Genomic DNA, 57671 nt, shown 5'->3' on the forward strand with positions numbered 1-57671 from the left:
CCATGGAGCAAAAAGCGGCATAAACACCGTAACCGGTGTCCGGGATTACTTGACCAGTTCAAGCCCGCTCCCACAGGATTTGTGCACGCAGCAGAACCTGTGGGAGCGGGCTTGCCCGCGAAGGGGACGCCACCGTTTCGGCAATGAACGCAGGCTTCAGTCCACTGAATCCATCACCCGCCGATAAAACAACCACTCCTGCTCCAGCGCATGGGCCTGGTTACCGGCCTTGCGAAAGCCATGGCGTTCATCGGCGTAGTAATGCGCTTCGACCAGGATGCCGTTGTCCTGCAGTGCCGTGACCATGTCGCGGGTCTGTTGCGGGACGACCACGGCATCCAGTTCTCCTTGAAAGAAGATCATCGGCACGCGGATGTTGCCGGCATGCAGCAGCGGCGTGCGGGCGGCGTAGCGTTCGGCATCCAGTTGCGGATCGCCGATCAGCCAATCCAGATAGTCGCTTTCGAATTTGTGGGTCGCGCGCCCCAGCGCCACCGGGTCGCTGACCCCATACAGGCTGGCGCCGGCGCGGAACACGTTGTGAAAGGCCAAGGCGCAAAGGCTGGTGTAGCCGCCGGCGCTGCCGCCGCGAATGAACGCCTGGTCGCCGTCGATCAGGCCTCGCTGCTTGAGGAAACTGACCACGGCGCAGGCGTCTTGCACATCAACATCACCCCAACTCAGGTGCAATGCCTGGCGATAGGCCCGGCCGTAACCGCTGCTGCCGCGGTAGTTGAGATCGGCCACGGCGAAGCCCCGCTGCGCCCAGTACTGGATACGCGGATCGAGCATCGGGTAACACGCCGAAGTCGGTCCGCCATGGACGAACACCACCAATGGCGGTTTCGCCTCGCCGGTCATCGCCGGGTAGAAGAAGCCGTGTGCTTCGCCTGAGCCACTTGGGTAGCGCAAGGTTTGCGGGCGGCTGATCTGTTCGGGAGCAAGCGGTGCGATGCCGCCGGCCAGCACTTGCACTTGCCGGCTCTGACGGTCGATGGCGATGACCGCGGTTGAACTGACGGGCGACGCAGCGATGCAATAGATGAACTGCTCATCCACGGCGAGATGGCGGAAGCGGCTGTAGTCGCCGGTAAAGTCGGCGCTGGAGTCGCCGCCTATGCCCAGTCGGCCAAACCCGCCCTCGGTCCAACTGGCCAGATAACTGTTATCGCTCAGCGGCAACCAGGTGCTGCCGCCGAGTTGCCAGGGCGCGGGGCCATGGTCGGCGCTGGCACTTGGCAATGGGCTCAGGCCTTTTTCAGACTCTTTCCATGGCTGCCAGTAACCTGCGCGATCCGTCAGGCAATACAGGCGACCGCCGGCATCAAACCGCGGTTGTTGCACAGACTCTTGAGTGCCGTCGCCCGCCACACAACGAGCCTCGGCAAAGCCGCCGTTGGCGAGGCGCTCGGCAACCATCAAACGGGTCGCTGTCCATGGCTGATTCGGGCGACTCCACTCGATCCAGGCCAGGCGCCGGGCATCAGGGCTCAGTGTCGGTGCCGCGTAGAAATCAGCACCCTCGGCCAGCAAGTGACGTGCGCCATCCAACAGATCGATCGCCACCAATCGGTGTTGATCGCGGTGCTCCTCGACCGCCAGCACTTGCCCGTTGGCGAACTGTAAATCGCCATAACGGCACGCCCCGGACGTCAGCCTTTCGGGCGCTTCGTCTTGCAGTGATTGCCGATACAACTGCTGGTCGGCCTCATTGACGAAAACGATTCCATCGTCCGCCAGACAAAACGCTCCACCGCCATATTCGTACACCCGACTACGCACGCTGAACCCCGGTGGCGTCAGGCATTTCGCTGCGCCATCACGCCAATGCCAGATCCGGCACGCAGCGTCTTCGGGGCGGTATTCGTTCCAGAACAGGCCCTGTCGACCGACCTGCAGTTCGGCAAAGTCGATACCGGCGGCCACGGCTTTGGCAGCGCTGAAAGGTTCAGCTTTTGGCGATGAGGCGTGAGTTTCGTTCATTGCGAAAGGCCAGTTGGTCGATGGTCTGGGTCGCGTGCCCGGCTTCTTCGCGAGCCTTGAGGATCACGCCGTGTTGTGGCGACTTGCTGCATACCGGGTCGGCGTTGCTTGCATCACCGGTGAGCATGAACGCCTGGCAGCGGCAGCCGCCGAAGTCTTTTTCTTTCTCGTCACAGGAGCGGCACGGCTCGGGCATCCAGTCGTACCCGCGAAAGCGGTTGAAGCCGAACGAGTCGTACCAGATGTGCTGCATGCTGTGGTCGCGCACGTTGGGAAACTGCACCGGCATCTGTCGGGCGCCGTGACAGGGCAGGGCGGTTCCGTCTGGCGTGACCGTCAGGAAAATACTGCCCCAGCCGTTCATGCAGGCTTTCGGGCGTTCTTCGTAATAGTCCGGCGTTACGAAAATCAGCTTGCACGGATGCCCTTCGGCTTCCAGTTTTGCGCGGTATTCGTTGGTGATGCGTTCGGCGCGCACCAATTGCTCCTTGGTCGGCAAAAGCCCAACGCGATTGAGTTGCGCCCAGCCGTAGAACTGGCAGGTGGCGAGCTCGACGAAGTCCGCTTCCAGTGCGATGCACAACTCGATGATGCGGTCGATCTGGTCGATATTGTGCCGATGGGTGACGAAGTTCAGCACCATCGGATAACCGTGGGCCTTCACCGCCCGGGCCATTTCCAGTTTCTGCGCGAAGGCCTTTTTCGAGCCGGCCAGCAGATTGTTCACCTGCTCGTCACTGGCCTGGAAGCTGATCTGGATGTGATCGAGACCGGCCTTCTTGAAGTCGCTGATTTTCTGTTCGGTCAGGCCGATGCCGGAGGTGATCAGGTTGGTATAGAAACCCAGCTTGCGCGCTTCAACGATCAGCTCGGCGAGGTCCTGGCGCACCAGCGGTTCGCCACCGGAAAAGCCAAGCTGCGCGGCGCCCATTTCCCGCGCTTCACGAAATACCTTGATCCACTGTTCGGTGCTCAGCTCTTTGCCTTGCTCGGCGAAATCCAGCGGATTGGAGCAGTACGGGCATTGCAGCGGGCAGCGATAGGTCAGCTCGGCGAGCAGCCACAGCGGCAAGCCGACCTCGGGTTTGGGCGGTACTTGCCTTGATGAATCAGGCAAGTTCGATCCAGTGCTGCGCACGGGCAACCTCCATGAATTGCTCGATGTCGTCTCCGAGTTCGGGCACGCCGGGAAACTGTTGGTCGAGCTCATTGATGATGGCCGCGACATCCCGTTCACCATCAATCAAACCGCCGATCAGCGCGGCACTTTCGTTGAGCTTGATCATGCCTTCCGGGTACAGCAGCACGTGGCCTTTTTGCGCCGGTTCGTACTGGAAGCGGTAGCCGGGACGCCAGGTCGGGGTCTTGCTGCGATCGAAACTCATAAGGTGATTCCTTTGTGCCAGACCCGTTCCCCGGTCACGCTGTGATACGGCGGGCGTTTCAGTTCGTAGGCCATGCTCATGGCATCAAGCATGCTCCAAAGAATGTCCAGTTTGAACTGGAGAATTTCCAGCATGCGCTCCTGGCCTTCACGGGTGGTGTAGTGCTGCAACGTGATCGCCAGACCATGCTCGACATCACGCCGTGCCTGGCCCAGGCGCGTGCGGAAATACTCGTAGCCGGCCGGGTCGATCCATGGGTAGTGCTGGGGCCAACTGTCCAGGCGCGATTGGTGGATCTGCGGGGCGAACAGTTCGGTCAGCGAGCTGCTCGCGGCTTCCTGCCAACTGGCACGGCGGGCGAAATTGACATAGGCGTCCACGGCGAAGCGCACGCCGGGCAGTACCAGCTCCTGGGAACGCAGTTGGTCCGGGTCGAGGCCCACGGCCTGGCCCAGGCGCAGCCAGGCTTCGATGCCGCCGTCTTCACCGGGCGCACCGTCGTGGTCCAGCAGGCGTTGAATCCACTCGCGGCGGATCTCGCGGTCCGGGCAGTTAGCCAGAATGGCCGCGTCCTTCAGGGGGATGTTCACCTGATAGTAGAAACGGTTGGCGACCCAGCCCTGTATCTGTTCGCGGGTGGCCCGGCCTTCGTACATCGCCACGTGATAGGGGTGATGGATGTGGTAGTAGGCGCCCTTGGCGCGCAGGGCCGCTTCGAATTCTGCGGGGGACATCGGGGTGTCAGTCATTGCGGTTCTCCGGGGAACAACCAGGATATGTGTTGCTGCTGCCGGCCTCATCGCGAGCAAGCTCGCTCCCACAGGGGAATGCGGTCAACTGTGGGAGCGAGCTTGCTCGCGATAGGGTCATCCGCTACAGCACAATACTCATGCCGTCATACGCCACTTCAACCTGACGCCGATCCAGTTCCGCGCGTTCTGGCGAGTCTTCATCGAGAATCGGGTTGGTGTTGTTGATGTGGATAAGTACTTTGCGCTGGTTGGGCAATTGCTCAAGCACTTCGAGCATGCCATCGGGGCCGCTCTGCGCCAGGTGTCCCATCTCGCGACCGGTGCGGGTGCCGACGCCGCGACGCTGCATTTCATCGTCATCCCACAACGTTCCATCGACCAGCAGGCAATCGCTGCCGGCCATGATTTCCAGAAGCCCTGCATCCACCTTGCCCAGGCCCGGTGCGTAGAACAGTTTGCCGCCGGTGTTGAGGTCTTCGACGATCAGGCCGATGTTGTCGCCCGGATGGGGGTCGAAGCGGTGTGGTGAGTACGGCGGCGCGGCACTGCGCAACGGCAGTGGGGTGAAGCGCAGGTTCGGGCATGCCGGTACGCTGAAGCTCTGGTCGAGTTCGATGCGATTCCAGGTCAGCCCGCCATTCCAGTGGTTGAGCATGGTGAACAGCGGAAACCCGGTGCTCAGGTCTTCATGGACCATGTCGGTGCACCAGACCTGATGCGGGCACCCTTCGCGCAACATGAGCAGGCCGGTGGTGTGATCGATCTGGCTGTCCATCAGGATGATTGCGCCGATCCCGGTATCGCGCAGGGCGCGGCCCGGCTGCATCGGGGCGAAGCCCTGGAGTTGGGCGCGGATGTCCGGGGAGGTGTTGCACAGCACCCAGTTCACGCCGTCATCGGAAATCGCGATGGACGATTGCGTCCGCGCCTTGGCCCGCAGGCTGCCTTCGCGAAAGCCCGCGCAGTTCACGCAGTTGCAGTTCCACTGGGGGAAGCCGCCGCCGGCAGCGGAACCTAGAATCTGGACAAACATGGACGCTCCATCATTTCAACGCTGAAAATAAAACGCCTCGGATAACCGAGGCGTTGTGCTGCATCTCTGCCAAAGCTGAGATTAGCGGCTTGCGAAGTACATGGTGACTTCAAAGCCAATACGCAGGTCGGTGTAAGCCGGTTTGGTCCAGGCCATAAATTGAACTCCTTCAGGTAGGGTAGGACAGCGCTATCTATAGGTATAGTCCACCTCAAATCAGAGAGGTTCCAGATAGTTAGGTTGCTATGTTACTCAAAATTTCAAAGAAATTGCCCGTGAAACTTTGAGAAAGCTCCTTGCAGCCCCGGTAATGATCATTTTGCCGCTTGCCATGGCGCACCCGGGGTAATGCTGTTGGCAAGGCACAGCCAGCCGCCTTCGGCCTGATTCAGGCGTTGGGCCGCAGCCAGTAGAACGCTCCGGTCAATGCGCACAATGGCCTCGGGCAGGTGCGTCAGATAATCCGACGAGCGGCCGGCCAGTTTGCCTTGCCAGAGCAATTCGGCCGCTTGAGCCGTGGTGAGCGCAGCGCTGCAAAACTGATCCGCCAGGGCCTGGCGTTGAGCGTTGAAGGTGGTGTCGTCGAGTGCGTTGATCAGGTCCGGCAATCGATTCAGGAATTGCTCGATGTGTTGCAGCAGCTCCACAGGCGCAACGCTTGGCGATTGCACGCCGAACAGCACCCCGGTTTGCCCGTGAATCTGCCGCAGGGCGCTGAACACCGCATAGCCGAGTTGCAACTCCACCCGCAGGCGTTGGTAGAACGGTGTCTGGCAGACATGCGCGAGCAAACGCCACGCGGCTTCGTCGGTCATTTCCTGGGTGGCTGCAGGACAGAACAGCAGCAACGCGTGCTCGCTGGAGGCGGTATCGACAGTGCTCCACAGATGCCGTGCAAGGATCGAAGAGGGCGGCGTCAGTTGATTGTCCGGCGTGCCGGGTATGCGGCTCAAGGCCAGGCCCATGGCCGCTTGAGTCTGAGCCGATAACCCGATGGCCAGCCCATCCCATCGCGCACTCGACCAGAGAGGTTGCACGTCATCCGAGTTCGCGGACTGCCCGAGGCAGTATTCGGGTAATGCCTTGAGCAGTTGTCGAATCGGTATTGGCGCAACGCTCGTCGATTCGGCTTGTGAGACAGCGGCGTCAGGTTTTGTCAGTTCTTTCAGCGCATGCTCCAGGACGCTGGGCATCGGCTCCTGTAGCCCGTTCAGTTTGAGCAGCCATTCGTTGCCCGATGCACTGAAGGAAAATTCCACACCGGCCTGGTGCGCGTCTTCGCGCAACGGTTGCAGGTGGTTTTCCAGCCGTGATTGAAGGTGACTACCGGGAGCCGAGTCCAGACGCCAGCGCAGATAAATCGCGCCTTCAGCACCGTTGTCCGGCCATGCCTGGCTGAATTGCATCGGCGAACGTTCACGACGGCTGCGCGAACGGTCCTGGGCAAAAGTGCGCAGGCCTCGGTGGGCGCTGGTCTGGCCGCGAATCAATCCGGCGTTGGCTGCCGGTGCTTCGGAGCACAAGAACGGGTTGGGTGCCGGCAATTGCCATGGGCCGCTGAAGTTATCCACAGCACCGATTTGTTGAAGGATTTGCTTGAGGGCGGTAACACCCGGCTCGGATAACCCGACTTCGCGTTGTTCGCTGTCCAGTCGGGCCAGTTGCAAGGCGCCGCTGACTTGCTGTTGGCGCTGGAGCAGGGTGGCGTACTCTTCGCGCAATCGGCTCCAGTCTTGCGCGGCAAAGAAACCGAGCCAGTCCATCAAGCGTTCGTGGATGCCTGAAGCCGGGTCTGCGGTGGGCAGGGTGAATTCGATATGCAGCAAGGCTTGCCCGGCGAACTGGTACAGCGGCTGGGCTTTGAGGTGATCGGCCAGCCCGCGCTCGCGCAGGTCCGCCATTAAGCCACCGGGTTTTGCCAGGTTCAGCCAGTGGCACAGGAACGCCAACGCATCGGCAGAGAAATCGGGTAGCACTTCAAGGGCAAACAGCAGATCCAGGCGTCGCTCGCCAGTCTGTTGATAACTGTTGGTTGAGGCGTCCATCAGCGGTACTGGGGGCAGTTGAGTGGCTGTCTGGCCTTTGGCAATGACACTGCCAAAGGCTTCGGCCATTGCCTTCAACTCAACGAGGCTCTGTGGCCCGGCTAGGCTCAAGGTCATTTGCCCGGTCTGGTAAAACCGCTGATAAAAATCCTGCAGCGCCTGCTGAAACTCGGGTTGTTGCAGCGGCAGACTGTCGCGATTGCCGGCATGAAAACCCCGTAGTGGATGAGCCTCGGCCAAGCCATTGAACAGTGCAAATTGCTGCTGCGCCTTGGCATCCTGCGACCAGGCGACAAACTCTGCCTGCAGCACTTCCCGTTCCCGCTGCTGGTCGTCCGGGTTCATACGCGGATGGGCGAGCATGTCTGACAGACGCTCCAGCCCACCGGCAAACGCCTGGGGTGGCAGTTCGAAAAAGTAGTCCGTGGTGCGTTCGCCGGTCCGCGCGTTTACCTGGCCGCCATGACTCTGGACGTAGGCCATCAACCCTTGCCCGACAGGAAAACGCTCAGTCCCCAGAAACAGCAGATGCTCAAGAAAATGCGCCAGACCGGGCCACGCCAGCGGCACATCATGGCTGCCCGCGGCCACCCGCAACGCTGCTGCGCAACGCTTCAAATTCGGGGCATGACGCAGCGTCACCTGCAGGCCATTGGCCAGGGTTTCAGTGTGGGGGCGAGGGTGATTCAGCGCGGGCATGGGCACTTCCAGAACAGTGAAGTGCCAATGCTAGCGGATTAGGACTTGTTCAGCTCGCCGTAAAGCTCGGGGCGGCGATCGAGGAGGTAGCGATTGGCGGCGCGGGAATCGACCATCAACTGTCGATCCAGCTCACCGACAATCAGCGATTCATCCAGTCCCGCCTGAGCGATGCGACTGCCATCCGGCGCAGCGATGCTGCTCTGGCCGCAGTAGTGGATGTCGCCTTCGTGCCCACAGTAATTGGCATAAGCCACGTAGCACTGGTTTTCGAAGGCGCGGGCGCGCACGGTGACATCGGCGACGAAATCGAACGGAATCATGTTCGCAGTCGGCACCAGGATCAGCTCGGCACCGGCCAGGGCCAGGCGTCGGGCGTTCTCCGGAAATTCCAGGTCGTAGCAGATCAGGAAACCGAGCTTCCAGCCCTTGAGCTCAACGATGGGAAACTCGTCGGAACCTGCGCTGAACATCGAGTGATCCAGATCGCCGAATAGATGGGTTTTGCGGTAGTTGCAGACGCGCTCGCCGTCAGCGTCGATCAACTGCACGGCGTTGTAGATCTGTCCGTCCTCGGTGCGCTCGGGATAGCCATACAAAATGGCGATCCCGGCAGCCTTGGCAATGCGCGCAACCTGCTGCGCCGACTCACCGTTGTACACCTCCGCCAGCACGCTGACGGCATCGACGCCGATGTTGTAGCCAGTCAGGAACATCTCCGGCAGCACCAGCAGATCGGCGCCTTTTGCCTCCAGCGCAAGCTGCTGCAAGCGTTGCAGGTTGCCGGCGACATCCAGGGGCAGCGGCGGACATTGGTAAAGGGCTACGCGCATTTCAGATTCCTCTTACTCGGGCAGGGCGATCGGTCCGATCTCGTTGAACACATCTCCTGGACCCGGATTCTCGGCGTGAGTTGCACCGCCGAAGTGTTTCATGATGCCCCACACCGCGTTGAGCGAGGTCTGTACCGCGCCCTCAACCCAGGCCGGGGTCCACGAAACGTCGTCGCCGGCGATGAAGATGCCGCGCTGTTCGGCTGGCATGTCGTCCTGCATGAAGTGGGCGTACATGCGCTGGTTGTAGCGGTAGTGGCCGGGCAGGGCGCCTTTGAACGCGCCGAGGAAATGCGGGTCGGCTTCCCACGAAACGGTGATCGGGTCGCCGATGATCCGCGCGGCGATGTCGACTTTCGGGTAGATCTTTTTCAGTGCATCCAGCGCCAGTTTCACGCGTTTTTCCACCGGTTGGGGCAGCATTTTCAGCGCGTCGCTCATCCACGAGTACGACAGGCAGATCACCCCCGGCTTGTCGTCGCCGTTGTCGAACAGATAAGTGCCACGGGTCAAGCGGTCGGTGAGGGTCATGCTCATCAGGTCGCGGCCGGTTTCCGGATCCTTGTCCTTCCAGAACGGGCGGTCGACCATCACGAAAGTCTTCGACGACTGCATGTAGCGGGTGCGGTCCAAAGCCATCCACATCTTTTGCGAGAACAGGGTTTCGTCGCATTCGATCTGGGTGGTCAGCAGCCAGCTCTGGCAGGTGGTCAGCACCGCGGCGTACTCGCGGGTGTCGCCCCAGTTGTCGGTGACGGCGAAACGGCCGCCCGGCGCGTGGGCAATCTTCTTCACGCCGGTACGCGGTGCGCCGTTGTGCAGTGAACTGAGGCTGGTGCCGGCCGGCCAATGCGCGCAACGCTCCGGCACATGGCGCCAGATGCCTTGTGGCACCTGTTCCACGCCGCCGACCACCAGGTGCTGGTGATCGTCGCAGTTGGTCATCACCACGCGGAAGATTTCCAGCATCGAGTTCGGGAAGTCCGAATCCCAGCCGCCGGTGCCGAAACCGACTTGGCCGAACACTTCACGGTGATGGAACGAGAGCTTGGCGAACGCCTTGGACGTGGCGACGAAGTCGTAGAAGGTGCGGTCGTCCCACAGCGGCACCAGGGTGTTCCACAGTTCCTTGAGGCGCGGTACGTCGCGGTCGCGAATGGCTTGCTGGATATCGGAGAACTGCGAGCCGGCTTCCAGGGCATCGGCCCAGGCGTCAGCCACTTCCTGGAACAGTGCAGGAAGGTCCGACAGCTTCTGTGCGTAATGGGTCTGACCTTCGAGGTCGATCACCGTGCTGCCCGACGCGGGCGTAAGCGGGTTGGGGAAAGGTTTGGTTTCCAGGCCCAGTTTGTCGACGTAGTGATAGAACGCGGTTGATGACACCGGGAAGCGCATCCCGCCCAGTTCGGCAACGATGCCTTCGGCGCCATTGAATGCCTGGGAGCGCAGACGGCCACCCATTTTCGAAGCTTCGTAGACGACCGGTTTCAGGCCCAGCTTCATCAACTCATACGCCGCCACCAGACCGGCGATCCCGCCGCCGACAATCGCCACTTCGGCACCGTGATTGTGCTCGGGAATACTGCCCAGCCCGGCCGGGTGTTCGATCCAGTCGTCGAAGGCGAAAGGAAAGTCCGGGCCGAAAATGGTGACTGGTTTCTTACCGTCTGCAGGATGGCGATTGTTCTTGTTCATGGCTGACCTTGCTGGCGACCCGACGCGGAATGCGCATCTGAGTATAGGAAAAGATGCCAGCCATTCTAGAGAGCACGGAACACGTTAATAAGACGCAAAGTGTCGTCATTTTGCTATTAGTTTGATCAGTATGACGATCTATCAATACACACTGACCACTGTGGGAGCGGGTTTGCCCGCGAAGAGGCCAGTTCTGGCACCCAAAAAACTACAGGCAGAAACTCAAACCGGCTGCCCCCGATCAATCTTGCTGCTCAAGATGATCGAAGTCGTGGTCTTCTCCACCCCATCCACACTGCCAATCTGGTCCAGCAACTGATCCAGTTGTTCCGGTGAATCGGTGCGCAACCACGCCACATAATCAAATTCGCCACTCACCGCACACAACTGCTGCACCTGCGCCATCGCGCTCAGGCGCCGCAGCACCTCCTTGCCGGAGCGTGGTTGCACGGTGATCCCCACATACGCCTGCAACCCGCCATCCACCACCCGCTGCCCGAGGCGCACGCCGTAGCCGGTGATCACCTTGGCCTTTTCCAGCCGCGCCAGGCGCGAAGTCACTGTGGTGCGGGCAATGCCCAATTGCCGGGCGAGCATGGCCACGCTCTCGCGGGCGTTGATCTGCAGGGCGGCAATCAGTTGGCGGTCGATTTCATCGAGAACAGGCGTGCGAGTGTCAGACAAAGGGTTGTCTCCAGCGGCATGGATCAGTGCGCAAGCATGTTACAGGCAGTTTCTGCAGGACGCTCGCGACGGAGATGTGATCTAGCCTCAATACCGTTCATGACATTTTTGTCTGCGACAAATTGCCATAAGTAACTAGGTAGTACATTATTCCGCCCTTGTCACAAATGGGGAAAATTTCCGACATGAACAATTCTGGGGCTGCCGCCGGCAGTAAATGGTTGCTGGCGGGGCTGGGTGTGCTGATTGCACTGATCGGGCTCGGCCTGGCCGGTGGCGGTGGCTATCTGATCGCGCTGGGTGGCAGTTGGTATTTCCTGCTGATGGGGCTGGCGATGCTGGCGTCCGGGTTGATGATTGCCCGGCGCAAGCCGCTCGGCGCCTGGCTGTATGGTGTGGCGTTGGTCCTCACTGCGATTTGGGCCGTTTGGGATGCGGGCCTCGAATACTGGCCGCTGGTCTCACGGATACTGACCTTTGCCGTGATCGGTCTGGTTGTGGCGCTGATCTATCCGACCTTGGTCCGTGCTTCGGGCGCGACCGGCGGGCGTGGCGCTTATGGTCTGGCTGGCATTTTGGGTGTCGCAGTCGTTGCGACGATGGCCTACATGTTCGTGCCGACCCACGTGGTCAAGGCCACCACCGAACCTGCGGTAACGCCGGTCACTCCGGGCACCGAACAGAAAGACTGGGCGCACTGGGGCAACACTACCGCCGGTAATCGCTTTGCGGCCCTGGACCAGATCAACAAGGGCAACATCGACAAATTGCAGGTCGCCTGGACCTTCCGCACCGGCGATATTCCGCAAAGCACCGGTGCCGGCGCCGAAGACCAGAACACTCCACTGCAAATCGGTGACACCGTCTACACCTGCACCGCCTACGGCAAAGTCTTCGCCCTGGATGCCGACACCGGCGCCCAGCGCTGGAAGTTCGACCCGCAAGGCACCGCGCCCAACTGGCAGCGTTGCCGTGGTCTGGGCTACTCCGAAACCCCGGTGTCTTCGGACAATCAGCCAACCGCCTGTACGAAGCGTCTGTTTCTGCCGACCGGCGACGCGCGTCTGATCGCCATTAACGCCGACACCGGCAAGCCCTGCGAAGAGTTCGGCAACAAAGGCACCGTTGACCTGACCACTGACATGGGCGAAGTAAAGCCCGGTTACTACCAGCAAACCTCGACCCCATTGGTCGCTGGGGACGTGGTGATCGTCGGTGGTCGCGTGGCCGATAACTACTCCACCGGCGAACCGCCGGGCGTGGTGCGTGCCTACGACGTGCGCAGTGGTGAGCTGGTATGGGCATGGGACCCGGGCAACCCGAACACCACCAAACGCCCACCGGCCGGCGAGACTTACACCCGTGGCACGCCGAACGTGTGGTCGGCCATGTCCTACGACGCCAAGCTCGGTCTGGTGTACCTGCCGACTGGTAACGCGACGCCAGACTTCTTCGGCGGCCAACGTACCGAGTTCGACGACAAGTGGAGCTCGTCCATCGTCGCTATCGATGTGAAGACCGGCCAGGTACGCTGGCACTTCCAGACCACTCACCACGACCTGTGGGACTTTGACCTGCCGGCACAGCCACTGCTGTACGACGTGCCGGACGACAAGGGCGGCACCCAGCCAGCCCTGGCGCAAGTCACCAAGCAGGGCGAAATCTTCCTGCTAAACCGCGAAACCGGCGTGCCTATCGCCCGCGTCGAAGAGCGCCCGGTGCCGCAAGGCAAGGTTCCCGGCGAACGCTACTCGCCAACCCAGCCGTTCTCGGTCGACATGCCGTCAATCGGCAACAAGACCCTGACCGAATCCGACATGTGGGGCGCCACTCCGTTCGACCAGTTGATGTGCCGCATCCAGTTCAAGGGCATGCGCCACGAAGGCGTCTACACCCCGCCGGGCATGGACCGCGCCCTGCAATTCCCGGGTTCGTTGGGCGGCATGAACTGGGGCAGCGTCTCGGTCGATCCGAACACGAACTACATGTTCGTCAACGACATGCGCCTGGGCCTGGCCAACTACATGATCCCGCGCGACAAGATCGGCGCCGGGGCCAGTGGAATTGAAATGGGCGTGGTACCGCAGGAAGGCACACCGTTCGGCGCCATGCGCGAGCGCTTCCTCTCGGCGGTCGGCATTCCGTGCCAGAAACCACCGTTCGGCACCATGTCGGCCATCGACCTCAAGACCCACAAGCTGGTGTGGCAAGTCCCGGTCGGCACCGTGCAAGACACCGGCCCGCTGGGCATCCGCATGCACCTGCCGATCCCGATCGGCATGCCGACCCTCGGCGCGTCACTCGCCACCCGGTCGGGACTGCTATTCTTCGCTGGCACTCAGGACTTCTACCTACGCGCTTTCGATACCGGTAACGGCAACGAGATCTGGAAGTCGCGCTTGCCGGTGGGCAGCCAGTCCGGGCCGATGACTTACGTTTCGCCGAAAACCGGCAAGCAGTACATCCTGCTGACGGTGGGTGGTGCGCGGCAGTCGACCGATCGTGGGGATTATGTGATTGCCTATGCTTTGCCGTAGGAGCGAGCTCGCTCGCGAAGGTCGTGAACGATAACGCGTGCTGTCTGAATGGGCGCGGTGCTTTCAAGTCCATCGCGAGCAGGCTCGCTCCCACATTGCGCGGGGCATCAGGATGGACAGCGACCGTCACTCGTAGTCGAATGCGAGAACGAAGGTTCCGAGGCAATGGATATGACGAGGAAGATGCCCCCCGCAGTACGCGATCATGCCCTGCAGATCGCCCACCACGAAATGGGCCACTACGTCGTGGCCCGCGCCCTGGGGTTTGAAACGGGCGGCGTGACCCTGACGGTGACTATGGATCTGCGGCACCAGGGAGGGGCCTGCATTACGCTGGTGCGCCCAATTTCGTCGATGGAAGCCATGAAGGAGCATCTGGAAGCCCGGATGATGGTGCTCCTGGCTGGCGCAATGGCGCAGACATTCCCTTCAAAAACTTCAGCCGTAAAACGCGTCGACAAGCCCATAGCCACTGCCATCCTCAAAGGCGAGCAGGGGGCTGAACAGGATTACGCAAAAATCAGGGAGCTTCAGCATCTGCTGCGCAATATCACTTGCCCCGATACCGATCCCACGTCGTCTGAGCAGATAGCGGCGGAGCTTAAAGCGATGACAGATCGGGTTTGGATTCGGACTCAAGGAATTATCGAAGATCAGGCCGGGACGATTGCCGAATTGGCGGCGACATTGGTCGACGGCATGGTGCTCGTTGAGCAATGGGGGCGGGGGGCGGATACGTATGAGGTGGTGTTGACGGGGCAGATGCTGGAGCGACTGCGGGTGGTGCAGGCCATCCCTTCGTTGCGTGTTTGGACTGACAGTTGCAGTGATGCCGTTCAGCACTGGAAATAACGAAGGGTCGAAGCGTTACTTGCTCGCGAGCATAGCGTCTTGCACCAATGGCAACAGTGCATCAGTTGCCGCCAACAGTTCGGCAAGAAGGGTTTCGTCCACATCCAGATAACCTTCGTACTCAGCCAGATTGCGGCGCTCGTGACAAAGTGCGAACAGGCGTACCTGGATTTTGTTCAGACCGAGAGTATGTACAAGGCACTGAAATACCAGATAGCGGCGGTCGGAGCGAAAACCCTGTAGACGCATGGCCGTCAGTGCCAGGGCATGTGCAGCGTTGTAGGCGAGGTCGAAGCGACTGGCGAAGGACAGGGCCGAACTGTGAGCATCCTTCAAACGGTCCGTGGCCGATCTAAGCAGCCCTTCACATTCCTTGCGATCTGGAGGTTCGGCTTTGAGGCCGCCGCTACGCACCAGGTTCTCCAGATTTTCGTTACTGCCCATCGGCTACCTCTGCTGGATTGCGGCCAATCAAATCAATTTTGTCCTGTTGTTCAACCCGCACTACAAAGCTGTTGCCGGCCGCCTTCTTGGTTTGCCAGTCGACCAGTGTGTAGAGCGTTGGGTTAATGGTGCGGCCAAGCTGTTCCTCTACGGGCAGTACCCGTTCCATCAAGTCGCTGTAACTGAGATTTTCACCAATCAGCATCAGGTCAATGTCACTGCCTGCGTGCTCGTTACCCTTGGCAATGGAGCCATAGATGAACGCCCATACCAACTGATCATTCAGCGGAGTCAAGGCCGCACGCAGCTGCTCTGCAATGCCAAAAGTCTTACGCACTATCCCAAGCAGTTCTGCATAGATGGGGCACTCAGGGTTGGCTTGGTAGTGCGTCTGATTACCCCGTCGACTCATGGTGAGAATGCCTGCGCTATGCAGACGCTCCAGCTCACGCATCAGGCTGCCCTTGCCGACCTGCGCCCAGCGGGATATTTCATTGGCATAGAAGCTCTGATCCGGTTTGCCATACAACATGCCCAGCACTTTTTGCTGGGTGGCAGTAAAGAGAGCATCGCTTAGCGGGATGGCAGGCATGGTCGGCTCTATAATTCCCAAAAAGGGAACGATAGGTCCCTTTTTGGGAATTATCAACTTTGCCGTGATTATGTGTTTTTCGATGGGTCTGCTTCCTTTCTCATTTGAACAGGCCGGCGCGTCAGCACCTTTACCACATCATCAATCACCGCTTTGCTCATCGTCGTCAGGTAATGCGCGGCCCAGGCGTGGCGGTCGGAGTCTTGGGAGTAGGCGGCGTCCACGATGAGGGATTTGGCGAGGAACAGCAGGTCGGAGGCTTGGGCCAGAGCGTCGGCGATGGGGACGTTGCGGCAGACGTGGAACAGAGGTTGATCCGAGAGGTACAGGAAGGGTGTGAAGCCGGCGGTTTTCAGGTCTGAGGGTGCGGGTGAATCTGCTTCAGTCATGGTTTTACTCCTGGGTTCTAGGAGCCGCCACAATCGTTTCCAAGCGAATGGGTGACGGCTGTACGCAGGTTGGAAAACCGGGAACCTAGGAACCGGCACGCCCGAAGGCGTCCCACGCACAGCCGTCATAACTCAGGATCACACAATACAAGCAATCGTGATGAGGGCGCTGTTGCGGCTAGAGTTCGGCGGGTTTCCAAGCCCGATCGCTGAATGGTCAGCGACGTCCGGAGACTATCCCGTCGAAGAAAAGGGCAACAAGGCGGCAAAGTGCCCAAATAGAAGATTCGGAGTTTGCCTACAAGGTCTGCGGGCGTCATCCGATAAAGCGAGAGCTTAAGTAAACAAAACTAAACGCCAGGCACGAAAAAGCCGCGCATTGCGCGGCTTTCTTGTTTGGTGGGCCCACACGGACTTGAACCGTGGACCAAAGGATTATGAGTCCTCTGCTCTAACCAACTGAGCTATAGGCCCTCAGTAGGTCGCGGATTATAGCGACGGTTTTGCGACTGTGCTATCCGAAAAAGCCTTTACTGCTGTACGAAGAAACGTTGCGGCAAATTCGTCGGGGGGTAGGGGCAGGCTGACGATGTAGCCCTGGATTTGTTCACAGCCTTCGGCGGCGAGGAATTGCTGTTGCGCGTGGGTCTCGACTCCTTCGGCAATCACGGTGAACTGCATGCTGCGTCCGAGGGCGATGATGGCGCGGACGATCGCCGCGTCGTGGGGATCGTCCGGCAGGCCGCGGACGAAGGACTGGTCGATCTTGAGGATGTCCAGCGGCAGGCGCTTGAGGTAACTCAAGGACGAGTAGCCGGTGCCGAAGTCATCGATGGCCAGTTGCACGCCCAGTTGTTTGAGTTGATGCAATACCGCCAGCGCTTCCTCTGCCTGGCTCATGATGAAGTTTTCGGTGATTTCCAGTTGCAGGAAACCGGGGTTGAGACCGTTGTCCTTGAGCAACTGTTCGATGCGGCCCAGCAAGTTGGGTTGGCGCAGTTGGGCGCCGGCCAGGTTGACCGACAGCGGGCCGGGATTTTCGTACAGCCGGTGCCATTCGGCCATCTGCCGGCAGGCGGTTTCCAGGACCCAGTCGCCGATTTGCAGGATCATGCCGTTTTCTTCGGCCAGCGGGATGAAGTGTTCCCGCGGCACGTCGCCAAAGGTCGGATGGTGCCAGCGGATCAGGGCTTCGGCGCCGACCAGGCTGTAGTCTTCGAGGCTGATTTTCGGTTGGTAGCACAGGCGCAACTCGTTGCGCTCGATGGCACGGCGCAGTTCGTGTTCCAGCGCCACGCGTTCGCTGGCCTGGGCGGTTAGGTCGCGGGTGTAGCTTTCGACACGGTTGCGGCCCTTGGCCTTGGAGCGGTACATCGCGGCGTCGGCGTTCTTGATCAGTGTGGCAACGTCGCAGCCATCCTTCGGATAGAGGCTGGTGCCGATGCTGGCGCTGATGAAGAACTCGTGTTCACCGGCCTGGAACGGCGCGGCGAAACAATTGAGCAGTTTGGTGGCGATGTGGTCGGCATCGCTGGATTGTTGCAGGCCCGGCAGCAGGATAATGAATTCGTCACCCCCCAGGCGCGCCACGGTGTCGATGTCACGCAACTGTTCCTTGAGGCGCACGGCAATGCCCTTGAGCAGCAGGTCGCCGACCGGGTGGCCGAGGCTGTCGTTGATGTGTTTGAAGCGGTCGAGGTCGAGGAACAGCACCGCGCCCTGGCCGCCGTTTTCCTGCTGGCTGTTGAGCGCCGTCAGCAGACGGCTTTCGAACAGCGTTCGGTTCGGCAGGCCGGTCAGCGGGTCGTGGTGTGCCTGGTAGTCGAGTTTGGCCTGGGCGTGCTTGAGGCTGGAAATGTCGGCGAACACCGCGACAAAGTGGGTGATGAAGTTCTCCCGGTTGCGCACGGCACTGATGGTCAGCCAGCTTGGATACAGCTCGCCATTCTTGCGTCGGTTGGAAATCTCGCCTTGCCAGTGGCCTTCGGCGGTCAATTGATGCCACATGGCCGCGTAGAACGCGCTGTCATGCAGGCCCGAGGCGAGCAGGCGTGGCGTGTGGCCCAGGGCTTCGCTTTCGCTGTAACCGGTGATTTCGGTGAAAGCACGGTTGACCGCGCTGATGTGCTGTTGGGTATCGGTGATCAACACGCCTTCGGCGGTGCTTTCGAACACGGTGGCGGCCTGTTGCAGTTTTTCCTGCATCAGGTGCCGCTCGGTGATGTCCCGGGCGATTGTCAGCATGCAGTCGTCATCGCCAATCGGCAGTGGTCGGCTGGATACTTCACAGAGTCGGATCTGCCCGTCGCTGCGGCGGATATGGCAGCTGAAGTCGCGGACAAAGCCATCGCGGCGCAGCAGATCGAGCATTTGCTTGCGTTCATTGAGGTTGACCCAGATCCCCAGGTCCAGCGCCGAACGATCCACCGACATGGCGCTGTTGAACCCGGTGATGCGGCTAAAACCGTCGTTGACCTCCAACAGCAAGCCATCGCTTTGCCGTGACAGCAGCAAACCGTCGGGGGAGGCGTGGAAGGCCTTGGCGAACTTTTCTTCGGATGTTTGCAGCTGTTGCTGGGTTTCCTTGAGTTGGGTGATGTCCCGCACCACGACCACCAGCGCCGGTGTCATGTCGAGGTCGAACGGTTCGGCGGAGATCAGGCCGGTAAACACCTGGCCGTTGCTGCGGCGAAAGGGCATTTCCAGGTTGCGGATGCTGCCAGCCTGCAAGCGTTGCAGCAGGCCCGGCCCGACACCGGGAATCCCCCAGATGTTCAGGTTGGTGGCGGTCTGGCCAATGACGTCCTCGGCCTTGAGGCCGATTTGCTCCTCGAACGCTTCGTTGACCTCCAGCAGGCAACCGTCGCTCAGGCGCGCGATCACCAGAATGTCCGGGCATTGCTGGAACACGGAGGCAAATTTCTGTTCCGACAGGCGCAGTGCTTCTTCAGTGCGCTTGGCGTCGGTGATATCGATCATCAAGCCGCGCAGCACCGGCTCATGCCCGTGCTCGATCAGGCTGACGATATCTCGCACCCACAGGCAGCGGCCGTCGGCGGTGATCACCCGGTAATCGAGGCGGTGATCGCGCCCGGCCAGTACTTCGTGATCGCAGAAGGTCTGGGCTCGGGTCAGGTCGGCGGGGTGAATGATGTTGCGCCAGAAGCCTGGAATCAGCCAATGGGACAGGGGATAACCGAGAAGGTCTTCGGCGTGGGGCGATACATAGCTGTAGGTGAAGTCCGTGACTTTTGCTTCCCAGGCGATTGCCGACAGGCTCTCCACCAAGCCGCGGTAGTGGTATTCGCTGCTGCGCAGTTCCTGTTCAAGGTCGACCCGGCGGGCGATTTCCGAGCTCAAGCGGCGGTTGATGCGGATAACCACCGCCAGCACGGTAGTCAGCAGCAGCAATCCGGGTAGGCCGTACACCAGCAAGTCACTCCAGAAAGTTCGATGATCGAGGACGTTACCGACCCAATGCTCCTGAATGGCGCTGATTTCAGCCGGGCTCATGTCCGCCAGGACTTTGTCGAGAATGCCGACCAGCATCTTGTTGTTGCGGGGTACACCCATGGCCAGTTGATAGCGATAGGGCGTTTCACCGCTGACATACAACCCATCGAGCTTGAGTTGGCGCAGGCTCCAGACGCTGGAAGCCAGATCGCCTACCACTGCGTCTACTTCGTCGATGGCCAGCGCCTGCAGCGCCGAACTGACGTTGGGCATCGCCACAAGGTTCAAGTCGGGATGGTGGGTGCGCAGCAGTTCGTGGGGGGCGTAGTTTTCCACCACGGCGATTTTCAGGCCGTACAGGTCTTTCAGGTTATGTGGCTGAGGGCCCCCGACATGGGCCAGGATAACAATCGGAAAATCCAGATAGGGGCGGGTGAACGACAGGTAATTCTGGCGTTCCGGGGTCGACATGATGCCCGGCAGCAGGTCCAGCTTGCCCTTCTTAGCCTGTTCCAGGACGGCGGTCCAGCTCACCGGCTCGATGGGCGTGAGCCGGGTTGCCAGCCTTTTGCGGATGACCTCAATGTAATCCGCGGCAAGGCCCTGGTAGCGGCCCTCATCGTCACGAAACTCGAAGGGCGGCCATGACGCATCGACACCCAGGCGCAATTCCGGGTGAGCCGCCAGCCAGCTACGTTCTTCGTCAGTGAGAGTCAGCGCGCCAGCCGTTGCGGTCCAGGTCATCAGCGACAGCAAAAAAAGCACGGTCGGCAGTCTGGGCATAACGGTCTCGTTATGGCTCGGGGGAATGTTTCGAGTGTAGACGGCTACAGGGCGGAGGGGGGAAGCAGGGGGATTTAATCTGTACAAAGCAAAACCCCCGGCCTGGGCCGGGGGTTCTGTGATCACTCGTCGAGGAAGGAGCGCAGATGCTCGCTTCTCGTCGGGTGGCGCAGCTTGCGCAGCGCCTTGGCTTCGATCTGACGAATCCGCTCACGGGTCACGTCGAACTGCTTACCGACCTCCTCAAGGGTGTGGTCGGTATTCATGTCGATACCGAAACGCATGCGCAGTACCTTGGCTTCACGGGCAGTGAGGCCGGACAGTACTTCTCGAGTCGCTTCTTTAAGGCTCTCAACGGTTGCAACATCGATTGGCGACTGCATGGTCGAGTCTTCGATGAAGTCGCCCAGATGGGAGTCTTCGTCATCACCGATCGGGGTTTCCATGGAGATCGGCTCTTTAGCGATCTTCAATACCTTGCGGATCTTGTCCTCAGGCATTTCCATGCGTTCGCCCAGCTCTTCCGGGGTCGGTTCGCGACCCATTTCCTGCAACATCTGGCGGGAAATGCGGTTGAGCTTGTTGATCGTCTCGATCATGTGCACCGGAATACGGATGGTGCGGGCCTGGTCGGCGATCGAGCGAGTGATCGCCTGACGGATCCACCAAGTGGCATAAGTCGAGAATTTGTAGCCGCGACGGTATTCGAATTTGTCTACCGCTTTCATCAAGCCGATGTTGCCTTCCTGGATCAGATCGAGGAATTGCAGGCCACGGTTGGTGTACTTCTTGGCGATGGAGATCACCAGACGCAAGTTGGCTTCAACCATCTCTTTCTTCGCGCGGCGGGCCTTGGCCTCACCGATCGACATGCGACGGTTGATGTCCTTGATCTCGGCGATGGTCAAACCGGTTTCGGTTTCCAGCGCGGTCAGCTTCTGCTGGCAACGGATGATGTCCGGCTGCAGACGACCAATGGCTTCAGCGTATTTGCCTTTGCCTTTGGCCAGGGCATCACTCCAGCTTTCGTCGACTTCGTTGCCCGGGAACTGGCGCAGGAAGTCGGCACGCGGCATGCGCGCATCACGAACGCAGAGCTGCATGATTGCGCGCTCTTGCTGACGCAGGCGATCCAGGGCACTGCGAACACGCTCGACCAGGCCTTCGAATTGCTTCGGCACCAGTTTGATCGGCATGAACAGCTCGGCCAGGGCCAACAGCTCGGCAATCGCTGCCTTGTTGTTGCGACCGTGCTTTTTCAGCGCCTTGCGGGTGATTTCCATCTGATCGGCCACAGCGCCAAAACGCTGTGCAGCGATGATCGGATCCGGACCGCTTTCGGCTTCTTCCTCGTCATCGGAAGCTTCACCCTCTTCGTCGTCGGAATCGTCATCCGCCTTGACGGCTTTCGCGTCAATCGGCGGCGGCACTTCTGCCGCAGGCGGCGCAATGCCGTCGTCCGGGTCGATATAACCGCTCAGAACGTCGGACAGGCGACCACCTTCGGTGGTGACGCGGGTGTACTCGGAGAGAATATGATCAACCGTGCCAGGGAAGTGCGCGATTGCGCTCATCACCTCACGGATGCCCTCTTCAATACGCTTGGCGATTTCGATTTCGCCTTCACGCGTGAGGAGCTCCACCGTACCCATTTCGCGCATGTACATGCGCACCGGGTCGGTAGTGCGACCAATGTCGGTCTCGACCGCAGCCAACGCTGCAGCGGCCTCTTCGGCTGCGGCTTCGTCGGTATCGGCGTCGGCCAGCATAAGGGAATCCTTATCTGGCGCAACCTCGAATACGTTGATCCCCATGTCATTGATCATGCGGATGATGTCTTCCACCTGTTCCGGATCTGAAATATCCTCCGGCAGGTGGTCGTTGACCTCCGCGTAAGTCAGGTAGCCCTGCTCACGACCAAGTGTGATCAACTCTTTGATACGAGACTGCTGTTGCGCTTTTCCGGACATAACACCCTATCCACTGAAGGTCTTGGCGGGCAAAAAACAAGCCGAGGATTATACCTGAGCTATGACCTCACGCGCCAGTTGAGGTCGGGTTTGATGCGGAAACATTGCGACTCAAGAGGTCGCGCAGTTGATTTTTCTCTTCGCTGGTCAATTCGCTTTGACGCGCTTTTCGCAGAAGTTGTTCCAGGTTTCGCTCGCGTTGGCGGGCTGACAAGCTAGTAATGGTGTCGAAAAACTGTTGTTCAAGGTTATCTCCATCAATCAGCCATTCCTTTTCCGCCAAGGCCTTGAGCAAGCGGCCTTGTTCTGTGCCGTGCCAACGCGCAATCAGTTGAATTGAGTTTAGCTTGGGATTCTTCTGTACAGCTTCGAGCAGCGCCACCAGCAATTGCGTGTTGGTGTGATCCTCGGCGGCGAAGTGCCCGGCATCCTCGACTTTTTCGGCCAGTTGCGGGTGATGCAGCAACGTGCGCAAGGCGGCGAGGGTTGGCGGTTCTACGGCGGCGGGCACCCGTGGCGCGCGGGGTTGATCACGATCACCGCCCCGTTTGCCATTCTTGTCCCACGGTTTCTTGTCCCATTTCTTGCCTCCTGCACCGGGTTTCTTCGGAGTCCATTCCTGCTGCGGCACATACATTTCCTGTGCCTGCGGCTGATGATAGTCGCTGTAATCGGGCATCGCGTCGTAATCGATGCCCGGGTCGTAGGCCGGCGGTGCTTCTTGCGGGGCGCTTTGTGCCAGCTGACTGACCGCTTCACCGCTCAGGCTGGTGATTTCGCTCAGGCGCTGACGCATCAGGGTGCGCAGGTTGGCGCCCGGGACTTTGTCGATCAACGGCGCGGCGAGGGTGGCCATATGGGCCTTGCCCTCAAGCGAGCGCGGGTCGGCTTCTTCCGTCAGTTGCTGGAAGAAGTAATCGGCCAGTGGCTGCGCGTGCTGGTTGATCCGTGCGCGAAAGGCGTCGGTGCCTTCGGAGCGGACCAGAGTGTCCGGGTCCTCGCCTTCGGGCAGGAACAAAAAGCGTGCGCGACGACCGTCCTGCAGGCTCGAAAGTGTCGCCTCCAGCGCCCGCCATGCCGCATTGCGGCCGGCCTGGTCGCCGTCGAAGCAGAACAGCACGCTGGGCACGACGCGAAACAGCCGCTTGAGGTGTTCCTCGCTGGTGGCGGTGCCCAGGGTCGCGACGGCATTGCGCAGGCCTTGCTGGGCCAGGGCAATGACGTCCATGTAGCCCTCGACGACGATGATCTCGTCGAGGTTGCGGTTGGTCTTGCGCGCTTCATACAGGCCGTAGAGTTCCTGGCCTTTATGGAAAACCGGGGTTTCCGGGGAGTTCAGGTATTTCGGCTTGTCGTCGCCCAATACCCGGCCGCCGAAGGCGATGACGCGCCCGCGACTGTCGCGGATCGGAAACATCACGCGGTCGCGGAAGCGGTCGTAGCGTTTACCGCTTTCGGCGTTTTCGATCAGCAGGCCGGCATCGATCATGGCTTTTTGTTGCAGGGTATCGCTGCTCAAGTGCTTGAACAGGTTGTCCCAGCCAGGCGGAGCAAAGCCCAGGCCGAAGTCCCGGGCGATTTCGCCGGTCAGCCCGCGACCTTTCAGGTATTCCACGGCGGCCTTGCGCGATGGGTGGCTTTTGAGGGCCTGGCGATAAAAGTCGGCAGCGGCGCTCAGTAGCGGATACAGCGGCGAATCGGTCGGCTGTCGCGGTTTGTGCGGCCGGCCGCTTTCTTCGCGGGGGATTTCCATGCCGGCGGCTTTGGCCAGTTCTTCGACAGCCTGGACGAAATCCAGGTTGTCGTGGTCCATGATGAAGCCGAGGGCGTTGCCGCCGGCGCCGCAGCCGAAGCAGTAATAGAACTGCTTGTCGGGGCTGACGCTGAACGACGGAGTCTTTTCCTTGTGGAACGGGCAGCAGGCAGTGTGATTTTTGCCGGCCTTTTTCAATTGCAGGCGCGAGCTGACCACATCGACGATGTCGGTGCGGTTCAGAAGGTCGTCAATGAAGCTCTGGGGAATTAGCCCGGCCATGGCGTTCTCGTCATCTGCGCTGAAAAGGAACCCGAAACGTACGGCGACCGAACGCGGTCATTGTTTGAGGCGCGCAAAGTGTGCGGCTCGACCAGTGTCGTCTGCGTAATCGCTGTCGGGAAGTGTATCTGCCGAAAATCCACTGACGTTAATGCCAATCAGTATTCGACTGTTTGAATGTGTTGCGCTGAATCCGCTGTGGCCAATCATAGGCCCCGGATAGCTCATCATCTGGCACGCAAGCAGGTGCCTTGGGCTGATCGTCGTGAGAGGAATCAGTGGGTGTGCTCGTCAGTAGCCTTGAAAGGCTCGTCAGAAAAGACGTGCACCGCTGGCAAAAGAGCCAGGTCTGACGCGGTGAAGCAGATTTGTCTCGGTCGCGTCTGCGGCTTTGACATTGAAGCATCAAGCGTTTTACGCAAATGCCATAAGCCCGGCTGAGGGCCGGGCTTGGCAGAAGCTTGCTACGATCGTCTGTGTATTAGTACAGACGAACGGCGCGGCGCTGTTCGCGCTGAACTTTCTTGGCGTGACGCTTAACAGCGGCTGCTGCTTTGCGCTTACGCTCAGAAGTTGGCTTCTCGTAAAATTCGCGGCTACGAACTTCAGCCAGTACACCGGCTTTTTCGCAGGAGCGCTTGAAACGACGCAGAGCTACGTCGAAGGGTTCGTTCTCTTTTACTTTGACGGCTGGCATCCAGAGCTACCTTCATTCATTACCGGGGTCAACATCCTCGCGGCAAAAGAGCACTTGAAGACGTCGGTTTTTAAGGGTTGCGGATGTTAACCCCTCAACGCTCGGAATGCAAAGCCTCTGATCGAAAACCGCTGGTAGGGGCATCACGCGACGACTATTATGCGCGCCTTCGAATTCAGCCTAAACAAGGCGCAAACCCATGCTAGTACTGGGATTAGAAACATCCTGCGACGAAACTGGTGTCGCATTGTATGACAGTGAGCGCGGCCTGCTGGCCGACGCGTTGTTCAGTCAGATCGACCTGCACCGTGCCTATGGTGGCGTGGTGCCAGAGCTGGCTTCACGCGATCACGTCAAACGCATGCTGCCCTTGATTCGTCAGGTGTTGGACGAGGCCGACTGCGTGCCGACCGAGATCGATGCGATCGCCTACACCGCGGGTCCTGGCCTGGTTGGTGCCTTGCTGGTAGGGGCTTCCTGTGCTCAGGCGCTGGCCTTTGCCTGGGGCATTCCGGCCCTTGGCGTGCATCACATGGAAGGCCATTTGCTGGCGCCGATGCTGGAGTCGCAACCGCCGGAATTTCCGTTCGTCGCTTTGTTGGTGTCGGGTGGTCACACGCAACTGGTTCAGGTCGACGGAATCGGTCAGTACACGCTTCTGGGCGAGACCCTGGATGACGCCGCCGGCGAGGCCTTCGACAAGACGGCCAAGATGATGGGGCTCAATTATCCGGGCGGACCGGAGATCGCTCGCCTTGCAGAGCAAGGCGTTGCAGGGCGTTTCGTCTTCCCGCGGCCGATGTGCGACCGTCCGGGCCTGGATTTCAGCTTCAGTGGCCTGAAAACCTTTGCGCTGAACACCTGGCAACAGTGCGTCAACGTCGGGGACGACGGAGAGCAAGCCCGTTGCGACATCGCGCTGGCATTCCAGCAGGCCGTGGTGGAGACTTTGACCATCAAGTGCAAGCGTGCCCTGAAGGCCGCTGGCATGAAGCGCCTGGTGATTGCCGGGGGCGTCAGTGCCAACAAGGCGTTGCGCACTTCCCTGGAGAAAATGCTCGGCGACATGAAGGGCGATGTGTTTTATGCCCGTGCGCAGTTTTGCACCGATAACGGCGCGATGATTGCCTTTGCCGGCTGCCAGCGCTTGCAGGCCGGTCAGCAGGAAAGCCTGGCGATCAGCGTGCAGGCGCGTTGGCCGATGGAGCAGTTGACCGCATTGTGATGAGCGGTGCTCATGTCCGGCGGCTAGAAATGCCGTTCGCGCCCGGCAAACAGGTCGCGTAGATTGCCGCGATGTCGCCAGACGATCAGCCCGGTGAGCGTGCTCATGGGCAGCAGGGCGGCCGGTTCTTGCCAGGCCAGCAACGGCAAGGTCAGCGGTGTGGCGATGAGGGCGGCCAGGGAGCTGGTGCGGGTCAGGTAGAACGTCAAGAGCCAGGTGCAGACCGCCAGAAGGGCAGCGGGCGGGTACAGTCCCAGCAACATGCCGGCAGCGGTGGCGACGCCCTTGCCGCCGCGAAAGCGAAAGTACAACGGAAACAGATGGCCGATGACGGCATAGACGCCGATCCAGGCCTGTTCCTGCTGCGAAAGACCCGCAAGACGCGCAATCAGTACCGGCAGCAGGCCTTTGCAAAGGTCCCCGAGCAGGGTCAGGATGGCGAGCTTCTTGCCGGCCAGGCGCAACATGTTGGTGGCACCGGCATTGCCCGAGCCACTCATTCGCGGATCGGGGTTACCGGTCATGCGGCTGAGCAAAATGGCAAAGGACAGAGAGCCGAGCAGGTAGGCGAGGATCGCCAATAACCAAAACATGCTAACTATTCCGGGCGAGGAAGCCCTGATTCTAACGGCGCATTGCGCCCTTGTCGTGTAGCGGAGAGAAGTGCTTGGACAGAGTGTTTATCGAGGGCCTGGAAGTCGACACGGTGATTGGTGCCTACGACTGGGAGCGAGGCATCCGACAGTGCTTGCGTCTTGACCTGAGTTTCGCCTGGGATAATCGCCCGGCCGCAGCCGGTGATGACCTGACCCTGGCGCTCGACTACGCCAGTGTTTCCTCGCGCATCCAGGCGTTTGCCGAGCAGGCGCAATTCCAGTTGGTGGAAACCTTTGCCGAGCGCCTGGTTGAAGTGCTGATGAGCGAATTCAAGATCACCTGGATGCGCCTTAAGCTGACCAAGCCCGGGGCCGTCCCGGCGGCCACCGGCGGTGTGGGCGTGGAGATCGAGCGCGGATGTCGCTGACTCAGGTGTACCTCGGGCTCGGTAGCAATATCGAGCGTGAAACCCATTTGCGGGCGGGACTCGATGCTCTGGCGGCATTCCTTGTCGATATCCGCTGTTCGGCGGTGTTCGAAAGCCAGCCGGTGGGCATCAAGAGCGGACCGTTCTTCAATTTCGTGGTGTCGGCGTATACCGATCTGCCGCTGATGGAACTTGATCGTCGATTGAAGTTCATTGAGGCGGATAACGGTCGTTACGCACCGGATCGCCGAGGTTTGCCGCTGGATATCGACGTATTGTTGTTCGGTGACCAGGTGGGCAATTTCGATGGCTTGATCTTGCCGCGGGCAGAAATTCTGAAAAATGCGTTCGTTCTGTGGCCGTTGTCGTTGATAGCGCCGGATCGCGTGCACCCGGGCGCAGGCAAGAGTTTTGCGACTTTGTGGGCTGAAGCGCAGATCGATCAGGTGTTGGCGCCAGTAGCGTTCGAATGGCGCGGTGAACAGCTGACACCTTCAGGTTTGTTGTGACCTTACTGACGTCTTCGCGAGCAGGCTCGCTCCCACAGGTACGATGCAATTCCTGTGGGAGCGGGCTTGCTCGCGAAGCTTTTCAGGCAGACGTCGCCTCTTTGTAAGCCTTCAGCGCCTTGAGCCGCTCGCGCTTGATCTCCTTCCCCAACTCCGGCCCCTTGAAGCCTTTCTCCAGCAACGGCTGAACCGCCACGCTACGCGCCGCAGTTGCCGCGCCGCGCAAGTAATCTGCCTGTGGGTAACTTCTTTCTTCCAGCCCTTTGCGTCCACGCGCATCCATCTCGCATGCGGCGATGAACTCCTCGAACCGCTGTGGCCGACGGTAAATGTCGAAGCTTTGCAACAACTCCAGCAATGTCGATGGCTTCAGCTCAAGGGCGCGATGCCCATGGGTGTGGTACTCGCCCACCAGCAGCGCCAGTTCCTGGCAGTCCCTCGGCACCTTGAAACGTTCATTGACCGCTTTGATCAGCTTCAGGCCCTTGAACTCGTGGGCAATGTGTCGCGGCCATTCATCCTCTGGCGTCAGTCCCTTGCCCAGGTCGTGCAGCAGGCACGCCCAGCGCACGGTGAGTGGCTGTTTGTGTAGTGCGGCTTGCTGCAACACGCTCAGGGTATGTACACCTGTATCGATTTCCGGGTGATGGGCGGGTGGTTGCGGTACGTCAAACAGCGCGTCGACCTCGGGCATCAGAACCTTGAGTGCGCCGCATGCGCGCAGAACCTCAACAAATACCTGTGGCTGATCCTCCAGCAGGGCGCGGGAAATTTCCTTCCAGCTGCGCTCGGGGGTCAGCGCTTCAAGTTCGCCTGACTCGCTGAGTTGGCGCATCAGCGCCAGGGTTTCCGGGGCAACGGTAAAACCCAGCGTCGCGTAACGCGCCGCGAAGCGGGCAACACGCAGGACCCTGAGTGGATCTTCGGCAAATGCCGGGGAAACATGGCGAAGCAGGCGTGCCTCAAGATCGCGCTGGCCGTGGTACGGGTCGGTCAGGTTCTGCTGATCGTCCTCGGCCATGGCATTGATGGTCAGGTCGCGGCGGATCAGGTCTTCTTCGAGGGTGACTTCAGGGCTGGCGTGAAAAGTGAACCCGCCATAACCGCGTCCGCTTTTGCGCTCGGTGCGGGCGAGGGCGTATTCCTCACCGCTTTTGGGATGAAGGAACACCGGGAAGTCCGCGCCCACCGGGCGAAAACCCTTGGCGAGCATTTCTTCGGTGGTAGCGCCGACCACAACCCAGTCGATATCGGTAACCGGTTTGCCCAGCAGGCGATCACGTACCGCACCGCCGACTTTATAAATACGCATAAAAAACCTCCGTTAGCTCGACAGGATAACCGTTGCATCGAGCTTTCGGAGGCACAAACCGGATCAAAGATGGATGACGGCCAGGTCCAGGCGGCCGTAATCACCTTCGCTGTGCTCGCTTCTGGGCGGCACATGGTGGGTTTTCATGACCTGATCGCCTTGCAGGGTTTCCAGGTGAATGTCGAAGCCCCAGAGGCGGTGCAGGTGTTTGAGCACTTCTTCGGTCGAGTCCCCCAGCGGTTTGCGGTCGTGCTGCTGGTGACGCAGGGTCAGGGAGCGGTCACCGCGACGGTCGATGCTGTAGATCTGCACGTTGGGCTCGCGATTGCCCAGGTTGTACTGTGCCGCGAGGGTTTCCCTGATGATGCGGTAGCCACCTTCGTCGTGAATGGCGGGCACCAGCAGGTCGTCCTTCTGGTCGTCATCGAGAATGCTGAACAGCTTCAGGTCGCGGATCACCTTGGGCGACAGGTACTGCAGGATGAAGCTCTCATCCTTGAAGCTGCTCATGGCGAACTTGATGGCTGCCAGCCAGTCGGTACCGGCAATGTCAGGGAACCAGCGGCGATCTTCTTCCGTAGGCTCTTCGCACATGCGGCGGATGTCGCGGTACATGGCAAACCCCAGGGCGTAGGGGTTGATGCCACTGTAGTAGGGGCTATCGAAGCCAGGCTGGAATACCACGCTGGTGTGGGACGTCAGGAACTCCATCATGAAGCCGTCGGTGACCAGGCCTTCGTCGTACAGGTCGTTCATCAGTGTGTAGTGCCAGAACGTGGCCCAACCCTCGTTCATGACCTGGGTCTGACGCTGTGGATAAAAATACTGGGCGATCTTGCGCACGATACGCACGATTTCCCGCTGCCATGGCTCCAGCAGCGGCGCATGTTTTTCGATGAAGTACAGGATGTTTTCCTGGGGTTCGGCGGGGAAGCGTGCGTTGTCCTTGTCGCTGTACTTGTCCGCGCCCTTGGGAATGGTGCGCCACAAATCGTTGATCTGTTTCTGTAAATGTTCTTCCCGGTCCTTTTGCCGGCGACGTTCTTCCTCCGCGGAGATCGGATAAGGGCGTTTGTAACGATCGACACCATAGTTCATCAGCGCATGGCAGGAGTCGAGCAGATCCTCGACAGCGTCGATACCGTGGCGTTCTTCGCACTGCATGATGTACTGCTTGGCAAACACCAGGTAATCGATGATCGAACTGGCGTCGGTCCAGGTGCGGAACAGGTAATTGCCTTTGAAAAAGCTGTTGTGCCCGTAGCAGGCATGGGCCACCACCAGCGCCTGCATGCAGATGGTGTTTTCTTCCATCAGGTAGGCGATGCATGGGTCGGAGTTGATCACGATCTCGTACGCCAGCCCCATCTGGCCGCGGGTGTAGGACTTTTCAGTGCTGAGGAAGTGCTTGCCATAGGACCAGTGGTGATAACCCAGCGGCATACCGACCGAGGCGTAGGCGTCCATCATCTGTTCGGCGGTGATCACTTCGATCTGGTTGGGATACGTATCGAGTGCGTAACCGGCCGCAATACGACTGATTTCGCGGTCGTAGGCCTGGATCAGCTCGAACGTCCATTCGGAGCCGGTGGAAATGGGTTGGCGTTTCTGCTCTTTGGCGGTCATGTCACTAACCTGCGCTGGAAGAGTTCACGGAAGACCGGATAGATATCCCCGGCCGAGACCAGTTGTTGCTGGGCAAATGTATCGGAAAAGGCTTCGGCGATGCGCTCGTACTCGAACCACAGGGCCTGGTGTTCGCGCGGGGTGATCTCAACGTAAGTGTAGTACTGCACGAATGGCATGATCTGGTTGATCAGGATGTCGCGGCAGATCGGAGAGTCGTCGTTCCAGTTGTCACCATCTGAGGCCTGGGCGGCGTAGATGTTCCACTCGTTGCTCGGATAACGCTCGGCCATGATCTCCTGCATCAGTTTCAAGGCGCTGGAGACGATGGTGCCGCCGGTTTCCCGGGAGTAGAAAAACTCCTCTTCATCCACTTCGCGGGCGCTGGTGTGGTGGCGGATGAACACGACGTCGATCTTGTCGTAGTTACGCTTAAGAAACAGATACAGCAGGATAAAGAAGCGCTTAGCGATGTCCTTGGTCGCCTGGGTCATCGAGCCGGACACGTCCATCAGGCAGAACATCACGGCCTTGGAACTGGGGTTGGGCTGTTTGATGAGCAGGTTGTACTTGAGGTCGAATGTGTCGAGAAACGGTATACGGTGAATGCGTGCGCTGAGTTTTTCGATTTCTGCTTCGATTTCCTGGATATCGCCGAAGTTGTCCGGTTCTTCTTGCTTGAGTCGCAGAAGTTCTTCCTTGGCTTCACGCAGTTTTGCGCGGCTGCTGCCGGACAGGGCGATCCGCCGGGCGTGGGCTGAGCGCAGGGTGCGGATGATGTTGATCCGCGACGGGTTGCCCTCGTTGCTGATCCCGGCGCGCACGGTCTTGAAGGTGTCGGTGCCGGTCAGGTTGCGTTTGACCAGGTTGGGCAGTTCGAGGTCCTCGAACATGAACTCGAGGAACTCTTCCTGGGTAATCTGGAAGACGAATTCGTCCATCCCCTCGCCGGAATTGCCCGCCTTGCCGGGGCCTCGGCCGCCACCGCCTCCCGGTGGCCGGGCGATATGTTCGCCGCTGGTGAATTCCTTGTTGCCCGGGTGCACGACCGTCTGCTTGCCACCGCGACCGTGATGAAGCACCGGCTCGTCGATGTCGCGGCCGGGAATGCTGATTTGTTCGCCGTGTTCCATATCGGTAATGGAGCGCCGGCTGACCGCCTCTTCGACAGCCTTCTTGATGTGATCACGGTAGCGCCGCAGAAAACGCTGGCGGTTCACCGTGCTCTTGTTCTTGCCATTGAGACGTCGGTCGATCACATAGCTCATGACTGCTCCTTAGAAGCTGTCCTGAAAGGGGCGAGCGGTTATGCAGCATCGGACCGGTGCCAAGGGATGTTCACGCTCCCCCAAGCGCTTTTGGATGCTGCCTGTACCTCGCTACCGACTTTCGAACACCTTCCAGAGGTCTGTGTAACAGAAAACGCGTACACAGGCCTCTGGCTGACGACAACCGGTCTGACCGGCAGCGGGTTACTGTGATTTTCTGACCCGCAGGTACCACTCGGACAGCAGTCGTACCTGTTTGTCGGTGTAGCCCCGCTCGACCATCCGTGTGACGAAGTCGTTGTGTTTCTGTTGGTCCTCTTTGCTGGCCTTGGCATTGAAGCTGATGACCGGCAGCAGGTCCTCGGTGTTGGAGAACATTTTCTTCTCGATGACCACCCGCAGTTTTTCGTAGCTGAGCCAGGTCGGGTTCTTGCCGTTGTTGTTGGCCCGGGCGCGCAGTACGAAGTTGACGATTTCGTTGCGGAAATCCTTCGGATTGCTGATGCCGGCCGGTTTTTCGATTTTCTCCAGTTCTTCGTTCAACGCTACGCGGTTGAGGATCTCGCCGGTTTCCGGGTCGCGGTATTCCTGGTCCTGGATCCAGAAGTCGGCGTACAGCACATAACGATCGAAGATGTTCTGGCCGTACTCGCTGTAGGACTCGAGGTAGGCGGTCTGGATCTCCTTGCCGATGAATTCGATGTAGCGCGGTGCCAGGTACTCCTTGAGGAAGCGCAGATAGCGTTCGCGGGTCTCGGCCTGGAACTGTTCCTGCTCGATCTGTTGTTCAAGCACGTAGAGCAGGTGCACCGGGTTGGCGGCAATTTCGTGCGGGTCGAAGTTGAACACTTTCGACAGGATCTTGAACGCGAAGCGGGTCGACAGACCGTTCATGCCTTCGTCGACGCCCGCATTGTCGCGGTATTCCTGGATCGACTTGGCTTTCGGATCGGTGTCCTTGAGGTTCTCGCCGTCGTACACGCGCATCTTCGAGTAGATGTTGGAGTTTTCCGGCTCCTTGAGGCGCGAGAGCACGGTGAACTGGGCCAGCATCTTCAGGGTATCCGGCGCGCAATGGGCCTTGGCCAGCGAACTGTTGAACAGCAGCTTGTCGTAGATCTTCACTTCGTCACTGACCCGCAGGCAGTACGGCACTTTGACGATGTAGATCCGGTCGATGAAGGCTTCGTTGTTCTTGTTGTTGCGGAAGGTGTGCCACTCCGATTCGTTGGAGTGCGCCAGCAGGATCCCGGTGAACGGAATCGCGCCGAGGCCTTCGGTACTGTTGTAGTTGCCTTCCTGGGTGGCGGTCAGCAGTGGGTGCAGCACCTTGATCGGTGCCTTGAACATTTCGACGAATTCCATCAGGCCCTGGTTGGCCCGGCACAGGGCGCCCGAGTAGCTGTAGGCGTCGGCGTCGTTTTGCGGGAACTCCTCCAATTTGCGGATATCGACCTTGCCCACCAGCGCCGAGATGTCCTGGTTGTTTTCGTCGCCAGGTTCGGTCTTGGCCACAGCGACCTGGTTGAGGATCGACGGGTAGAGTTTGACCACGCGGAACTGACTGATGTCGCCACCGAATTCGGCCAGGCGTTTGGTCGCCCATGGCGACATGATGGTGTTGAGGTAGCGCCGTGGAATGCCAAAGTCTTCCTCGAGGATCGCGCCATCTTCGGTGGCGTTGAAAAGACCCAGGGGCGACTCGAAAACCGGCGAGCCCTTGATTGCATAGAAGGGCACTTTTTCTATCAGTTGCTTGAGCTTCTCGGCCAGGGACGATTTACCGCCACCGACAGGGCCGAGCAGGTACAGGATCTGTTTCTTCTCTTCCAGGCCCTGAGCGGCATGGCGGAAATACGACACGATCTGGTCGATGCATTCTTCCATCCCGTGGAAGTCTTCAAAGGCCGGATAGCGGCGGATGACCTTGTTGGAGAAGATGCGCGACAGTCTCGAGTTGGTCGAGGTGTCGAGCAGTTCCGGTTCACCGATGGCCAGCAATAGACGCTCGGCGGCGGAGGCGTAGGCGCTGCGGTCCTGTTTGCACAGCTCAAGATACTCTTGCAGAGAGAGTTCTTCCTGGCGTGTGGACTCGAAGCGTTGTTGGAAGTGGCTAAAGATACTCATGACGTCACCTCGCTCGATACGTGGAGCCGACGCCGGATCACTCAGTCGATGCTGGCAGCAACCGAACAGGCGATTGCTGTTTACCCCCCAGAACTCTCCCGGAGCTGACTACTCCGAAAGCTACTCCCGATGACCCGTGCGCCGGTGTACCGGCTCTCCCCTGTTTTGGATGGCCTGGGCTTAAGGATAGTTGGGAATTCGGGAGGTAAAGGCGAGATACGTAATTAGTTGTGGCAGACCGTTCGTCTGCCACCGCGCTAGCCCGCGGGAGCCGGGGCCTGCAACGTTACAAAAAAATTATTCAGTGGTGCCTTGCGCCGTTTCCGCAGGATACGTCGTACGCCACAACTCGAATCCGCCATCCATGCTGTAGACGTCGGAGAAGCCCTGGCTGATCAGGTAAGCGGCCGCGCCCTGGCTGGAATTGCCGTGATAGCAGACCACCACGGTCGGTGCATCGAGGTCGGCACCCTGGATGAAAGCGTGCAGGGAATGGTTGTCCAGATGCTTGGAACCTGCGATGTGCAGGGCGGCAAAAGTGGCCGGGTCGCGGACGTCGACCACCACTGCGCCTTGTTCGCGCAGGGCCTGGGCCTGTTCCGGGGGGATACGTTTGAATTCGCTCATGGCGGGCTCCTGTGGCTCGGCTGAATGGGCAGTCTAGCGCGGGGCGCTGGCTGGCGATGTTTGGGGAATGGATGAGGCGACTGGCGGCACGGCATGGCCGTGTTCGTCGCATTTGCAGGACAGGCGCTCAAGGCTGTCGACGTTCATCAGGGTCAGGGCGCCGCCCCAGACACAGCCTGTATCGAGCGCCGAAACACCCGGCTCTTCGACGTTGCCTTCCAGCGCTGCCCAGTGACCGAAAATGATTTTCAGATTCTTGGTCTTGCGTTCCTTGTGCTGGAACCAGGGTTTGTAGCCAGGTGGTGCGGTATCGAGGCCTTCCTTGCTCTTGAGGTCGAGTTTGCCTTCGGCGGTGCAGAAACGCATGCGGGTGAAATAGTTGGTGATCACCCGCAGGCGCGTCACGCCTTTGAGGTCGTTGTCCCATTTCGCCGGATCGTTGCCGTACATGCCATCGAGGTAGGGCGGCAACAGGTTGTCGTCACGCAAGGCAGCCTCGACTTCGGCGGCACATTTCAAGGCCTTGCGCAGCGACCACTGCGGTGGAATGCCGGCATGGACCAGTACAAGGTTGCGCTGTTCGTCGTAGTGCATGAGTTTTTGCTGGCGCAGCCATTCGAGCAGTTCAGCGCTATCGGGCGCTTCAATGATCTCGCGCAGGGTGTCGGCCTTCTTCAGGCGTTCGATATTGCGTCCGGCCGCCAGCAAGTGCAGGTCATGGTTGCCGAGCACGCACACCAGCGATTCGCGAATGCTGTAGAGGAAGCGCAAGGTTTCCAGCGACTGCGGGCCGCGGTTCACCAAGTCGCCCACCAGCCACAGACGATCGCGTTTCGGGTCGAACGCCACTTGTTTGAGCAGGCATTGCAGGGCCTGAAGACAGCCTTGCAGGTCACCGACAGCGTACGTTGCCATCAGTGCAGGGCTCCGGGCACCGCCAGGCGGAAAGGCGCGATGATGGCATCGAAATGTTTACCGTCGTCGGACAGCATCTGATAGGTGCCTTGCATGGTGCCGACCTTGGTGGTCATGACCGTGCCGCTGCTGTAGGTGTGGCTCTTGCCGGGCTCGATCAACGGTTGCTGGCCGACCACGCCTGCACCGCGCACTTCTTCGACATGCCCGTCACCATCGGTGATGACCCAGTGCCGTGAAAGCAGTTTGGCGGGCATTTCACCGTTGTTTTGCACGGTGATGGTGTAGGCGAAGGCAAAGCGGTCGTGCTCGGGTTGCGATTGTTCTGCCAGATAGCGGGTGACGACGCTGACGTCGACCTGATAGCGAGGATCGGACATGCAAAGGGCCTTAAAAACGAAGCGGGACGCGGGGCGTAGCTGTTGGGGTTCAGTCTAGGCCAAGTATCGGGTAGTAGACCAGAGTGGCGTCCTACCCGATAGCGCTCATCGCCTGTCAGTCAGCGGTAGGCTTTTGTTCGCTGAGCTTGTCGGCCAGGCGCACGAACGCGGCCAGGTCGAGTTGCTCGGGACGCAGGCTGCCATCGACGCCGGCTGCTTCGATTTCGGCATTGCTCAGCAGCAGCTTGAGAGTGTTGCGCAGGGTTTTGCGGCGCTGGTTGAAAGCTTCGCGCACGACGCGTTCCAGCAGGCGGTGATCCTTGGCCGGGTGTGGCAGTACCGCGTGGGGTACCAGGCGCACGATGGCCGAATCGACTTTCGGCGGCGGGTTGAACGCGCCCGGGCCGACATTGAACAGGTGCTCGACCCGGCAGTGGTACTGAACCATGATCGACAAGCGACCCCAGTCACCACCCCCAGGGCCGGCGGCCAGGCGCTCGACCACTTCCTTTTGCAGCATGAAGTGCATGTCGCGAATCAGGTGCGAGTTGTGCAGCAGGTGAAAAATCAGCGGTGTGGAGATGTTGTACGGCAGGTTGCCGACCACGCGCAGGCTGCCAGGCGCGGCATTGAGGCTGTTGAAGTCGAACTTCAGCGCATCGCCCTGATGCAGGTTGAAGTTGCTCTTGCCGGCAAACTGCTGGTTGAGAATCGGGATCAGGTCCTTGTCCAGCTCCACCACGTCGAGTTGCGCGCCGCTGCTGAGCAGGCCTTGGGTCAGTGCGCCCTGGCCCGGGCCAATTTCCAGCAGGCGGTCTTCTGCCTTGGCATGAATGGAGCGCAGGATGCGGTCGATAACGCCGGCATCGTGCAGGAAGTTCTGGCCAAAGCGTTTGCGCGCCTTGTGTTGGTATTGCTCGGTCATAAACGGGTCTCGGCCATCTGGTAGGCGGTTTCCAGGGCGACTTGCAGGCTGCCGGTGTCGATCTTGCCGCTGCCGGCCAGGTCCAGGGCGGTGCCGTGGTCGACCGATGTGCGGATGATCGGCAAGCCGAGGGTCACGTTGACTGCCGCGCCGAAGCCTTTGTACTTCAGCACCGGCAGGCCCTGGTCGTGGTACATCGCCAGCACTGCATCGCAGTGCTCCAGATATTTGGGGGTAAACAGAGTGTCGGCGGGCAGGGGGCCACGAAGGTCCATGCCCTCGCCGCGCAGGCGCTCTAATGTGGGTTCGATGATATCGATTTCTTCATGGCCCAGGTGTCCGCCTTCGCCGGCATGGGGGTTGAGCCCGCAAACCAGGATGCGTGGCCGGGCGATGCCGAACTTGTTTTGCAGGTCGGCGTGCAGGATTCGCGTGACGCGCTCCAGACGCTCCGGCGTGATTGCATCGGCAATCTCGCGAAGGGGCAGGTGAGTGGTCACCAGGGCTACGCGCAAGCCGCGCGTGGCCAGCATCATCACCACTTGCGCGGTGTGGGTCAGGTCGGCGAGGAATTCCGTGTGCCCGGAAAAGGCGATGCCGGATTCGTTGATCACGCCTTTGTGCACCGGCGCGGTAATCATGCCGGCGAAATCTCCGCTCAGGCAGCCTTGGCCGGCGCGGGTCAGGGTTTCCAGTACGAAGGCAGCGTTGGCCTTGTCCAGTTGCCCGGCGACGACCTTGGCGTTGAGCGGTGTATCCCAGACATACAGGCTGTTGGCTGGCGCGGGTACATCCGGCCAGCTGTCCGGTGTGACCGGCAGCAAATCGACAGCCACGCCCAGTTGCGCGGCCCGCTCAATGAGCAGGTCGCGGCTGGTAATGGCAATCAGGGGGTGAGGCTGGGCTTGCGAGGCGAGCAGCAGGCACAGGTCGGGACCTATGCCGGCCGGTTCGCCGGGTGTCAGCGCGAAACGTTGGGGTTTCACTGCGCTGCCTGGTCGGCGCCAGGGAGTTTGATTTCCACGTACGCTTCGTCACGGATCTGACGCAGCCAGGTTTGCAGCTCTTCGTCGTATTTGCGGTTACGCAAAACGGTCATTGCTTGCTGCTCGCGAGCCTGTGTGGTGCTGTCGGTGGCGCGACGGCCAAGGACTTCCAGGACATGCCAGCCGTATTGAGTCTGGAACGGCTTGGACAGCTGACCTTGCGGGGTACTGGCCATCACTTCGCGGAACTCGGGCACCAGTGCGTTCGGGTCGATCCAGTTCAGATCGCCGCCGTTGAGGGCGGAACCCGGGTCTTCCGAGTAGCTTTTCGCCAGCTCGCCGAAGTCTTCGCCAGCCTCGATACGGCTGTAGAGCGAGTCAGCCAGGGCCTTGGTTTTTGCTTCGTCGCGGATCGGGCTCGGTTTGACCAGGATGTGGCGCACATGCACTTCATCGCGCATCTGGGTCTGGCCGCCACGCTTTTCGAGGATCTTCAGGATGATGAAGCCGCCCGGGGTGCGCATTGGCTGGGTGACATCGCCCACCGGCATGGTGCTCAGCAGGCGATCGAACGGCGGCGGCAATTGAGCGGCTTTACGCCAGCCCATGTCACCACCTTCCAGTGCGGTTTCGCTGGCGGACTTGGCGATCGCCAACTGACTGAAGTCAGCGCCTTGTTTGAGCTGCTGGTAAATCGCATCGGCCTGCTTGGCTGCACTCTGAATCGCGTCGGAGTTGGCGCTTTCCGGCGTAGGAATCAGGATGTTGGCCAGGTGGAACTCTTCAGACAGTTGCATTTTGCCCAGGTCCGACGCCAGGAAGTTCTTCACTTCCTGCTCTGAGACCTGAATGCGTTCGGCAACCCGACGCTGGCGTACACGGCTGATGACCATTTCGCGGCGAATCTGCTCACGTGCGTCGTCGTAGGACAGGCCGTCGCGAGTCAGGGCGGCGCGGAACTGCTCGACCGACATGTTGTTGCGCTGGGCAATGGTGCCGACAGCCTGGTTCAACTCTTCATCGGTAATGCGGATGCCGGAACGCTCGCCGATCTGCAATTGCAGGTTTTCGACGATCAGGCGCTCAAGTACCTGCTGCTCCAGCACGCTGGCCGGCGGCACGGCAGAGCCACGCTTGGCAATGGTTTGCTGAACTTCATGAACGCGTTGGTCCAGTTGGCTCTGCATGACCACGTCGTTGTCGACGATGGCCACCACTTTATCGATGGACTGTACGGCGGCGTTCGCCGCCGTACTCAGGAACAGCGCGCCCAGCATCAGCGGGCGCAGACAATCAGAAAGCTTGGTCTTCACGTTCACGATAACCTTGAATGCCTTTGTCGAGGAAGCTCTCTACCTTGGCGCCAGTCAGGCCGCCGAGTCCCTTCAGAACAATTTGGAGGAAGACGCCATGGTCGCCTTTTTCGTTTTGCGGTGCTTCCTGACTGAACTCGTCATAGGAAACAAAGTAACGGTTGATCAGGCGCAGTTTCCAGCAGCAGTTGTCGTACTCGAAGCCACCGAAGGCTTCCAGGGTACGGTTGCGGTTGTAGTCATACTGCCAACGGCTGATGGCGTTCCATTGCGGCACGATCGGCCAGATCACCGAGAAGTCGTGCTGTTCGATCTTGTAGTAATCCTTCACGTAGCCAGGCTGGCCGGGGACGCCGTAATCACCCCCACCCACGGTCCACTTACCAGTGTTCTGGTCATAACGGACCTGGTCATTGCGATAGCGATAGCCGGCGTTGATGACCTTGTTCGGGTTGTCTTCAGGCTGGTAGTGAAACATCGCGCTGCCCGAGCGAGGGCTGCGGCTGTCAGGGTCCCAGTTGTAGTCGGCGGTGGTACGCCAATCTCGGTTCCAGCGATATTCGTACTCCAGGGCGTAAGGCGAAACGTTTGCTTGGGTATCCTTGCGGGTTTTTGCATCGATACCCGGCAATTGAACTTCGCGGTCCTTGAAATAAAAGGCCTGGCCGACGCTGATACGTTGGCGTTCAAAGCCATTGTCTTCGATCCAGCGGCTGGTCACACCCAGGGACAGTTTGTTCTCGTCGCCAACACGGTCGGAGCCGGAGAAACGGTTGTCACGGAACAGCGACGAGTAGTTGAAGGTGTATTCGCTGGTATCAAATACCGGGATATCTTCTTGGTCGACCTCAGGCACGTACAGGTAGAACAGGCGCGGCTCGAGGGTCTGGCGGTAGTTTTTGCCGAAATACTGGGTATTGCGATCGAAGTACAGGCCGCTGTCGATGCTGGCGATCGGTACGCCGCGGTTCTGATTGCTGTCGAATGTTCCCTGGAGCCTGTCCTGTTCTGCGTTCTGACTGGCAATCTGAGCTTTGCCAGTGTTGTCCAGGTCCAGTTGGTACTGGGTGTACTGGTACTTGAGCTTCGGTGTCAGGAAGCCGTACGTCGCGTTCATCGGCAAGCTGACGGCGGGCGCGAGATTCAGGCGGTCACCAGTGGCGCGTGCCAGGCCTACAACGTTGGTGTCCAGTCGTGGGGTTACATTACCGTCTTCATCGGAGTAATTGCCCTTCTGCAGATCTCGGTCAAACCGCACGATTTCGGTGTTGTACGAAAAATTCAGACCGTTCGGATGATACGGCAGCGCACCATCAAAGGTGATCTCTGGCAAGCGGTCATACGGCGTAATGTTCGATACGGTCGCCAGTTGATAAGCCTGAGCGTTCACGCGAGCCACATAGTCGTCGCCACGATAGCTGACGGAACCTTGCTGGTTTACGAAGTCAGCACTTTTCACGCCAATCTGGTCGGTCTGCAGATCCTGGAAGTAATACGGATCGCTGATTTTGGTGTAGTCGACTTGCGTGAGTACTCGCGAGTCGAGACCACCCTTGTGCTGCCAGTTGTACATGTAGCGGGTTTTTTCGGCGTCGCTCTGCTTGTCGCGTTCGTCGCTTTCGTCGTTGAGGTACGCCGCGCCGAACTGGCCTTCGCTGGACTTGGTCAGGTAGCGGAATTCGCCTTCCATCAACAAGCCGTGCTTTTCCATGTAGCGCGGGTACAACGTGGCATCGTAGTTCGGCGCCAGGTTGAAGTAGTACGGGGTGACCAGCATGAAGCCGGTATCGCTGCCGGTGCCGATGGTCGGCGGCAGGAAGCCCGACTGGCGACGGTCGTCGATCGGGAAGTAGATGTACGGCGTGTACAGGACCGGAATGTCCTTGACTCGCAGCGTCACGTTGGTCGCCGTACCGAAACCGGTGGCCGGGTTCAGGGTGATGTTGTTGCCCTTGAGCTGCCAGGCGTTGCTGTTCGGTTCGCACGTGGTGTACGTACCATCCTTGAGCCGGATGATCGCGTTCTCGGCACGTTTGGCGTACAGCGCATTGCCGCGGATGCGGGATTTGTGCATCACGTATTCGGCGTTGTCGACCTTGGCTTCACCGGTGTCGAGCTGCACGTCGGCGTGGTCGCCGACGATCAGGGCACCGTTGTCGCGAATGCGCACGTTGCCGTTCAGTTCGCCACGGCTTTCGGCCTGATACAGGTTGGCTTCGTCGGCTTCGACCTGCATGCTGCCCTGACGCATGACAACGTCGCCGGCCAGGGTCGCAACTTGCTCATCCTGCTTATAGCGGGAGGCTTTTGCGCCGATAAAGGTTGGAGCGTCACTTTTATCCGTCTTGTCATCCATGCCAGGACGAATCGGTTCGATATAGGAACCGGAGCAATAAGGACCGGTTTCGGCCAATTGTGCGGCGGTAAGCTGCTCGCGGGGAACCCAGTCGAGGTGACTGTAGTCTGCGCTACGCGACTTCAGGCCACGGCCTTTGGATTCGGTGACCAGCACCGGCTTGGCGCCAGCGTCTTCGCTGGAACCGTTTTCGGCCGGGGCTTCGCCGGTGGCGGAAACTGCGCTGCCGTCATGGACGGGACGCGGTGGCAATGCAGCCGCCGGCGTCTTTGGCGCACAGTCCCAGGAACCCGAAGCAGAGACTGAGCAGTCAAACTGTTCCGCGGCGACCACGTAGGAAGTGGCAAGGGGTTGCAGCGCCAGCAAACTGCCGGTAACCAACAACGGAAATTTTTTACGAAACGCGGGGGATTTCAATGCCATCTTATTAGTCCGGGCTTCCTGCGTGCCATCTGCCCGCGGTGTGGGCCGCACGCCTCTCGATGGTCTGAAAAAGATGCTGGATAATAAAGCATGACCCGCTTGACGGCTAGCGCCGTCGGAGACCCTTGCAATGCCTGATCAAGATGTACGCTTGCAACACCTGAAAGTTTGGCTCGATGAACAATTGGCGACCCTTTTTGCCGAGCAGGGCTGGGGTGTCGTACCCCCGGCCACGTTGACTGCGGCCAGCAGCGACGCGAGTTTTCGGCGGTATTTCCGCTGGGAAGGCGGTGACAAAAGTTTCATCGTGATGGACGCGCCGCCGCCCCAGGAAAACTGCAAACCCTTCGTGGATATCGCCTTTTTGCTGGCGAAATCCGGAATAAATGTGCCGAAAATTTATGCCGAAGACCTCGAACGCGGCTTTCTTTTGCTCAATGACCTGGGCAACAAGACCTACCTGGACGTTATCGAAAGCGAAAACGCCGACGATTTGTTCAAGGATGCCCTGCAAGCGTTGCTGGCTTTCCAGCAGCTGCCGATGGTTGCGCCTCTGCCGAGCTATGACGTGGCCTTGCTTCGTCGCGAGCTGGAGTTGTTCCCCGAGTGGTACGTGAAGCGCGAGTTGGGCATCGAACTGGACGCGGCGCAGCAAGTGCTCTGGCAGCAGGTCAGCGAACTGTTGATCGACAGCGCCCTGGCACAGCCAAAAGTCCTGGTGCATCGCGACTACATGCCGCGCAACCTGATGCTCAGCGAACCCAATCCCGGTGTGCTGGACTTCCAGGATGCGGTGTATGGCCCGGTGACCTACGACGTGACCTGCCTGTTCAAGGACGCATTCCTCAGCTGGCCCGAGGAGCGCGTGCACGGCTGGCTCGAAAGCTACTGGCAACAAGCGGGTGCCCTCGGGATTCCGGTTCAGCCCGACTTCGAGGACTTCCTGCGTGCCAGCGACTTGATGGGCGTGCAACGTCACCTGAAAGTCATCGGCATTTTCGCGCGCATCTGCCATCGCGACGGCAAACCGCGTTACCTGGGTGATGTGCCACGTTTCTTTGCGTACATAGACGCGGTGATCGCGCGCCGCCCTGAACTGGCCGAGCTGGATGTGTTGCTGGCCAGTTTGCGTGCCGGAGTGAAAGCATGAAGGCAATGATTCTGGCCGCGGGCAAAGGCGAGCGCATGCGCCCGCTGACCCTGACCACGCCAAAACCGCTGGTTCGTGCAGGCGGCGTGCCGCTGATCGAGTATCACCTGCGAGCACTGGCCGCCGCCGGCTTCACCGACATTGTGATCAATCACGCCTGGCTCGGTCAGCAGATCGAAGACTATCTGGGCGATGGTTCGCGTTATGGCGTGAGCATTCAGTACTCGGCCGAAGGTGAACCCCTGGAAACCGGCGGCGGAATTTTCCGCGCGTTGCCATTGTTGGGGGATGAAGCGTTTGTCGTGGTCAACGGCGACATCTGGACCGATTACGACTTCAGCGTGCTGCATCAGCCCATCAACGGCCTGGCGCACCTGGTGCTGGTCAGCAACCCGCCCCATCATCCGGCCGGGGACTTTGGCCTGGTAGAAACGCGGGTGCTCGACGGTCAACCAGGGGCTGGCACCTTGACCTACAGCGGTATCGCCGTGTTGCATCCGCAGTTGTTCGACGGTTGCACCGAGGGGGCCTTCAAGCTCGCTCCACTGTTGCGCAAGGCCATGGCTGACGGGCAGGTGACCGGCGAGCAATTGAGGGGGCACTGGGTCGATGTCGGCACTCACGAGCGTCTGGCCGAAGTTGAAACATTAATAGAAGCGAGCCGCTGAGATGCTGTGGCCAGGGACTCTGATCGGAGCCGGAGCAGGCTTTGCCATAGCCAGCATTCCGGGGGCCATTCTCGGCGCGTTGTTGGGGCAGGCGCTGGACCGGCGCTTGCACCTGCAGAGTTGGGGGCATTTGCTGGAAAAGCTTGGTGGTCGTCCGGTGCTGCGCAACGATGAATTGCTCTTCGTGCTACTGGGACGTCTGGCGAAGTGCGACGGGCGGGTGGTGGATGGCCACATCCAGCAGGCCCGGGCGGAAATGCGCTCGCTGGAAATGTCCGAGCCGGCCCAGCGTCGAGCGATTGCCGCGTTCAATCGTGGCAAATCGGGCAATGACCGCCTGCGCGGTTATCTGCGTCGCCTGAGTGCCCAGCCCCATGCGGCGGAAGGTGTGTTGCGCGCCTGCTGGCGAATGGTCTGGGCCGATGGTCGTGCCGGCAGCAGTGAACGTCAATTGATCGGCCAATGGGGCAAATGGCTGGGCTGGACGCCCCATCAGGTGCAGGCGTTGGCCCACGACTATGAGCCGCAGAAACGGCCATTGGGCAACAGTGTGCCAAGTTATCAGGACGCGTTGAGGCTTTTGGGGGTGTCGGCCACCACTGAGCCGGCGCAGATCAAGCGTGCTTATCGGCGCCTGCTCAGTCGTCATCATCCGGACAAGATTGCCGGCAGTGGCGCGACGGCGACGCAGGTGCGTGAGGCCACCGAGCGAACGCGTGAACTGCATAATGCCTATACGCTGATTCGGGAGCGGCGGGATTTTCGCTAGCCTTGCGTCACCAGTGATACCGCCATCGCGAGCAAGCTCGCTCCCACAGGTTTGTGTCGTCCGCAATTTTGTGATCGGCATAAAACCTGTGGGAGTGTGGTTTGCCCGCGATGAAGGCGCCTCGGTCTGTCAGCCCGCCGGGTTCTGCGGATTCAACCAACCCCGCACCCGACGGAACAGTTGCTCCTGTTCGGCCTTGGTATCCGGCAACGCCTTGAGCGCGACCTGGCTGAATGCCGACGTTTTCACCCGTTTGTTGGCCTGTAGACGGGCTAGCGCCGCATTGCGATCCAGCGGCTTGTCCATGTAGAAGATGTCGGCGGTCGGCAGTTTCAGATTCGGCGCCAGCTCATCCAGCTCGGGTTTCGCTTGAGCAGGTGTCTGCGCTGCGACCATGAGGAAGCGCTCGACTTGCGAAGGCTGCTTCTCGCTTAAATAGCGCGCCGCCCAATAAGCGCCGGTGCCATGCCCCAACACCACGATACTGCGGGCGCTTTGCTGTTCGGCGAATGCAATCGCGGCGTCGATCCGGGCGAAGATGCGCTCGGCATCTGCCTTGGACTGTTCTTCGGTGGTTTCGGTGACGGCCTTGTCGGCCACATCGGCCTCGCCTCCGGCCACCTGTTCGATAGGGGCTGCGGTGGTCGAGTCTTTACTGCCGGTTTCGGCGGGCTTGGTAGCCGGCGCTGCTTCCACGGTTCGTGGCGCAATGGCGTCGCTTTGCAGGTCCGGCAAGGTGATACTCAGGCTGCTCCACTCGGCATCCGGTAATTTGCGCCGCAAAGGGCCGATCGCTTGCGGCCAGTCAACGGTTTCACCGGCGCCCGGGATGATAATCACCGCGCCTTTAGGTTCGGCGGTATTGGCCGGTTTCCACAAGGCCAGAAAGGTGTCGGAGCCTGCTTGCAGTTGTTGCTGTTCCTGAGCCGGGATTTTTCGCTCAAGTGCAGTCGCTTCTTCCTGACTACGCTCAGGCAGCGGCTGACGTTCGAGTGATTTTTCTTCGGCGGTTTTTTCCTCCGCGGCGGGCGCCGGGTCGGCCGCCTTGACGGAAAAAGCGCAAGGCAGGATCAGCGACAGGCACAATGCTGGCAGTGCCAGGCGGTAGACAGAGGGCATCGGGTATTCCAGGCCAGAAGTTGTTCCGGCAGCCTAATGGGTTGGTCAGTATTTGTCAGTGTGTGAGAGTTCAATGATGCTTTTTCGCTGCCTGTGGGTTATCGGCTGTTTGTGGTTTCCCTTGATGGGCTGGGCGTCCGCCGCGCCCCCGGCGCCCGCTGCCCAACTGTCCCCGGAACAACGGCACTGGCTGGCGCAGCAGGGCGAGTTGCGGGTCGGCGTGGTGTTGCAGGCGCCCTATGCGCAATACGATCGCCGCTTGCAGCGCCTGTCCGGGGTGAACGTCGAGTTGATGAAGTGGCTCGCAAAAAACCTCAATGTCGAACTGAGCTGGCGCAATTTTCCCGATCTTGAGCAATTGGAAGCCGCGGCCCGCGAGGGCGAAATCGACATCGCTCCGGGGTTGACCCAGACCCCTGGCGGGCTGCGCCTCTGGCAGTTTTCCGACCCCTACATGCGGGTGCCGCAATTGGTGGTCAGCGATCAGAAAAGCGCTGGCGCGGTCGAGCTGGAAAAACTCGACAGCCAGACCCGCGTCGCCGTGCGCATGCCCAGTGCCATCGCCGATTACCTGCGCAGCAACTACCCGCACCTGAATCTGCAAGGCGTACCGATGGAGCGCCAGGCATTGCAATTATTGGCGGGCCAGCAGGCGGCTTATGCGGTGGTCGATGAGGCGCAGCTGGGACGCTTGTCGGTCGAACCGGAGTTCGCCGGATTGGTGGTGGTGGGGGATGTCGGTCTGCCGCAGTTGCTGCGAGTGGCCACGCGCCGTGACAAACCGGAACTGGCGGGTATTGTCGAAAGTGCATTGCGGGCGATCCCGGCCAAGGATCTGGAGCAACTGCACAATCAATGGCTGCAGCCCAAGTATCCGCGGCTCACCGAGTCGCCGGGGTTTTGGCAGAACCTCTGCCTGCTGCTGGCCGTGCTGGCGATGAGTTGCATGGCCATCGTGGTCTGGCAGCGTCGCCAGCAGCACAACCTGGAGCAGCGCCTGTTGGCCGCGCAGGAAGACATTGCCTTGCGCGCCGCCAGCGAAGAGGCCTTGCGGCTCACCCAGTTTTCCATCGACCAGAGCACCGTCGGCATCCTCTGGGTCAACTGGGACAGCCATGTGCGCTACGCCAACCGCGCGGCGGAAAGCATGCTGGGCTATCCGGCCGGAGGGATCATCGATCGGCCCCTGATCGATTTCGAGCCCGGCCTGCACATGGACCGTTGGCTGAACCTGTGGAAGCGCGCCCGGGCCAGTGAGGAGGGCCCGCAAAGTTTCGAATCCAATTGCGTGCGGGCTGATGGCAGCATCCTGCCGGCCGATGTCTCGTTGAGTTTCTTGCGCTTTCGCGATGGCGAATACCTGGTGGTTTACCTCAACGATGTCACCGAGCGGCGCCGCGCCCTGGCGGCCTTGCAGGAAAGCGAGGCGCGGCTGCAAGGCATCGCCGCCAACGTTCCGGGACTGGTTTTCCGGCTGGAGCGGGCGCCAGTAACCGGTCAGATCGACTTTGCCTACATCAGCGAAGGCAGCGAAAGCCTGGTGGGTTACTCGCCGGCCACGCTGGCGCATCGCGATAAAGGCCTGCGCAGCCTCGTGCATCCGGATGACAAGGTCAGCTATCACCAGACCCAGGATCATGCGCTGGATACCGACAGCGACTGGTCGTGGCAGGGGCGAATCCTCACGCGTCAGGGCGAGCAGCGTTGGGCGGAAATCAAGGCCATCACCCGCCGGCTGGAAGACGGCGCCTATGTTTGGGACGGGATCGTCTGGGACATCAGCGAGAGCAAACGCATCGAAATTGAACTGGCCAGCTCCCGGGAACAACTGCGTGAGTTGTCCGCGCACCTGGAAAGCGTGCGCGAAGAAGAAAAAGCGCGCATTGCCCGGGAAGTTCACGACGAATTGGGGCAGATGCTCACCGTGTTGAAGCTGGAAACGTCCATGTGCGAACTGGCGTACGCCCAGCTCGACCCTGGTCTTAACGAGCGCTTGAACAGCATGAAGCGCTTGATCGCTCAGTTGTTTCAGCTGGTCCGTGATGTGGCCACGGCATTGCGGCCGCCGATTCTCGACGCAGGTATCGCCTCGGCCATTGAATGGCAGGCCCGCCGGTTCGAGGCGCGAACGCAGATCCCGTGTCTGGTGCAGGTGCCGGACAATTTGCCAGTGCTCAGCGATGCGAAGGCGATCGGCCTGTTTCGAATTCTTCAGGAGGCGCTGACCAATGTCATGCGGCACGCCCAGGCGCATACTGTTGAACTGACACTGACCCTTGAAGGCAACGAATTGTGTCTGACGGTCAGCGATGATGGCGTAGGATTTGTCGCCGCGCCTGGCAGGCCAACGTCCTTTGGGATCGTCGGCATGCGTGAGCGGGTGTTGATCCTGGGCGGCGAGTTGTCGCTGGAGAGTGAGCCGGGTGAGGGTACGACGTTAGAAGTGCGAGTGCCTCTGGACGAATCCTGAAGAATTTGTGGTGTCTGTGCTGACGCCTTCGCGAGCAAGCTCGCTCCCACAGGGGAACGTATTCCAAATGTGGGAGCGAGCCTGCTCGCGAATGATCTTGAACCTGGAGAAGAACGTGATCCGTGTACTGGTAGCCGAAGACCACACCATTGTCCGCGAAGGCATCAAGCAGTTGATCGGCCTGGCCAAGGACTTGCTGGTGGTGGGGGAGGCGAGCAATGGCGAGCAGTTGCTCGACACCTTGCGTAATGTGCCTTGCGAAGTGGTGTTGCTGGACATCTCCATGCCGGGCGTCAACGGCCTGGAAGCGATTCCGCGGATTCGCGCCCTGAACAATCCGCCGGCGATCCTGGTGCTGTCGATGCACGATGAGGCGCAAATGGCCGCCCGGGCGCTGAAGGTGGGGGCTGCCGGTTATGCGACCAAGGACAGCGACCCGGCACTGTTGCTGACGGCCATTCGCAAAGTGGCGTCAGGCGGGCGTTACATCGACCCGGAACTGGCCGACCGCATGGTTTTCGAGGTCGGTCTTACCGACTCGCGTCCATTGCACTCGTTGCTCTCCGAGCGCGAGTTTTCCGTGTTCGAACGCCTGGCCCAGGGCGCCAACGTAAACGACATCGCCCAGCAACTGGCGCTGAGCAGCAAGACCATCAGCACCCACAAGGCGCGGCTGATGCAGAAGCTCAACATCACCTCGCTGGCGGAACTGGTGAAGTACGCGATGGAACACAAGCTCCTCTAAAGCACATCGCTGTACCTGTGGGAGCGAGCTTGCTCGCGATAGCGGCGGGTCATTCAGCACCGATGTTGAATCTGATGCTGCCATCGCGAGCAAGCTCGCTCCCACAGGGATCTCCATCAAGTATCCGATTACCGGCATATCCAAAAGCGACATGTTTTTGCAGCGGCTTTGCCGATTCTTGCGGCTTGCAGCTTGAAGCGTGCTGCTGCCCTATCCATCCCCGCCATCCTTGTAGGGAAATCCCTACCCCCAACCTTCCATCCGGCTGAGGCGAATCTCTCTTGCGCCCCGATTTGCGTGGTCCCCAGCGTCCACTAGGCTTAACCCCACAGCAGTCATCAATAACAAAGGTGTGGGTATGAGCCAGGTCGATTCAAGCGCAGGGGCCAATGATGTTCTGGTCAGCTTTCGTGGAGTGCAAAAGAGCTACGACGGCGAGAACCTGATCGTCAAGGACCTCAACCTGGACATTCGCAAGGGCGAATTCCTCACATTGCTCGGGCCGTCCGGCTCCGGCAAGACCACCAGCCTGATGATGCTCGCCGGCTTCGAAACGCCGACCGCGGGCGAAATCCTGTTGGCCGGGCGCGCCATCAACAACGTGCCGCCGCACAAGCGTGACATCGGCATGGTGTTCCAGAACTACGCGTTGTTCCCGCACATGACGGTGGCCGAGAACCTGGCGTTCCCGCTGACCGTGCGTGGCATGAACAAGAGCGACGTCAGTGCACGGGTCAAGCGCGTGCTGAGCATGGTCCAGCTCGATGCCTTCGCCCAGCGCTACCCGGCGCAGCTCTCCGGTGGTCAGCAACAGCGTGTGGCATTGGCCCGCGCGCTGGTGTTCGAGCCGCAACTGGTGCTGATGGACGAACCCCTCGGCGCACTCGACAAGCAGCTGCGTGAACACATGCAGATGGAGATCAAGCACCTGCACCAGCGCCTGGGCGTGACTGTGGTCTACGTGACCCACGATCAGGGCGAAGCCTTGACCATGTCCGACCGCGTGGCGGTGTTCCATCAGGGCGAAATCCAGCAGATCGCTCCGCCGCGCACCCTCTACGAAGAGCCGAAAAACACCTTCGTCGCCAACTTCATCGGCGAGAACAACCGCCTCAATGGCCGCCTGCACAGCCAAACCGGCGACCGTTGCATTGTGGAACTCGGGCGCGGTGAGAAGGTGGAAGCCTTGGCGGTCAACGTTGGCCAGACCGGCGAGCCGGTGACCCTGTCCATTCGTCCGGAGCGAGTGAGCCTCAACGGCTCCAGCGACCAATGCGTCAACCGCTTCTCCGGGCGAGTCGAGGAATTCATCTATCTGGGCGACCACGTCCGGGTTCGCATGGAAGTCTGCGGCAAGACCGACTTCTTCGTGAAACAGCCAATTGCCGAGCTTGATCCCTCGCTCGCCGTCGGCGATGTGGTACCGCTTGGCTGGCAGGTCGAGCACGTTCGCGCGCTCGATCCACTTTTAGAGGCGCATTGATCGCCCCGGCAACACCAACACCAACCCTGCACGTGGAGAGAACAATAAATGTTGAGATCCCTGAAATTCACCGCTTTGGCACTGGGCATGATGGGCGCGGCACACGCAATGGCGGCCGGCCCGGATCTGACCGTGGTGTCCTTTGGCGGTGCGAACAAGGCGGCTCAGGTCAAAGCCTTCTACGCACCTTGGGAAGCGGCAGGCAATGGCAAGATCGTGGCCGGCGAGTACAACGGCGAAATGGCCAAGGTCAAGGCCATGGTCGACACCAAGAGCGTGTCCTGGGATCTGGTAGAGGTTGAATCGCCGGAACTGTCCCGTGGTTGCGACGAAGACATGTTCGAGCAACTGGACCCGGCGCTGTTCGGCAAGACCGAAGACTACGTCAAGGGCGCCATCCAGCCTTGCGGCGTGGGTTTCTTCGTGTGGTCGACCGTGCTGGCCTACAACGCCGACAAACTGAAATCCGCACCGACCAGCTGGGTGGACTTCTGGGACACCAAGCAGTTCCCGGGCAAGCGTGGCCTGCGTAAGGGCGCCAAGTACACCCTGGAATTCGCACTGATGGCCGACGGCGTTGCGCCGAAAGACGTCTACAAAGTGCTGGCTGGCAAGGACGGTCAGGACCGCGCGTTCAAGAAGCTCGATGAGCTCAAGCCGAACATCCAGTGGTGGGAAGCTGGCGCACAACCGCCGCAATACCTCGCTTCCGGTGACGTGGTCATGAGTTCGGCCTACAACGGTCGTATCGCTGCCGTGCAGAAAGAAAGCAACCTGAAAGTCGTGTGGAACGGCGGCATCTACGACTTTGACGCATGGGCCATTCCAAAAGGTCTGGATGCCAAACGTGCCGAAGCGGCGAAGAAATTCATCGCCTTCTCGGTACAGCCACAGCAGCAGAAGACCTACTCGGAAAACATCGCCTACGGCCCGGCCAACACCCAAGCCGTGCCGCTGCTGGCCAAGGATGTTCTGAAAGACATGCCGACCACCCCGGAAAACATTGCCAACCAGGTGCAGATCGACGTCAGCTTCTGGGCTGACAACGGCGAGCAACTGGAGCAGCGCTTCAATTCCTGGGCTGCGAAATAAGCAGAGGGCTCGCCCTCCTGTGAGGGCGAGCTTTTGTGGCGAGGGGGCTTGCCCCCGTTCGGCTGCGTAGCAGTCGTAAAACCATTGCATGCGGTGCATCTGATGCATCGGGAATGCAGGTTTCGGGGTCGCTACGCGACCCAACGGGGGCAAGCCCCCTCGCCACAAGTTCGCTCCCACATTACCGATTGATCAAAGATTTGCGGAGTACGTCATGGCTATCGCCGTTCCCCTGAACGAGGGCACCAGCCCCACCTTGAAGCAGCGGCTCAAGCACGCCGAGCGGGTCAACCGCTGGAAGGCCCAGGCGTTGATCGCGCCGCTGGTGCTGTTTCTGTTGCTGGTGTTCCTGGTGCCGATCGTGGCGCTGCTCTACAAAAGCGTTGGCAACCCGGAAGTGGTCGGCGGCATGCCGCGCACCGTGACTGCCATCGCCAGTTGGGATGGCCGAGGCCTGCCCGCTGAACCGGTTTACAAAGCTGCGGCCGAAGACCTCGCCGAGGCTCGCAAGAATCAGACCCTGGGCGATCTGTCCAAGCGCCTGAACATGGAACTGGCCGGCTATCGCAGCCTGCTGACCAAAACGGCCCGCGCCTTGCCGCTTGCCACTGAACCGGCCTCCTATAAAGAAGCGCTGGAAGGCCTCGATGAGCGTTGGGGCGACCCGGCCTACTGGCAAGCGGTGCGCCGCAACACCAGCAGCATCACCCCGTATTACCTGCTGGCGGCTGTCGATCACCGCATCGACGACCTCGGCGAAATCGCCCCGGCCACCCCGGATCAGGCAATCTACCTCGACATCTTCGCCCGCACCTTCTGGATGGGCCTGATCATCACCGTGATCTGCCTGGTGCTGGCGTATCCTCTGGCTTACCTGCTGGCGAACCTGCCATCGCGCCAGAGCAACCTGCTGATGATTCTGGTGCTGTTGCCGTTCTGGACCTCGATCCTGGTACGAGTCGCGGCGTGGATCGTGTTGCTGCAATCGGGTGGCCTGATCAACAGCGGCCTGATGGCCATGGGCATCATCGATAAGCCGATCGAGTTGGTGTTCAACCGCGTCGGTGTCTACATCTCGATGGTGCACATCCTGCTGCCGTTCATGATCCTGCCGATCTACAGCGTGATGAAAGGCATCTCGCCGACCTACATGCGTGCCGCGATTTCCCTCGGCTGCCATCCGTTCGCCAGCTTCTGGCGGGTGTACTTCCCGCAGACCTATGCCGGTGTCGGCGCCGGTTGCCTGTTGGTGTTCATCCTCGCCATCGGCTACTACATCACCCCGGCATTGCTGGGCAGCCCGAACGATCAGATGGTCAGCTACTTCGTCGCCTTCTACACCAACACCAGCATCAACTGGGGCATGGCGACCGCACTTGGTGGGCTGCTGTTGCTCGCGACGGTCGTGCTTTATCTGATTTACAGCTGGCTGGTAGGCGCAAGCCGCCTGCGCCTGAGCTAAGGGGAGAACGAAATGCTGAGTCCTTATATGTCGCCCATCGAACGGGTGTGGTTCTACAGCTTGCGGATTCTCTGCGGCTTGATTCTGTTGTTCCTGATCCTGCCGGTGCTGGTGATCATTCCGCTGTCGTTCAACTCCGGCAGTTTCCTGGTGTACCCGCTGCAAGGCTTCTCATTGCAGTGGTATCACGATTTCTTCGCCTCGGCGGAATGGATGCGCGCCCTGAAGAACAGCATCATCGTCGCCCCGGCGGCTACGGTGCTGGCCATGGTCTTCGGTACGCTGGCGGCCATCGGCCTGACCCGTGGCGACTTTCCCGGCAAGGCGCTGGTGATGGCGCTGGTGATTTCACCGATGGTGGTGCCGGTGGTGATCATCGGTGTGGCCAGTTATCTGTTCTTTGCTCCGTTGGGATTGGGTAACAGCTTCTTCTCGCTGATCGTGGTGCATGCGGTGTTGGGTGTGCCGTTCGTGATCATTACAGTGTCGGCGACCTTGCAGGGGTTCAACCACAACCTGGTACGGGCTGCTGCGAGCCTGGGCGCTTCGCCGCTGACCACGTTCCGCCGGGTGACCTTGCCACTGATTGCGCCGGGCGTGATCTCCGGGGCGCTGTTTGCCTTTGCGACTTCGTTCGATGAAGTGGTGGTGACGCTGTTCCTCGCCGGCCCAGAGCAAGCGACCCTGCCACGGCAGATGTTCAGCGGCATCCGCGAAAACCTCAGCCCGACCATCGCCGCGGCCGCGACGCTGCTGATTGCCTTCTCGGTGATCCTGTTGCTGACCCTGGAATGGTTGCGTGGGCGTAGCGAGAAACTGCGAACTGCCCAGGTCTGAAGCCACACACCGATCCACTGCAACTTGTAGGAGCGAGCTTGCTCGCGATGGTCGCCAACGATAACGCGGGCCTTCTGAATGCCCGCGTCGCTCTCAGGTTCATCGCGAGCAGGCTCGCTCCTACAGGTGTTTTGTGTGGTTTCGGGACTCTCCGGTCATTCATGACCTGAATACCAGCCAACTCCAAATCCCCAGCTACTATTGTGCCCAGCTCCCCTATCTATAAGAGGCTGCGCACATGAGTCTTTCCTCTTTCAAAATCGCTCACAAACTGATCACCGGCGCAGGTGCCATCGAGCAGCTGGCCGCTGAGCTGACACGCCTGGACATCGACAATCCGCTGATCGTCACCGACGTCGCCCTGGTCAAGTCCGGCACGGTAGAACTGGCACTGGCGCAGTTGGGTGACCGCTCCTACGAAATCTTCGACCGTGTGCTGCCGGACCCGGAAATCGCCATCGTCGAAGATTGCATGCAGGTTTACCGCGACGGCGGGCATGATGGGCTGATCGGCCTGGGCGGCGGGAGTGCCATCGACATTGCCAAGAGCGTGGCAGCCTACGCCGGGTACCACGGTGCGCTGGAGGATCTGTTCGGTATCGATCAGGTCCCGCGCAAAGGTCCGCCGCTGATCGCCATCCCGACCACCGCCGGCACCGGCTCGGAAGTGACCAACGTCGCCATCCTTTCCGACAAGGTCGCGCAACTGAAGAAGGGCATTGTCAGCGACTACCTGTTGCCGGACGTGGCGCTGGTCAGTCCGCAAATGACCCTGACCTGTCCACGCAGCGTCACGGCGGCCAGCGGCGTCGATGCACTGGTGCACGCTATCGAGTCTTATCTGTCGGTCAACGCCTCGCCGATTACCGATTCCCTGGCTATCGGCGCCATCAAGCTGATCGCCAAGGCTTTGCCCAAGGCCTACGCCAACCCGTCGAACCTGCAAGCCCGGGAAGACATGGCCACTGCCAGCCTGATGGCCGGCATGGCGTTCGGTAACGCCGGCGTTGGCGCGGTGCATGCGCTGGCGTATCCGCTGGGCGGGCGCTTCAACATTGCCCATGGGGTCAGCAATGCCTTGCTACTGCCCTATGTCATGACCTGGAACAAGATGGCCTGCATCGAACGCATGCAGGATATCGCCGAGGCCATGGGCGTGAAGACCGCTCATTTGAGTCTCAACGAAGCGGCCGACAAAGCCGTGCAAGCCATGACCGAACTGTGTGCCGCCGTGGAAATTCCCCAGGGCCTGCGCAGTTTCGGTGTGCCCGAGGACGCCATCCCGTCCATGGCCGTGGAAGCGGCGGGGATCGAGCGCTTGATGCGCAACAATCCACGCAAGTTGAGTGCCGTCGATATCGAAAAGATCTATCGCTCGGCGTACTAGAGCCATTGCCGTTGATGGATGATGGCAAGGTCCAATCATCGCGCTCACGGTGCGCGCGTCAAAGCATGAGGTATACAATGCGCGCCATCGTGATTCTGCTCAGTAAAGGTGCGTCATGCAGCCCTTCGTAATTGCTCCGTCGATTCTCTCCGCCGACTTCGCCCGCCTGGGTGAAGAAGTGGACAACGTCCTGGCCGCCGGCGCCGACTTCGTGCACTTCGATGTCATGGACAACCATTACGTGCCAAACCTGACCATCGGCCCGATGGTTTGCTCGGCACTGCGCAAGTACGGCGTGACCGCGCCGATCGACGCGCACCTGATGGTCAGCCCGGTGGACCGCATCGTGGGCGACTTCATCGAAGCCGGCGCGACTTACATCACCTTCCACCCGGAAGCCACCCAACACGTCGACCGTTCCCTGCAACTGATCCGCGAAGGCGGCTGCAAGTCGGGCCTGGTGTTCAACCCGGCAACCCCGCTGGACGTGCTCAAGTACGTGATGGACAAGGTCGACATGATCCTGCTGATGAGCGTCAACCCGGGCTTCGGCGGGCAGAAGTTCATCCCTGGCACCCTCGACAAATTGCGCGAAGCGCGGGCGCTGATCGATGCTTCGGGCCGTGACATTCGCCTGGAAATCGACGGCGGCGTGAACGTGAACAACATTCGCGAAATCGCTGCGGCTGGCGCTGACACCTTCGTCGCCGGCTCGGCCATCTTCAATGCGCCGAACTATCAGGAAGTCATCGACAAGATGCGTTCCGAACTGGCGCTGGCTCGCCCATGAGTGGTTTTGAGCAGCTGTTCCCGGGGCAACTGCCGCGGCTGGTGATGTTCGATCTGGACGGTACGTTGATCGACTCGGTCCCGGACCTGGCAGTGGCTGTGGACAAGATGCTGCTCAAACTCGGTCGCCAATCCGCCGGTCTGGAAGCGGTGCGTGAATGGGTCGGCAATGGCGCGCCGGTGCTGGTGCGTCGGGCGCTGGCTGGCGGTCTTGATCATGCTGCGGTCGATAACGACGAGGCCGAACGGGCGCTGGAGTATTTCATGCAGGCTTATGGCGAGAGCCATGAGTTGACTGTGGTTTACCCCGGCGTTCGCGACACCCTCAAATGGCTGCAGAAGCAGGGCGTCGAGATGGCGCTGATCACCAACAAGCCGGAGCGTTTCGTCGCGCCGCTGCTGGATCAGATGAAAATCGGCCGTTATTTCCGCTGGATCATCGGCGGTGACACCCTGCCACAGAAAAAACCCGATCCGGCCGCTCTGTTCTTCGTGATGAAAATGGCCAATATTCCGGCTTCGCAATCGTTGTTCGTCGGCGATTCGCGTAGCGACGTGCAGGCAGCGAAGGCGGCGGGAGTCAAGTGCGTAGCCCTGAGCTACGGCTATAACCACGGCCGACCGATCGCGGAAGAATCGCCGGCGCTGGTGATCGACGACCTGCGCAAACTAATTCCCGGTTGCCTGGATCCGGCCGCTGAGATAACGTTGGCCGACGCTGTCAAACCCCCTTCTGGAAACGCCATCGTGGTGGTCACTCGCAAACTCTGGATGAAAGTCATCAAGGCCCTGGCCCGCTGGCGTTGGCGCGCCTGACTTGATCCTGGCCGGTTTCCGGCGCGTTTGCATACCTGACTGTTCGATCCTCAAGCCACGAGGCACCTCATGATCCGCGAAGAATTCCTGCGTTTGGCCGCTGCCGGCTACAACCGCATCCCGCTTGCCTGCGAAACCCTGGCCGACTTCGACACACCGCTGTCGATCTACCTGAAGCTGGCCGACGAGCCCAATTCCTACTTGCTGGAGTCCGTACAGGGTGGCGAGAAGTGGGGCCGGTACTCGATCATCGGCCTGCCGTGCCGTACCGTGCTGCGGGTTCACGATCATCACGTCAGCGTGACCGTCGATGGCGTCGAGACCGAAAGCCACGATGTGGAAGACCCGCTGGCCTTCGTCGAAACCTTCAAGGCTCGCTATAACGTGCCGACCATTGCCGGCCTGCCGCGCTTCAACGGCGGCCTCGTGGGTTACTTCGGCTATGACTGCGTGCGTTATGTGGAAAAGCGCTTGGGCAAGTGCCCGAACCCGGACCCGCTGGGCGTACCGGACATTCTGCTGATGGTGTCCGACGCCGTGGTGGTGTTCGACAACCTGGCCGGCAAGATGCACGCCATCGTCCTGGCCGACCCGTCCCAGAATGACGCCTTCGAGCAAGGTCAGGCACGCCTGGAAGAGTTGCTGGAAAGACTCCGTCAACCAATCACTCCACGCCGTGGCCTGGACTTCAGCAAGCAACAATCGGCTGACCCGGTGTTCCGCTCCAGTTTCACCCAGGACGATTACGAAAAAGCCGTCGACACCATCAAGGAATACATCCTGGCTGGCGACTGCATGCAGGTCGTGCCGTCCCAGCGCATGTCGATCGATTTCAAGGCGGCGCCGATCGATCTGTATCGCGCGCTACGCTGCTTCAACCCGACGCCTTACATGTACTTCTTCAACTTCGGCGACTTCCACGTCGTCGGCAGTTCACCGGAAGTATTGGTGCGGGTCGAAGACAACCTGATCACCGTGCGCCCGATTGCCGGCACACGTCCGCGGGG

At 60.2% G+C, this 57671-nt stretch carries 48 protein-coding genes and 1 tRNA gene (1 of these 49 running past the window's edge); 18 read left to right on the forward strand and 31 right to left on the reverse strand.

Features of this window, described 5'->3' with window-relative positions; translation table 11 throughout:
* Positions 1-156: 156 nt before the first annotated feature.
* The 10 genes from AC1Q6Y_RS26605 to AC1Q6Y_RS26650 all read right to left on the reverse strand — a co-directional run bounded on the left by AC1Q6Y_RS26605 (position 157) and on the right by AC1Q6Y_RS26650 (position 11109).
* Complete coding sequence (locus AC1Q6Y_RS26605) at positions 157-1983, reverse strand: S9 family peptidase (RefSeq protein WP_492625503.1); 1827 nt, start codon at positions 1981-1983, stop codon at positions 157-159.
* Positions 1949-3121 (reverse strand): pyrroloquinoline quinone biosynthesis protein PqqE, encoded by a 1173-nt coding sequence (pqqE, locus tag AC1Q6Y_RS26610; RefSeq protein WP_150814011.1) that lies wholly within the window; start codon positions 3119-3121, stop codon positions 1949-1951. Before pqqE ends, AC1Q6Y_RS26605 begins: the two co-directional genes overlap by 35 nt.
* Positions 3093-3368 carry a pyrroloquinoline quinone biosynthesis peptide chaperone PqqD gene (gene pqqD / locus AC1Q6Y_RS26615; protein ID WP_015097086.1) on the reverse strand — a complete coding sequence of 92 codons (276 nt, stop codon included), beginning with the start codon at positions 3366-3368 and terminating at the stop codon, positions 3093-3095. Before pqqD ends, pqqE begins: the two co-directional genes overlap by 29 nt.
* Entirely contained in the window at positions 3365-4117 is a 753-nt protein-coding gene (gene pqqC, locus AC1Q6Y_RS26620; protein ID WP_007993179.1) for a pyrroloquinoline-quinone synthase PqqC, read from the reverse strand. The genes pqqD and pqqC overlap by 4 nt, the downstream gene beginning before the upstream one ends.
* Positions 4118-4241: 124 nt before the next feature.
* Positions 4242-5153 carry a pyrroloquinoline quinone biosynthesis protein PqqB gene (pqqB, locus tag AC1Q6Y_RS26625; protein WP_492625504.1) on the reverse strand — a complete coding sequence of 304 codons (912 nt, stop codon included), beginning with the start codon at positions 5151-5153 and terminating at the stop codon, positions 4242-4244.
* 81 nt (positions 5154-5234) lie between these two features.
* Entirely contained in the window at positions 5235-5309 is a 75-nt protein-coding gene (gene pqqA / locus AC1Q6Y_RS26630) for a pyrroloquinoline quinone precursor peptide PqqA (RefSeq protein WP_003444522.1), read from the reverse strand.
* Positions 5310-5467: 158 nt separating this feature from the next.
* Positions 5468-7897: a pyrroloquinoline quinone biosynthesis protein PqqF gene (gene pqqF, locus AC1Q6Y_RS26635; protein ID WP_492625505.1), complete on the reverse strand. Its 2430-nt coding sequence runs from the start codon at positions 7895-7897 to the stop codon at positions 5468-5470.
* Positions 7898-7935: 38 nt separating this feature from the next.
* Positions 7936-8730, reverse strand: coding sequence for a carbon-nitrogen hydrolase family protein (locus AC1Q6Y_RS26640; RefSeq protein ID WP_492625506.1), 795 nt, complete (start codon positions 8728-8730; stop codon positions 7936-7938).
* A gap of 12 nt (positions 8731-8742) precedes the next feature.
* Positions 8743-10425: a flavin monoamine oxidase family protein gene (locus AC1Q6Y_RS26645; RefSeq protein ID WP_057713046.1), complete on the reverse strand. Its 1683-nt coding sequence runs from the start codon at positions 10423-10425 to the stop codon at positions 8743-8745.
* Positions 10426-10647: 222 nt separating this feature from the next.
* Positions 10648-11109 carry an Lrp/AsnC family transcriptional regulator gene (locus AC1Q6Y_RS26650; protein ID WP_223502307.1) on the reverse strand — a complete coding sequence of 154 codons (462 nt, stop codon included), beginning with the start codon at positions 11107-11109 and terminating at the stop codon, positions 10648-10650.
* A 185-nt stretch (positions 11110-11294) separates the two neighbouring features.
* Here AC1Q6Y_RS26650 and AC1Q6Y_RS26655 point away from each other — a divergent pair, with 185 nt between their 5' ends.
* Together AC1Q6Y_RS26655 and AC1Q6Y_RS26660 are read left to right on the forward strand one after the other, a co-directional pair.
* Positions 11295-13646 (forward strand): glucose/quinate/shikimate family membrane-bound PQQ-dependent dehydrogenase, encoded by a 2352-nt coding sequence (locus tag AC1Q6Y_RS26655; RefSeq protein WP_492625507.1) that lies wholly within the window; start codon positions 11295-11297, stop codon positions 13644-13646.
* Positions 13647-13817: 171 nt separating this feature from the next.
* Positions 13818-14498: a zinc metalloprotease gene (locus tag AC1Q6Y_RS26660; protein WP_492625523.1), complete on the forward strand. Its 681-nt coding sequence runs from the start codon at positions 13818-13820 to the stop codon at positions 14496-14498.
* Between the two features lie 15 nt (positions 14499-14513).
* Here the strand turns inward: AC1Q6Y_RS26660 and AC1Q6Y_RS26665 are convergent, their stop codons facing one another.
* From AC1Q6Y_RS26665 to rpsU, 8 genes are all read right to left on the reverse strand, one after another.
* Positions 14514-14942, reverse strand: a complete 429-nt coding sequence (locus tag AC1Q6Y_RS26665; protein ID WP_492586817.1) for a hypothetical protein — start codon at positions 14940-14942, stop codon at positions 14514-14516.
* Positions 14932-15534, reverse strand: a complete 603-nt coding sequence (locus AC1Q6Y_RS26670) for a nucleotidyltransferase domain-containing protein (RefSeq protein ID WP_492586819.1) — start codon at positions 15532-15534, stop codon at positions 14932-14934. The genes AC1Q6Y_RS26665 and AC1Q6Y_RS26670 overlap by 11 nt, the downstream gene beginning before the upstream one ends.
* Positions 15535-15602: 68 nt before the next feature.
* On the reverse strand, positions 15603-15923 hold the full coding sequence (locus AC1Q6Y_RS26675; RefSeq protein ID WP_057713050.1) for a DUF3077 domain-containing protein: 321 nt from the start codon (positions 15921-15923) through the stop codon (positions 15603-15605).
* 397 nt (positions 15924-16320) lie between these two features.
* Positions 16321-16397 (reverse strand) — tRNA-Ile (locus tag AC1Q6Y_RS26680).
* Positions 16398-16412: 15 nt separating this feature from the next.
* The gene (locus AC1Q6Y_RS26685; RefSeq protein ID WP_150814000.1) at positions 16413-20159 is read right to left on the reverse strand and encodes a bifunctional diguanylate cyclase/phosphodiesterase; all 3747 of its coding nucleotides are present in this window, start codon (positions 20157-20159) and stop codon (positions 16413-16415) included.
* A gap of 122 nt (positions 20160-20281) precedes the next feature.
* A complete protein-coding gene (gene rpoD / locus AC1Q6Y_RS26690) occupies positions 20282-22129 on the reverse strand; it encodes an RNA polymerase sigma factor RpoD (protein ID WP_057713062.1) in 1848 nt (615 codons plus the stop codon).
* 67 nt (positions 22130-22196) lie between these two features.
* Positions 22197-24164 (reverse strand): DNA primase, encoded by a 1968-nt coding sequence (gene dnaG, locus AC1Q6Y_RS26695; RefSeq protein ID WP_492625508.1) that lies wholly within the window; start codon positions 24162-24164, stop codon positions 22197-22199.
* 481 nt (positions 24165-24645) lie between these two features.
* Positions 24646-24861: a 30S ribosomal protein S21 gene (gene rpsU / locus AC1Q6Y_RS26700; protein ID WP_002551877.1), complete on the reverse strand. Its 216-nt coding sequence runs from the start codon at positions 24859-24861 to the stop codon at positions 24646-24648.
* A gap of 199 nt (positions 24862-25060) precedes the next feature.
* On the opposite strand from rpsU, the gene tsaD reads away from it, so the two are divergent.
* The gene (tsaD, locus tag AC1Q6Y_RS26705) at positions 25061-26086 is read left to right on the forward strand and encodes a tRNA (adenosine(37)-N6)-threonylcarbamoyltransferase complex transferase subunit TsaD (protein WP_492625509.1); all 1026 of its coding nucleotides are present in this window, start codon (positions 25061-25063) and stop codon (positions 26084-26086) included.
* A 23-nt stretch (positions 26087-26109) separates the two neighbouring features.
* Here tsaD and plsY read toward each other — a convergent pair whose 3' ends face one another.
* Positions 26110-26679: a glycerol-3-phosphate 1-O-acyltransferase PlsY gene (gene plsY / locus AC1Q6Y_RS26710; RefSeq protein ID WP_057713064.1), complete on the reverse strand. Its 570-nt coding sequence runs from the start codon at positions 26677-26679 to the stop codon at positions 26110-26112.
* A gap of 74 nt (positions 26680-26753) precedes the next feature.
* Here plsY and folB point away from each other — a divergent pair, with 74 nt between their 5' ends.
* Positions 26754-27110 carry a dihydroneopterin aldolase gene (gene folB, locus AC1Q6Y_RS26715; RefSeq protein WP_008051601.1) on the forward strand — a complete coding sequence of 119 codons (357 nt, stop codon included), beginning with the start codon at positions 26754-26756 and terminating at the stop codon, positions 27108-27110.
* Positions 27101-27619 (forward strand): 2-amino-4-hydroxy-6-hydroxymethyldihydropteridine diphosphokinase, encoded by a 519-nt coding sequence (folK, locus tag AC1Q6Y_RS26720; RefSeq protein ID WP_489339336.1) that lies wholly within the window; start codon positions 27101-27103, stop codon positions 27617-27619. The genes folB and folK overlap by 10 nt, the downstream gene beginning before the upstream one ends.
* 82 nt (positions 27620-27701) lie before the next feature.
* Here folK and AC1Q6Y_RS26725 read toward each other — a convergent pair whose 3' ends face one another.
* The 11 genes from AC1Q6Y_RS26725 to AC1Q6Y_RS26775 form a co-directional block, all read right to left on the reverse strand.
* Complete coding sequence (locus AC1Q6Y_RS26725; protein ID WP_489339335.1) at positions 27702-28931, reverse strand: multifunctional CCA addition/repair protein; 1230 nt, start codon at positions 28929-28931, stop codon at positions 27702-27704.
* A gap of 63 nt (positions 28932-28994) precedes the next feature.
* On the reverse strand, positions 28995-30557 hold the full coding sequence (locus AC1Q6Y_RS26730) for a SpoVR family protein (RefSeq protein ID WP_057713067.1): 1563 nt from the start codon (positions 30555-30557) through the stop codon (positions 28995-28997).
* On the reverse strand, positions 30554-31825 hold the full coding sequence (locus tag AC1Q6Y_RS26735) for a YeaH/YhbH family protein (RefSeq protein WP_057713068.1): 1272 nt from the start codon (positions 31823-31825) through the stop codon (positions 30554-30556). Before AC1Q6Y_RS26735 ends, AC1Q6Y_RS26730 begins: the two co-directional genes overlap by 4 nt.
* Positions 31826-32029: 204 nt before the next feature.
* Positions 32030-33952, reverse strand: a complete 1923-nt coding sequence (locus AC1Q6Y_RS26740) for a PrkA family serine protein kinase (protein ID WP_057713069.1) — start codon at positions 33950-33952, stop codon at positions 32030-32032.
* A 297-nt stretch (positions 33953-34249) separates the two neighbouring features.
* The gene (gene glpE / locus AC1Q6Y_RS26745) at positions 34250-34579 is read right to left on the reverse strand and encodes a thiosulfate sulfurtransferase GlpE (RefSeq protein WP_008051614.1); all 330 of its coding nucleotides are present in this window, start codon (positions 34577-34579) and stop codon (positions 34250-34252) included.
* Positions 34580-34612: 33 nt separating this feature from the next.
* On the reverse strand, positions 34613-35494 hold the full coding sequence (locus AC1Q6Y_RS26750) for a symmetrical bis(5'-nucleosyl)-tetraphosphatase (RefSeq protein ID WP_407516240.1): 882 nt from the start codon (positions 35492-35494) through the stop codon (positions 34613-34615).
* The gene (gene apaG, locus AC1Q6Y_RS26755; protein ID WP_095944860.1) at positions 35494-35874 is read right to left on the reverse strand and encodes a Co2+/Mg2+ efflux protein ApaG; all 381 of its coding nucleotides are present in this window, start codon (positions 35872-35874) and stop codon (positions 35494-35496) included. The genes AC1Q6Y_RS26750 and apaG overlap by 1 nt, the downstream gene beginning before the upstream one ends.
* 115 nt (positions 35875-35989) lie before the next feature.
* The gene (gene rsmA / locus AC1Q6Y_RS26760) at positions 35990-36799 is read right to left on the reverse strand and encodes a 16S rRNA (adenine(1518)-N(6)/adenine(1519)-N(6))-dimethyltransferase RsmA (RefSeq protein ID WP_057713072.1); all 810 of its coding nucleotides are present in this window, start codon (positions 36797-36799) and stop codon (positions 35990-35992) included.
* A complete protein-coding gene (pdxA, locus tag AC1Q6Y_RS26765; RefSeq protein ID WP_218494776.1) occupies positions 36796-37785 on the reverse strand; it encodes a 4-hydroxythreonine-4-phosphate dehydrogenase PdxA in 990 nt (329 codons plus the stop codon). The genes rsmA and pdxA overlap by 4 nt, the downstream gene beginning before the upstream one ends.
* Entirely contained in the window at positions 37782-39098 is a 1317-nt protein-coding gene (surA, locus tag AC1Q6Y_RS26770; protein WP_157858918.1) for a peptidylprolyl isomerase SurA, read from the reverse strand. Before surA ends, pdxA begins: the two co-directional genes overlap by 4 nt.
* On the reverse strand, positions 39079-41877 hold the full coding sequence (locus AC1Q6Y_RS26775) for an LPS-assembly protein LptD (protein ID WP_057713074.1): 2799 nt from the start codon (positions 41875-41877) through the stop codon (positions 39079-39081). Before AC1Q6Y_RS26775 ends, surA begins: the two co-directional genes overlap by 20 nt.
* 130 nt (positions 41878-42007) lie before the next feature.
* Here AC1Q6Y_RS26775 and AC1Q6Y_RS26780 point away from each other — a divergent pair, with 130 nt between their 5' ends.
* The 3 genes from AC1Q6Y_RS26780 to AC1Q6Y_RS26790 are packed head-to-tail and all read left to right on the forward strand — an operon-like array spanning position 42008 to position 44464.
* On the forward strand, positions 42008-43027 hold the full coding sequence (locus AC1Q6Y_RS26780) for an aminoglycoside phosphotransferase family protein (protein WP_090451739.1): 1020 nt from the start codon (positions 42008-42010) through the stop codon (positions 43025-43027).
* Positions 43024-43695 carry an N-acetylmuramate alpha-1-phosphate uridylyltransferase MurU gene (gene murU / locus AC1Q6Y_RS26785; RefSeq protein WP_057713076.1) on the forward strand — a complete coding sequence of 224 codons (672 nt, stop codon included), beginning with the start codon at positions 43024-43026 and terminating at the stop codon, positions 43693-43695. Before AC1Q6Y_RS26780 ends, murU begins: the two co-directional genes overlap by 4 nt.
* Position 43696: 1 nt before the next feature.
* Entirely contained in the window at positions 43697-44464 is a 768-nt protein-coding gene (locus AC1Q6Y_RS26790; RefSeq protein WP_340317334.1) for a TerB family tellurite resistance protein, read from the forward strand.
* 129 nt (positions 44465-44593) lie between these two features.
* On the opposite strand, the gene AC1Q6Y_RS26795 is transcribed toward AC1Q6Y_RS26790, so the two are convergent.
* Positions 44594-45583, reverse strand: a complete 990-nt coding sequence (locus AC1Q6Y_RS26795) for an alpha/beta hydrolase family protein (RefSeq protein ID WP_057713078.1) — start codon at positions 45581-45583, stop codon at positions 44594-44596.
* A 73-nt stretch (positions 45584-45656) separates the two neighbouring features.
* Here AC1Q6Y_RS26795 and AC1Q6Y_RS26800 point away from each other — a divergent pair, with 73 nt between their 5' ends.
* The 10 genes from AC1Q6Y_RS26800 to trpE all read left to right on the forward strand — a co-directional run.
* On the forward strand, positions 45657-48053 hold the full coding sequence (locus tag AC1Q6Y_RS26800) for a PAS domain-containing sensor histidine kinase (RefSeq protein WP_492625510.1): 2397 nt from the start codon (positions 45657-45659) through the stop codon (positions 48051-48053).
* Between the two features lie 91 nt (positions 48054-48144).
* Positions 48145-48798, forward strand: a complete 654-nt coding sequence (locus tag AC1Q6Y_RS26805) for a response regulator (RefSeq protein ID WP_191622237.1) — start codon at positions 48145-48147, stop codon at positions 48796-48798.
* A gap of 358 nt (positions 48799-49156) precedes the next feature.
* The gene (locus tag AC1Q6Y_RS26810; protein ID WP_046039490.1) at positions 49157-50281 is read left to right on the forward strand and encodes an ABC transporter ATP-binding protein; all 1125 of its coding nucleotides are present in this window, start codon (positions 49157-49159) and stop codon (positions 50279-50281) included.
* A 48-nt stretch (positions 50282-50329) separates the two neighbouring features.
* Entirely contained in the window at positions 50330-51373 is a 1044-nt protein-coding gene (locus tag AC1Q6Y_RS26815) for an ABC transporter substrate-binding protein (protein ID WP_057713080.1), read from the forward strand.
* Positions 51374-51587: 214 nt separating this feature from the next.
* Entirely contained in the window at positions 51588-52835 is a 1248-nt protein-coding gene (locus AC1Q6Y_RS26820) for an ABC transporter permease (RefSeq protein ID WP_007980201.1), read from the forward strand.
* 12 nt (positions 52836-52847) lie between these two features.
* A complete protein-coding gene (locus AC1Q6Y_RS26825; protein WP_007980200.1) occupies positions 52848-53672 on the forward strand; it encodes an ABC transporter permease in 825 nt (274 codons plus the stop codon).
* 238 nt (positions 53673-53910) lie between these two features.
* A complete protein-coding gene (locus tag AC1Q6Y_RS26830; protein ID WP_492625511.1) occupies positions 53911-55059 on the forward strand; it encodes an iron-containing alcohol dehydrogenase in 1149 nt (382 codons plus the stop codon).
* Between the two features lie 115 nt (positions 55060-55174).
* On the forward strand, positions 55175-55849 hold the full coding sequence (gene rpe, locus AC1Q6Y_RS26835) for a ribulose-phosphate 3-epimerase (RefSeq protein ID WP_007980198.1): 675 nt from the start codon (positions 55175-55177) through the stop codon (positions 55847-55849).
* On the forward strand, positions 55846-56664 hold the full coding sequence (locus tag AC1Q6Y_RS26840; protein ID WP_492625512.1) for a phosphoglycolate phosphatase: 819 nt from the start codon (positions 55846-55848) through the stop codon (positions 56662-56664). The genes rpe and AC1Q6Y_RS26840 overlap by 4 nt, the downstream gene beginning before the upstream one ends.
* Before the next feature lie 69 nt (positions 56665-56733).
* Positions 56734-57671: the 5' portion of an anthranilate synthase component I gene (gene trpE, locus AC1Q6Y_RS26845; protein WP_492625513.1), read on the forward strand. Its footprint extends 544 nt past the window's final position; only the first 938 of its 1482 coding nucleotides appear in the window; its start codon is at positions 56734-56736; the stop codon falls past the right edge of the window.

The sequence above is a fragment of the Pseudomonas sp. GW823-FHT06E10 genome (assembly GCF_058794995.1).

Coding starts and splice junctions, on each gene's coding strand:
- AC1Q6Y_RS26605 (WP_492625503.1), bottom strand. CDS start 1,983: ATGAACGAAACTCACGCCTCATCGCCAAAAGCTGAACCTTTCAGCGCT.
- pqqD (WP_015097086.1), bottom strand. CDS start 3,368: ATGAGTTTCGATCGCAGCAAGACCCCGACCTGGCGTCCCGGCTACCGC.
- pqqC (WP_007993179.1), bottom strand. CDS start 4,117: ATGACTGACACCCCGATGTCCCCCGCAGAATTCGAAGCGGCCCTGCGC.
- pqqB (WP_492625504.1), bottom strand. CDS start 5,153: ATGTTTGTCCAGATTCTAGGTTCCGCTGCCGGCGGCGGCTTCCCCCAG.
- pqqF (WP_492625505.1), bottom strand. CDS start 7,897: ATGCCCGCGCTGAATCACCCTCGCCCCCACACTGAAACCCTGGCCAAT.
- AC1Q6Y_RS26640 (WP_492625506.1), bottom strand. CDS start 8,730: ATGCGCGTAGCCCTTTACCAATGTCCGCCGCTGCCCCTGGATGTCGCC.
- AC1Q6Y_RS26645 (WP_057713046.1), bottom strand. CDS start 10,425: ATGAACAAGAACAATCGCCATCCTGCAGACGGTAAGAAACCAGTCACC.
- AC1Q6Y_RS26655 (WP_492625507.1), top strand. CDS start 11,295: ATGAACAATTCTGGGGCTGCCGCCGGCAGTAAATGGTTGCTGGCGGGG.
- AC1Q6Y_RS26660 (WP_492625523.1), top strand. CDS start 13,818: ATGACGAGGAAGATGCCCCCCGCAGTACGCGATCATGCCCTGCAGATC.
- AC1Q6Y_RS26665 (WP_492586817.1), bottom strand. CDS start 14,942: ATGGGCAGTAACGAAAATCTGGAGAACCTGGTGCGTAGCGGCGGCCTC.
- AC1Q6Y_RS26670 (WP_492586819.1), bottom strand. CDS start 15,534: ATGCCTGCCATCCCGCTAAGCGATGCTCTCTTTACTGCCACCCAGCAA.
- AC1Q6Y_RS26675 (WP_057713050.1), bottom strand. CDS start 15,923: ATGACTGAAGCAGATTCACCCGCACCCTCAGACCTGAAAACCGCCGGC.
- AC1Q6Y_RS26685 (WP_150814000.1), bottom strand. CDS start 20,159: ATGCCCAGACTGCCGACCGTGCTTTTTTTGCTGTCGCTGATGACCTGG.
- rpoD (WP_057713062.1), bottom strand. CDS start 22,129: ATGTCCGGAAAAGCGCAACAGCAGTCTCGTATCAAAGAGTTGATCACA.
- dnaG (WP_492625508.1), bottom strand. CDS start 24,164: ATGGCCGGGCTAATTCCCCAGAGCTTCATTGACGACCTTCTGAACCGC.
- rpsU (WP_002551877.1), bottom strand. CDS start 24,861: ATGCCAGCCGTCAAAGTAAAAGAGAACGAACCCTTCGACGTAGCTCTG.
- tsaD (WP_492625509.1), top strand. CDS start 25,061: ATGCTAGTACTGGGATTAGAAACATCCTGCGACGAAACTGGTGTCGCA.
- plsY (WP_057713064.1), bottom strand. CDS start 26,679: ATGTTTTGGTTATTGGCGATCCTCGCCTACCTGCTCGGCTCTCTGTCC.
- folK (WP_489339336.1), top strand. CDS start 27,101: ATGTCGCTGACTCAGGTGTACCTCGGGCTCGGTAGCAATATCGAGCGT.
- AC1Q6Y_RS26725 (WP_489339335.1), bottom strand. CDS start 28,931: ATGCGTATTTATAAAGTCGGCGGTGCGGTACGTGATCGCCTGCTGGGC.
- AC1Q6Y_RS26730 (WP_057713067.1), bottom strand. CDS start 30,557: ATGACCGCCAAAGAGCAGAAACGCCAACCCATTTCCACCGGCTCCGAA.
- AC1Q6Y_RS26735 (WP_057713068.1), bottom strand. CDS start 31,825: ATGAGCTATGTGATCGACCGACGTCTCAATGGCAAGAACAAGAGCACG.
- AC1Q6Y_RS26740 (WP_057713069.1), bottom strand. CDS start 33,952: ATGAGTATCTTTAGCCACTTCCAACAACGCTTCGAGTCCACACGCCAG.
- glpE (WP_008051614.1), bottom strand. CDS start 34,579: ATGAGCGAATTCAAACGTATCCCCCCGGAACAGGCCCAGGCCCTGCGC.
- AC1Q6Y_RS26750 (WP_407516240.1), bottom strand. CDS start 35,494: ATGGCAACGTACGCTGTCGGTGACCTGCAAGGCTGTCTTCAGGCCCTG.
- apaG (WP_095944860.1), bottom strand. CDS start 35,874: ATGTCCGATCCTCGCTATCAGGTCGACGTCAGCGTCGTCACCCGCTAT.
- rsmA (WP_057713072.1), bottom strand. CDS start 36,799: ATGACCGAGCAATACCAACACAAGGCGCGCAAACGCTTTGGCCAGAAC.
- AC1Q6Y_RS26775 (WP_057713074.1), bottom strand. CDS start 41,877: ATGGCATTGAAATCCCCCGCGTTTCGTAAAAAATTTCCGTTGTTGGTT.
- AC1Q6Y_RS26780 (WP_090451739.1), top strand. CDS start 42,008: ATGCCTGATCAAGATGTACGCTTGCAACACCTGAAAGTTTGGCTCGAT.
- murU (WP_057713076.1), top strand. CDS start 43,024: ATGAAGGCAATGATTCTGGCCGCGGGCAAAGGCGAGCGCATGCGCCCG.
- AC1Q6Y_RS26790 (WP_340317334.1), top strand. CDS start 43,697: ATGCTGTGGCCAGGGACTCTGATCGGAGCCGGAGCAGGCTTTGCCATA.
- AC1Q6Y_RS26795 (WP_057713078.1), bottom strand. CDS start 45,583: ATGCCCTCTGTCTACCGCCTGGCACTGCCAGCATTGTGCCTGTCGCTG.
- AC1Q6Y_RS26800 (WP_492625510.1), top strand. CDS start 45,657: ATGATGCTTTTTCGCTGCCTGTGGGTTATCGGCTGTTTGTGGTTTCCC.
- AC1Q6Y_RS26805 (WP_191622237.1), top strand. CDS start 48,145: ATGATCTTGAACCTGGAGAAGAACGTGATCCGTGTACTGGTAGCCGAA.
- AC1Q6Y_RS26810 (WP_046039490.1), top strand. CDS start 49,157: ATGAGCCAGGTCGATTCAAGCGCAGGGGCCAATGATGTTCTGGTCAGC.
- AC1Q6Y_RS26815 (WP_057713080.1), top strand. CDS start 50,330: ATGTTGAGATCCCTGAAATTCACCGCTTTGGCACTGGGCATGATGGGC.
- AC1Q6Y_RS26820 (WP_007980201.1), top strand. CDS start 51,588: ATGGCTATCGCCGTTCCCCTGAACGAGGGCACCAGCCCCACCTTGAAG.
- AC1Q6Y_RS26825 (WP_007980200.1), top strand. CDS start 52,848: ATGCTGAGTCCTTATATGTCGCCCATCGAACGGGTGTGGTTCTACAGC.
- AC1Q6Y_RS26830 (WP_492625511.1), top strand. CDS start 53,911: ATGAGTCTTTCCTCTTTCAAAATCGCTCACAAACTGATCACCGGCGCA.
- rpe (WP_007980198.1), top strand. CDS start 55,175: ATGCAGCCCTTCGTAATTGCTCCGTCGATTCTCTCCGCCGACTTCGCC.
- AC1Q6Y_RS26840 (WP_492625512.1), top strand. CDS start 55,846: ATGAGTGGTTTTGAGCAGCTGTTCCCGGGGCAACTGCCGCGGCTGGTG.